Source organism: Bradyrhizobium sp. STM 3561 (genome assembly GCF_045571455.1).
GTDB lineage: Bacteria > Pseudomonadota > Alphaproteobacteria > Rhizobiales > Xanthobacteraceae > Bradyrhizobium > Bradyrhizobium vignae.
Map to the genome: position 1 here is coordinate 5,393,456 of NZ_CP120695.1, position 57,202 is coordinate 5,450,657.

The window sequence follows — 57,202 nt, forward strand, 5'->3', positions numbered from 1 at the left end:
CAATGGCGGCGCCGACCTTATCTAGGATGTGCGCCGGCGCGTCGGCCAGTGTGCCGGCGGCCAGACATAGCAAGGCGCGGGTGCGCTTCCCCCCATGCAAGGTGGCGTAGCGCATCGCGGCCATCAGCTCGGTCTCACCGTCATGCTCGGCGCAGAGAAGACGCGCCAGCACCTGTTCGACCCGGTTTGCGCCCTCATGCATCCAGATCTCGGGCAGCAGCCCGCCGGATCCGTCGCGCGCCTGAGCGCCCAATCCGCCGAGCGCGGAATCACCAGTTATGTCATCCTGTGGCGTAGAACCGGGCTGCATGTTGTTCATGTCCTTGTCCCTGACAGGCGAGCCGCCGCGGTATTGTCTGCGTCGCACCGTGCGCGCGCGGAGTGCAGCAATGCCGCGCGTAGCCGGCACTGCTGCCGCGCCACAGGGGCATGTGATGCCAGCTCATGAGAATCCGATGCGTATAGTCATGGACGGATGTGCGGTCGGGTAATAGCGCCGGCCTTTTTCGACACCGCTCAGCAACCGCGGCCGCGCCCCGCCCTCGTGCATGGTCAGCGCCAAGGCGATGCAGAATTGCACCAGTTCCAGCCATGCCAGGTGGTAGCCGATGCAGACGTGTGGGCCGGTACCGAACTGCAGCATGTCCACCGGCCGGATCGGCTCGGTGCGTTCCAACCACCGCGTCAGGCGAAACTGATGAGGCGCCTCGTACAGCAGCGCCGAGGTCGAGAAATGCAGCACCGGGATGCATAGATCGGTGCCCGCGGGAATGCGCCGTTGGCCGAGTGGCAATTCACGCACTGCGCGACGCACCAGGAGCGGCGTCGGCGGATGCATGCGCAGCGTCTCACGGAACAGCGCTTCGGCGACCGGACACTGCGCCAAGTCCGCGTGCCGGGTCGGCACCGCGCCCACGCGTTGCGCCTCCTCGACCAGAGCGTCCCATAGCCCAGGCTGCCGCGCCAGCTCGATTACTATCCAGGCCATAGTCGAGGCCGTGGTGTCGTGACCACCGAGCAGCAGCAAGCGGATATTGGCGACTAAGACCTCATCGGAGAGCGCATCGTCGCTGCGATCGAAGGCGCTCACCATGTCGTTGATCAACCCGGTGCGCGCGGCATGTTCGCGCGCGTCGCGAACGAACTCCCGCAACCGCGCATCGATCCAGTCTTGGGCGGCGCGACCGCGCCGCAAGGGCAGTCCGGGCAGGTCGACCGGGGGCGCGACGATCAACTGCAGCAGTTGCCGGTACTTGCGACGCCATTCCGGCAGGTCCTGCGCGGGGATTCCCATGAGGCTGAAGATGAGTTTGAGCATTAGATCGCCGGTTTCGCGCAGGATGGTTACGTCTCCCCGGTCGCGCCACCTCTGCACCCACGCCCGGATGACGGGCGCGAACAGCTCGCCGATGCCAGCCTGGGTTAGCCCCGTGGGCAGGAACGCCGCCTGGATCGCACCGCGCGCCTGCCGGTGCGCGCCGCCGTCCTGGGCGACCAACGTTCCACCAAACAATTCGGGCGCGATATCTTCGATCAGCGCCGAGGACACGTCCTTGTGCCGGAGCAGTGCGATCGCATCCGGATCCAGACAGGTCACCATGTGTCCGGCAGGGCCGAAGTCCAGCCAGAAGTGACTGCCCAGCGTCCGTTCCGCACGCCGCAGCAGGCGCGGCAGGTCGCAGACGATGGCGGGAAGGTGCCCGACCAAGGGGAAAGCGCCGCGCACGACCGGGATGTCGTGCCGCAGCCGATCTCGACGGTTCAGCGGGTTGAGCAGCATGTCCATCACCAGCGCGGCGACGCAGCCGCTTCGGTGGTCTCGCCGGAAGGCGGCGCGGCGCGGCTGTTTCCACCGTCGGCGTACGTCGGCACATGCGCCAGCATGCCGCCGTCGATGCACACCACTTGGCCGGTGATGAACGCAGCATCGTCAGAGAGTAGGAACGCCACCAGCGCGGCCACGTCCTCGGGGCTGCCGACGCGCGGCAGGAGCTGGTGCCGGCGCAGATGCCGTTGCATGCACTCGTCCAGCTTGGCCAGGAGACGCTCGGTCATGATGAGACCTGGCGCAACCGCGTTGCAGCGGATCTGCGCATGACCGTACTGGGTGGCGAGCGAGGCCGATAGCATGTTCATCGCCGCCTTCGATGCGGCGTAGGACGTCAGCGTGGTGTCACCGCTGAGCCCCTGGCACGACGACATGTTGACGATCGCGCCACCGCCGCGGGCGATCATCCCTGGGATGGCCCGCCGGCAGCAGAGCAATGTGCCGCGCAGATTGGTTGCCATGGTCTCATCCCAGACCGCCAGGTCCAGGTCGAGGATCGCGCAGTCGCGCGGGGTCAGATGCATGGCGCCCGCATTGTTCACCAGGAGATCGACCGCACTGAAGTGCCGCTCCGCCGCATCGAACAGCGCTGCCACAGCCTGCGCCTCGGCGATGTCGATGGCCAGAGCCAGCGCGTGGCCCGCCTCGGCCGCGATTTGCGCGGCACACGTCGTGGCCGCCGAACCATCGATGTCGGCTACCACCACTCTGCCGCCCTCGCGCGCGATGGCGAGGGCGCATGCCTTGCCGATCCCGGCGCCGGCGCCGGTCACCACGGCCACCTTGCCTTCAAACCGTCCCATGGTGTCCTCCTGGATTGCGTTGGTCTCTCGCGGCATGCCGCTCCGTGTCCGCCGGAGAAGGCGCACTGTCGGCGCTGGCGCGCTCGTCACCGCGAGTTTCGCTTCTGATGACTCGAATGGCGGCGACCGGGCACTGGCTAGCTGCGAGCCGCACGGCCGCGTGCAGCGCCTGCGGAACTGTCGCCCGGCACACTTCGGCCACGCCGTCCGATTCGCGCTGGCGAAAAATACCCGGTAGCGTCAGCGCGCACTGTCCGCTGGTTCCGCACAGATCCTGGTCGACTAAGACTCGCATCACAGCCCCTGCGCATGCAGCCGCACCGGAAGCGCGCGGAACGTCCTAAGGAATGCGGAGGGCTCCCGGGTCGGCAGCTCGGCCAATGCCAGCGTGGGGAAGCGCGCCTGAATCCGCGGCAAACTTTCGGCCAACTGCACCCGGGCCAGTTGCGCACCGAGGCAGAAGTGGATGCCGTGACCGAAGCTCAGCATGATCTTCCCGTCGGTCGACATGCCGGGACTAGTGCCGTAGAACCGGGCAGGATCGAAGCGGTCGGGATCGGCGAAGGCGTCGGGGTCGCGATTCCCAGATGCGATCAGCACGCGCACGTCCGCGTTCTTCGGGATCACCACGCCGCATAATTCGATGTCGTGCTGGGCGATACGCGGAATGGAGCTGAACATGGCGGGCGCGTCGCAACGCAGGACCTCTTCGACGAATGCCTTCACCCGCATGGCGTCTCCCTGCAGCCACTGCCGCTGTTCGGGATAGGCCAGCATCGCCAGGACCGCATGGTCGATGGTCGCAGCAGTGGTGGCGAAGCCACCCAGCAGCATGCCCCACAACATGCTGATCAACTCCGCATCTGAAAGCGTGTCGGCATCATCGTCGTGTGCGAGGACCAGCATCGACACGATGTCTTGGCACGGATCGGTGCGCTTGCTCTGTATGAGAGCGCCGAAATAGGCCTTCACTTTGGCACTGGCCGCGTCCGCCGCGGCGAGCCGGGAATCGCTGGCGTGTGGGCTCAGGCCTTCCAGAATGGCGCCGATGCCCGCGGCGAGCCCGAACATGTCGTCCCGAGGCATGCCAAACAGTTCGGCGAAGACCAGTATGGGCACGGCCAGCGCGAATTCCCGATGCAGGTCCACGGCCTCCCCGCGCTCCAGCGCGGGCGCCAAGCCGTCCAGCCGCGCTTCGACGATCCGCGCGATGCTCGGCCGCAGGTTGTCGATCTGGCCCATGGTGAAATCGCGCGAGATCAGCCGGCGCAGATGCGTATGCGTCGGTGGGTCCTTCATCGCTAGCGTGGAGGCCAGCAGATTGAGCGACAGGCTGGTCGCCGCATGCGGAAAATAGCGCGCCAGTTCGCCCGGCGCCGGTCCCCGAAACGCATCGCCCGTGGCCTTGAGGGCCCAGTAGATGTCGGCGTGGCGGCTCAACAGAAAGAGGCCCGACGCCGCGCGATGCACCGGGTCGTGCTCGCGCAACCACCGCATGAACGGATACGGGTCGTGGACCCACGCCGGCGACCCGAGTTCGGCGAAGGCGTCCCGGCATGCTGCCGTGGTTTCTTGCACGTCCATCTTTGTTACCGGTTAGCTGGCTGATCTGACCGGTGCACGGCAGGTGCGCCGGCAAACCGCGGATACGGATCGCTTCCCCCAGCGCTGCTCCATCACCAGAAAACCGGGAACTCCTCGAACCCGCCAGTGATGATCTCCTTGCGCAACCTCGATTGTTCAGGCGCGACGGCTAGGCGCAGCGCGGGAAAGCGCTGGAAGATCGAACCGAACACCGCCTTGAGTTCCAGCCTGGCCAGCTCCCCGCCGATGCAGGAGTGCGGCCCGTAGGAGAACGCCAGGTGCGGCTTTTCCTGGCGCCCGATGTCGAAGATTTCCGGCTCGTCGAAATGGCGCGGATCGAACGATGTTGCCGGCAGGCCGACCAGCACCTTGCTCTCGGCGGGAATATGCACGCCCGCGATGGTCACGTCGGTCCTCGGATAGCGCATGATGCCGTCCCAGCCCGCGCCCGGCGGGTACATGCGCAGGATTTCCTCCACCGCGCTGTCCACCAGGGATGGATCGCCGACCAGGCGCTCGCGCTGTTTCGGATGGCGGAACATGGCCAGTAGGCCGCATTCGATCTGGGCGACGGTGCTCTCGTGCCCCGCCACCAACATGCCTGCCGCCAGGCCTATCGCTTCTTCCTCGGTCGACTTGCCCTGGGTCGACCGCCGCGAGCAGATCAATCAGCAGGTTGTCGCCCGGATCCTGGCGCTTATCCCGCATCTTGTCGCGAATGTAGGCGCGCAGCTCTTCCCAAGCCAAGCGCGACAGGCTGCGCGGGCCGCTTTCATGCTGGTGCGTCATCACTTCGTCGGACAGGCGAGCAAAAAGGGCATGATCCTCGTAGAGCAGGCCCATCAGGGCGCTGATGACCATGGCCGGAAGCGGAAACGAGAGGTGGCGCCGCAAGTCGGCGGGCTGGCGCTGGACTGCCAGGTTCTCGAATAACTGCGCAGCGATCGCCTCGACATGCGGCGCCAGCAGCTTCACCCTGCGGCTGCTGAAAGCCGGGGCAACGAGCGTGCGTAACCGGACATGCTCGCCCCCCTCGTGCGAGACGAGCCACCCCGGCGAACCGAGGATCACCGAATCCGGGGTGAACGCCGTCGGCGGCATTCCCGCCGGCCGGAACGCCGCGTCGGACCGCGCGGCCTTGGCCTCGTCGTAGCCTGTCACCCACCAGCCTTCGTGCCCGGACGGGAAACGCACGCGGTGGATCGGACCGTTCGCGCGTAGCGCCAACATCTCGGGCGAGGGCTCAATGTGATCGACGCGCCACATCGGCAGCATCGGCAGTGGTTGTTCGGACACGGTGGCACTTCACTCTCTAAACTATGGAAGGGCGGAAGGTGCCCGCAGGCGCTGTGGTCACCCTACGTGCGCTTGCGTTCACTTCTGTTCGTCGATGATGATCGGCGGGAAGGCAACCGAGTCCTAGGGCCTCAAGTTGGCTTTGGCCAGCTACCGAATCTTGTAGTAGCCCGCTAAGCGCCTGGTGCCGAAAAAACGCGGAAACTCTGTCGCCAGGCGCTGCATTTGGAAAACCTATTTTAAAGGGGTATCCGCCCATGTTGGTTGGTCTCATGCGCATCTGAGAACACGGACCTGCAGCGCGATGCGCTGCTCGGCTCGCCATCGTGACCTCGCTCAAGGACAATCGGTTCCGATCGCTGACCAAGACCCTGCACACGGCGACGCCCTCGGGCGAATTCCTGTTCCTAAGATCAAGGACTAGCTCGCCAAACGCGACTCGGTGCGCGTCGAAGGACAGCTGCCGGATCGCTTCATACAGGCGACCGCCGGGTGAGACCTGTAATGGTCCATGAATGCCCGGCTCAGCCCGCAGGAGAATAGCTACGGAAACACAACCCCAACAGCAACTCGACGGACCGAAGCGGCTGAATGGAATCGCCCGCGTCCCGAATAAATCCGAAGTCGTCACGTCAAAAGAGGAACCGGAGTAGCAATACGGGAGCGACCGAAACTGACAGTTTTCTCGCATATCGAGGTGGTTTATCTCGACGACCGCCAACGGAGAGCCTCATGTACATACCAACCCACTTTCGAGATGACGACATCGAGAACATTCGAGCGACAATCCGCTGCGCCCGATTGGCCAACCTAGTGACAGCGACATCAGATGGGCCACTTGCGACGCCTCTTCCGCTCTTCCTCGATGAGAGCGAAGGCGAACACGGCGCGCTATACGGGCACCTGGCGAAGGGCAATCCCCAGTGGCGCACGGCCCCGATCGGAGAAGCTCTGGCGATCTTTGCTGGCGCAGAGGCTTATGTGACCCCATCCTGGTATCCCAGCAAGCGACAAGCTGAACATGTGGTGCCGACATGGAATTACATCGCAGTCCACGCCCATGGGCCGATTGAGTTCTTCGAGGATCCCACTCGCCTGCTTGAGGTTGTGACGCGTCTGACGAATATCCATGAAACGTCACGTGCGACGCCCTGGGCCGTCAGCGATGCTCCCGCGGATTTCATCGCCGCTCAGTTGCGTGCAATCGTCGGCGTGCGCATCCCGATCACCATGGTCGAAGGCAAACGCAAGATGAGCCAAAACCGCCCCGCGCCTGATCGCATTGGTATCGCCACGGGCCTAGCGGCGAGCAAAATGGCACGGGACCAGGAAGTTTCAGCTCTTATCTTGGTTCAGGACTGAGACGATAATGTGCATGACCAGCAGCGCCGCAGCCATCTTACATCTACAGCTCTCATAGACTCCAGCGTCGGGCCATCAATTACCTCGCGAAATTCACGAACGGAAACGTCGCCTCGGGCTTGCCGCACTGCGCAGACACCTGTCGGCATTCTGACAAAGGGACAATCTCATGTCAGGTCCAGTACAACGCCCACAGTAAGCGTTCAGACTTTCGAAAGCCCATTCGACTTTGCGGATCCCGCGCCGCCTGGGATGGCCATTGGTTAAAACAAAGCGATCCAGAAACAGAGCCATATAAGCAACACTGCTCTCCACCTTCTCCAAACTCCATCTCGCCCTAGTGGCAATTACATTGTTGAACCAATTCGCGCACAAGTGCAAAGGCTTTGACTCGAGACTCGCGTCAGCGACATTTAATATTTTCGAGCCGCTCAACTCAGTTTAGGAGCATGAGCAAGCAAGAGCGGCTGCACTTGTATATGCAGACCACCGTTTGGTCCCAGAAAGAACCGTCATCGTCATAGTGAGCGATATGCCAGTTGAGACAGAACTTGCCAAAATCTGGGTCTCGTCAACATATCAAATCGTTGGATGATTTGTTTCCGAGACGCGCTTCCGCGCGGCAGGTCCCGACTACATGATTCATAACCATCATGAACTGTTACATATTCTACAGAAGCATTGCTCTTTCAACGCAGTTGCGTGATTACAAAAGCATAACGAGATCTGTCGTTGGCGCGCTCCTGCTGTCCGCTTCGCGTTCGACATTCGAAGGGGTGAGCTCGGAGATCGAGTTCTTTCTTAAGTCGCCCAATCACACGCTCAGTTCGAGGCTCGCGCCAAACGCCACTCATCATTCACTGCCCGTTGTCGAGTACATTTTTGTCTTTCGCTTGGCACGATGCTTGCTGAAGATCATTTGTTTCAAGGGGCGAGGAAGAACTGCAAGGGCTTGGAAAAGCAAGATGAGCACAAACGCTTTGATCGGAGGCGTCATTCCTGGTACCGATGTTGTGAAACGTGCCGCGCGGATCGGTGCCGAAGTCAAGAATATCAAGTTGTCAGGCGATCTACCGGATCAAACGATCGCCGCGATCAACAGCTTATTGCTCGAGCACAAGGTGATCTTCTTCCGCAATCAAGGCCATCTCAATGACGCCGAGCATGAGCGCTTTGCCGCTCGTCTCGGAAAGCTGGTGCCACATCCGATGCTCGGTCCTACCAAGGGGATGGCGTCGCTCCTCGAACTGGACTCCACTCGCGGCGGCGGCCGCGCCGACGTTTGGCATGCGGATGGAACCTTCGCCGACGCCTATCCCAAGATTTTGGTCCTGCGGGCCGTTGTAATTCCAGCGTTCGGGGGGGACACCGTGTGGTCGAACACAGCTGCCGCTTATCTTGATTTGCCGCCGCCGCTACAAGGGCTTGCCGAGGACCTATGGGCCGTTCACAGCAACGTCTTCGATTACGCCGGCATCGCGCGAGTCCGCGAGGTCGACAAGAAACATTTTGACGAGGTGTTCACCAGAACGGTTTTTGAGACCGAGCATCCCGTCGTACGCGTCCATCCCGAAACAGGCGAGCGGGCGCTAGTGCTCGGCGCCTTGGTGAAGCACTTTATTGGAATCCGCAAATACGACGGACAAAAGCTGTTCGATCTGCTCCAGTCTTACATCACCGTGCCCGAAAACACTGTGCGCTGGAATTGGTTAGAGGGCGATGTCGCGCTGTGGGATAACCGCGCAACGCAGCATTACGCGGTCAACGATTACGGGGACCAGCATCGCGTCGTACGTCGGGCCACGATCGAGGGGGACGTGCCTCTCAGTGTCGATGGCCGGAGCAGTGTAACGCGACTGAAGGTGACCGACTAACTGCACGTCGACGCCCAGCGCCCCGGCTGAAAACTGGGAAAAATTGGTAATCGGAGTTGTTTCGGGCAAACTCGAAAGCACACTTTCCGACGCCACATCTCAACTCTTGATGCCAACTCGGCAGCGCTTCGCTGTGCTGGCAACTATTTAGCGTGGGCAACGGCTTCGAGGAAATCACGAGCATCACTGTCCTTCGCCGGCGGCCGGTACGTGGCCTTCTCGTTTCAGTTTAGAAAATCCTCGGTCAGCGGCCATAAAGCGCGCCAACATGGGGCCGATGAGTTTAGTTGGATCGACCAGTTGACCACCCTGACGCGTAAGCACTTCTGCATATGCAATGAGATCACGATGCACGGCCGCGGGCAGCTCCGCAGTCACTTTGACCGGCTTGTCGTCTGGAAGCTCTCCTATTTTAAGTTTGGGCATGTTGTCACCCTCTATAGGGGGGAAGTATCAGATCATGATTGACAAGAACACGAACCGGGAAACCGGGTCGCACGGTCAGAGTAGGTTGGATGTTGAGACTGCGCCGAACCACCTGCTGGCCGGTCTGGTTCAGTGAGTCGGAGGCGCCGTGTCGCAATGCCTGGATGATCGCACTGTCGTTGCTGTTGGTGTCCGAGCCGGCACCCAGTTCGGTCCCGACCGCCAGAAACGTGGATAGTGCCGCGGCCTTGAAGAGCTCACCCCAGTGATTGTCGACCTGGTCTTCGAGGCCCGCATACCCGCCGGCGTCAGCGCCAGGCTGCCGCTCGAGAAAGATGGAACGTCCATTCGGCATGATCAGCCGGGTCCAGACGAGCAAGACGCGAGACTGGCCGAAACTGACCTGGCTATCGTAGATGCCGATCAGACGCGCTCCCTGAGGCACAAGCAGAAAGCGGCCAGTCGGCGTGTCAAAGACATTCTCGGTTACCTGCGCCGTAATTTGGCCTGGCAGGTCCGACCGGATTCCGGTGATCAGGGCTCCCGAAATAATCGTCCCAGCCTGCACGATATATGGTGAGGCCGGATTGGTGACGCGATCAGGGCTGACCGTGCGGCGGTCCACAGAGGCGTTGACGAAGGCAAGCTTGCGGTCCTGACCGTTCTCCGCCGATCCATCGTCGCCAGTACTCGTTGCCTTCGGTGGCACGACGCGGTCGCTTCCAACCGCCGCAGAGGTGGGCGGACGCAGTTCTCTCCCATTGGTCGAAGCGAACAGATGACTGATGCGGGCGGCCTCAGTCTCTTGATCCCGGCGCTGCTGGTCCGGATCAGCGCCGATCGTCGGCGACTGGCTTTGGGCCGCAAGGATCGGACGACCGAGGTCCCCAGGAAGCGGCGGACCCAGTTGCGGCATTGGCTGGCGTGGAATGCCAGCGTAGTCCTTCGGCAGCGTCGCAACGCCGTCGGCGATATTGTGATGGTCGGCACTGTAAAGCTCATCGGCCGCGTGGTCTCGAGGGTGACTCTTCTGCAGCGACCACAGCACTGCTCCGCCGACCACAAGCAGGACGACCGCGCTCCCTCCCGCAAGTACTTTCCGTGACAACCGTGTCACGCGCGGATGCTCCGCTCTCAAGCGGAAGCTCCTGGACTGATCCTCTTGTGTTTCAGGCCGAGCCGCTTGCTCCTGATCGTTTCCATTCCGGGTGTTCATGATGACGGCCTCCCGTCGGTCCGGACAATCCTGACCTTCTGCTGGTGCTCACCTCCCAGCCTGAGTTCTGCGGCCGCGAACAGCCGATCGACGATCAATACGTTGCCGTAAGCGCGATAGTTGACGAGTTCAGTCTTGCCGTCTGGACCGATGACGAAGAGCGGAGGCATCTCACCCTGCACGATGCCTTGCGGGAATTCGACATAGACCTTGCGGCCATCGTCATATGCGGCGAGCGGCCGCCAAGGAGGAGTGTCGCCTTCGATGGCATAGCGGGAGATACGCTGCGCCGGATCCGGAAGAACGGACTTCAGAGCAACTGAACGCGGCCGTTCGCGTGCCGCCTCAGGATAGTACCAGGCAACGTATGGCATGTATGGCCGTTCGCGGGAGCGGAGCTCGATCAGGTAGGTGCGCCGGTCAGTGTTGATCACAAGATTGGTCTCGATGGAAGCTCGGGTCGGCTTGACCAGGATATGGACGCGCCGTGTGTCGCCGCTCCCGCTCTCGGTATCGCCCACGACCCAGCGTACGGTATCTCCGGCTGCGATCGGCCCTGATCCCGTCAACTGTTCTCCCTCCTCGAGCGCTATATCCGTGATCTGCCCTGGTGCGGCGTAGATCTGGTAGAGCGCCCCGGGACTGTAGGCGTAGATTTGCGCCGCGTTGAAATAACCCCGCTTGCGCGGTTCGACCCGGGCTGCGCTATTTGCTGTCTCAACCCGGCTCACGGGTTCGACATCTTCCATCCCTCCCGACTTGCCGCCGAGAGCCGGCTTCCAGAGAGGTGGAACGTGAAGCGGCCGCGATCTGTCGTCGAGAGCCACCGGCGTCGCCGGTAACGGAGGCACTTCGGCGTCATAACTGATCTCCGGCGGAATGTAGGTCGCGCACCCACCGAGCACCGAGGAACCAAGCAAGACAGCAAACAAAAGTGCTCGCTTTGCGATCAAGAATTCGCGCCAAGTGGGACCGATCCCACAGTACGGGACGGGGCGCTTCGAATAGACGTCAAACAGCGTCTGGGTCACTGGCTCAACTCCTTTGACCAGTTGATGGCGCGGACGTAAACGCCAAGTGGATTCTTGCGCAGACGTTCGGCATCGCGGGGCGTCTCGATCACGATCGAGAGAATTGCAGTCCACCGCTCAGTCAAGCTCAACGAACCGTTGTCGTAGGTGCGCTGGGTCCACGCGACCCGAAAGCTCTCCGAAGAAGCACGAATGACGCTCGAGACGTCGACGGAGACTTGCGCCTTGCCCAGCTTGGCAAAGGGGTCATTGTTGCGCGCGTAGTCGTTGAGCGCAGCGGCGCCGCGATCGGTCGTAAAATCATAGGCCCTAAGCCAGTTTTGCCGCAGAACGATGCCGTCCGCTGGCAGGCCTCTGACATCTTCGATAAAGCGCGCCAGATGGTAAGCGATCTGCGCATCAGTGGGTTGATAGTCGACGTTGGCTGGCGCAACCCTTTGAGCCTGGCCGAGATGATCGACTTCGACTACCCAGGGCGTGATCGATCCCTCGCTCGATTGCCAGATAAGGCTACCCGCGAGGCCGGCCGATAGAATCAAGCAGCCGAACGCCATCAAGCGCCAGTTCTTGGCCTGCACGCGGGCAGATCCAATGCGTTCGTCCCAAACTTGCGCTGCCTTTTGGTAAGGCGTGATCGGCTCTGGCATGCGCCCGTAATGAACGGATGGTCGCTTGAACATCGATAATTTCCCCTGAGATCAAAGATGGGTCTTGAGTCGTGCGGTGCCCGGGTTTGAGGCGCTGCTGCACAGCGGGTGGCGAAAGCGCGATGGCCGCGCGTCAGCGCTCTCCTTCAGACAAATCGACGGAAGAGCCGCTGCCGCCACGATCGCCTGAGCGAACCGCGTGGCCGACCGCCGACGCACCGTGCCGAATGGTCTGGGCCCGCTTCATGCGCCGCGCCCAATCTGGCTGCCCATCAGCCGAACTGCTCGCGGCTTGCCCTCCCGTTTGCCCCCCTGCTCCGAACGCGGCCGCTGCGCGACGCAAAGGGCTCATCGCAGCCGAGCTGCCAGCCTCCGCGACACCAGCAAGGCCTCCGCTTCGATAAGCCGCTGATGCTCCGCTTATGATGGCGCCGCCACCGCGCGCGGCGCCTGCAATCGCGCCGCCAGCAAGTCCAACGCCGCCGGCGGCAACACCTGCGCCGGCGGCAACAATACCGCCAGCGGCAAGGCCCGTTCCAATCGCCGCACCGGCGCCGAGCTGCGGTCCGCCGGATACCAGGCCGTTGGCGAGTCCTGGCCCGAAGATGCCCAAGCCCAGCAACGAAAGCGCCGCGAGCACCAGCGTCATCGCGTCCTCGATGGTCGGCTGCGCGCCGCCGAAACCAGAGGTGAACTGGGAGAACAGGGTCGAGCCGATGCCAACGATGACGGCAAGGACCAGGACTTTAATCCCCGAAGATATGACGTTGCCCAAAACCCGCTCCGCCGCAAAGGCGGTCTTGCCAAACAGACCAAATGGAATGAGCACGAAGCCGGCCAGCGTCGTGAGCTTGAACTCGATCAGGGTGACAAAAAGCTGGATCGCCAAAATGAAGAAGGCGAGCAACACTACGACCCAGGCAAACAATAGAACGACGATCTGGACAAAATTCTCGAAGAAGCTGATGTAGCCCATCAGGTTGGAGATCGAATCGAGCAGCGGTCGGCCAGCATCGAGTCCGACTTGCGCGATCTTTCCCGGCCGCAGGAAGTCCGACGCGGAGAGACTTGCGCCTGATGCTTTCAGCCCAAGGCTGGCAAAGCTCTCGAAAACGACGCGCGCAAGGCTGTTCCAGTTTCCGATGAGGTAGGCAAAGACTCCCACGAAAAGCGTCTTCTTGACGAGGCGCGCGATGATGTCTTCGTCCGGCCCCCAACTCCAGAACAACGCAGCAAGCGTGATGTCGATCGCCGCAAGGGTCGTGGCGAGATATCCGACATCGCTACCCAGCAGCCCGAAGCCGTTATCGATATAGCGCGTGAACGTATCCAGGAATTGGTCGATGATGCCCGTACCCGTCATGGCCTGTTCGCCTCAGGTGTCGCCGGCTGCGGTTGCGGATAGCCTTGCGGAATCCGGCTCTGGTCCTTTGGAGCGGGCGCTAACCCTGCGGCGGGATCTTCTTGGTCAGGAACCGCGGCATGGGTTTTCTTGCCGAAGAAGCGACGCCGGTTTTCGGCCCACAGCTGCCTGCAATGCTGATAACCTACCGTTTCCTCAGCAGTGACGCTGCGGCAGCGTGCGAGGTCCGAGCTGGTTGCATCGATCGTCTGCTCCGCGTTGTGCGATCGCGGAGCATCTTCTCCACCGCGAAGCTGGATCGTGCAGGCTGTGACGACCAACACGCCGATTGTCGCAAGCAGCGACAGCGCCTTGAATGCCCTTATGTCGTTCATCAGTGGAACATCTGCACATTGGATGATTGATAGCCCTGCCCCGGTGTCAGGAAGCGCCGAAGCTGTTCTCGTCCCTGATCCTGAGCCGCGGCGCGCTGAGCCGCTTCAAGACTCTGCGCCCTGCCCTGCGCCGTCACGACAGCGGTGAGGTCGGCGAGTTGCTGCGCGCTCAGCGCGAGAATCTGATTGCCGGCCTGCGTCGCCTGCAGAGCGCCGCTTGCACCTTGGCTGGACGTTACGAGCGCGGACGTCTGGATACGGTTGGTGTCGAGGTTGCCTACGATGCCCGCCTGGACGCGAAGCGCGTCCTGTGTTGCCGCGTAAGTATTCTGCCAGCGGGATTGAGCGTTTGTGACCAACATTTGGCTCGACTGGCTGCCAGTGGCCGGTGCGTAGCTCGCCGAGAACGCACGATCGACCTGCTGGACGTCGTAGGCGATGCGCTGAGCCTGAGCCAGCAGTTGTTGGGTCCGCTGGATCGATGATTGCAGTTGCTGCAGCGACGAATACGGCAGGCTTGCCAAATTCTTTGCCTGGTTGACCAGCATCTGCGCCTCGTTCTGCAACGAGGTAATCTGGTTGTTGATCTGCTGGAGCTCCCGCGCAGCCGTGAGGACATTCTGGACGTAGTTGTTGGGATCAAAGACGATCCACTGTGCTCTCGCAGGCCGCGTGACGCCGAGCATCAGCGCGGCCGTGCCAGCGGCCACCAATAGGCCAAGACGCTTCATAGCGATTTCTCCAGATTCACGAGATTGGGGATCAGATCCGTCGCCCAGCCGACGCCACGGTGCTGGAGCCAGGCCGGCACGAAGCGGTCAGGTCCATGTTCGGCGAGGAGTTGCGCGATGGCAGCCTGGTCTGTCTTGGAAGAGGCCGCGGTAAAGGCGAGCGCAACCTCACCAAGTCCGAGTTCGAACATCCGGTTGCCGCGGCGGGACTGGCAATAGTAGTCGCGCTTCGGCGTTGCCCGGCTTAAGAGCTCGATCTGGCGGTCGTTGAGGCCGAAGCGGCGGTAAATGGCCGTGATCTGCGGCTCGATCGACCGTTCGTTCGGCAACAATAAGCGCGTTGGGCAGCTTTCGATGATTGCCGGCGCGATTGCGGAGCCGTCGATATCCGACAGCGACTGGGTGGCGAAGATGACGGACGCGTTCTTCTTCCGAAGCGTCTTCAGCCATTCCCGGAGCTGCCCCGCAAAATCCTCGTCATCGAGGGCAAGCCAACCCTCGTCCACAATGAGAAGTGTCGGCCGGCCGTCGAGACGGTCTCCGATCCGATGAAAGAGGTAAGCCAGAACGGCTGGGGCAGCACTCGTTCCGATCAAGCCTTCAGTCTCAAACGCCTGAACCGAAGCTTCGCCAAGGCGCTCGAATTCGGCATCAAGCAGGCGTCCGGAGGGACCGCCCAGGCAATAGGGCTGCAGGGCCCTTTTCAGGGAATTGGATTGCAGCAGGACTGACAGGCCCGTGAGGGTGCGTTCCTCCCTCGGCGCCGAAGCGAGAGACGTCAGTGCCGACCACAGATGATGCTTGACCTCAGGGGTGATCCCGACCTTTTCCCGTGCCAGAATTGCGCCGATCCATTCCGTGGCCCATCCGCGCTCAGTGGGATCGTCGATCCAGGCCAAGGGTTGCAGAGCGACGGGGTTTTCGTCCCCGTCAGACAATGCACCGCCGAGATCATGCCAGTCGCCCCCCATGGCGAGCGCGGCCGCCCGGATCGAACCACCGAAGTCGAACGCAAAGACCTGGGAGTTTGGATAACGCCTGAACTGTAGCGCCATCAGAGCGAGAAGGACTGACTTGCCGGCGCCGGTCGGTCCCACCACCAGGGTATGACCGACGTCGCCGACGTGGAGGGAGAAGCGGAACGGCGTTGATCCCTCTGTCTTGCCGAACAACAGAGGCGGACCTTGGAAGTGGAGGTCCCTCGCCTCGCCCGCCCACACGGCCGACATCGGAATCATATGGGCGAGGTTGAGAGTCGAAACCGGAGGCTGCCGCACGTTGGCGTAGACGTGCCCGGGCAGACTGCCGAGCCAGGCTTCGACAGCGTTCACCGTCTCGATCATGCAGGTGAAATCGCGGCCCTGAATGACCTTCTCGACCAGCCGCAGCCTTTCGTCGGCAGCACTGGGATCGCGGTCCCAGACGGTAACGGTCGCCGTGACAAAAGCCTGTCCGATCTGGTCCGACCCCAGTTGCTGCAACGCCGCGTCGGCATCCAGTGCCTTGTTGTGAGCGTCGGTATCGAGCAGCGTCGATGCCTCGTTGGTCATGACCTCCTTGAGGATGGCGCCGATGGATTTTCGCTTCGTAAACCACTGGCGGCGGATCTTGGTCAGCAGCTTGGTGGCGTCGGTCTTGTCGAGCATGATCGCCCGGGTCGACCAACGATACGAGAATGCCAGGCGATTCAGGTCGTCCAGGATTCCCGGGGTCGTGGCACCCGGAAAGCCGACAATCGTCAGGACCCGAAGATTGGCTGAGCCCAACATGGGCTCTAGCCCGCCGGTCAACGGCTGGTCGGCCAACAGCGCATCGATATACATCGGAATTTCAGGCACCCGAACGCGGTGACGCTTGGTCGATATCGTCGAGTGCAGGAAGGTCAGTGTGTCCTGATCATCGAGCCAAGTGCATTCCGGCATGAACCCTTGGACGAGCTGCAGCACGCGGTTGGTTTGATCAACAAACCCGCGCAGCACCTCCCGGGCATCCGCTCCAACGGTGCGGTCGCGACCTTCATAGAGCAATCGCTCCGCCCTGGCGGCTCCCTCCTCCGGCGATAGATAGAGGAAGGTTAGGAAATAGCTGGACTCATAGTGAGCGCCGGCCTCTTCGAACTGGGCCCTGCGTTCGGCATCGACCAGCGCGGACGCGACATCCGGAAATGTACTCGGCGGATAGACCCCAGCAAAATGACGCTGCGCCTCAACGAATACGGCCCAACCAGATCCCAGACGGCGCAGGGCGTTATTCAAGCGACCCGCGACGGCGACGAGTTCAGCCGGCACTGCGCTATCGAGGTCGGGCCCGCGGAACTTTGCTGTCCGCTGGAACGAGCCGTCCTTGTTCAGGATGATTCCCTCGTCGACGAGGGCTGCCCAGGGCAGGAAGTCGGCGAGACGCGCGCTGGAATGACGATATTCGGCAAGGTTCATCATGACAAAGGGCTCAGGTGTTGAGATGTGCGGGAATGCGTAGATGCCGGCGCACCACATCGACGAAGGCGGGATCGCGCTTGGCGGCCCAGACGGCGGCCATGTGGCCGATGAACCAGAGGACAAGACCCGCGATCCAGAGCCGCAATCCCAGCCCAAGGGCTGCCCCAAGCGTGCCATTGACGATCGCAACCGACCGCGGCGCGCCGCCCATCAGGATGGGCTCAGTGAGGGCGCGGTGAACGGGCACCACAAAGCCTGCCACCTGATCATCCATCAGATCACCACGCCACCGCCGAAGGAGAAGAACGACAGGAAGAAGCTCGAGGCGGCAAACGCGATCGACAAACCGAACACGATCTGGATCAGCCTGCGGAAACCACCTGACGAGTCCCCGAACGCGAGCGTGAGCCCCGTCACGACGATGATGATGACGGCGATGATCTTGGCGACCGGACCTTCAACCGACTGCAGGATCTGATTGAGTGGCTGCTCCCACGGCATGTTCGAGCCAGCCGCCCACGCCGGCACCGACGCCAAAAGGACCGTGCCGCAGGCTAATGAAACGACACCTCGACGGAAGCGAAATTGCACACGCATGTCAGTCTCCTGCTGATGAAAGGTTGTAGTCGCCGGCGGACCCGAGCCCCGAAACGAGGGCGAGCTCAGCGAGGCGACGATCAGCGCTGCGGCCCGCAAGGACAGCGACGAGGTTGATGGTCTCAGCGATCAGGGCACGCGGAACCGTGACGACGGCTTCCTGGATGAGTTGCTCCAGCCGCCGCAGCGCTCCGAGCGCGGTACCCGCATGAATGGTCCCAATGCCACCAGGATGGCCGGTACCCCAGGCCTTGAGCAGATCGAGCGCCTCGGCACCTCGGACTTCACCAATCGGGATGCGATCAGGACGCAGGCGCAGCGAAGACCGAACGAGGTCCGACAGCGTGGCCACGCCATCTTTGGTCCGGAGCGCTACAAGATTGGGCGCTTTGCACTGAAGTTCGCGCGTATCTTCGATCAACACGACCCGATCGGCAGTCTTTGCCACCTCGGCGAGGAGCGCATTTGTGAATGTCGTCTTGCCGGTCGATGTCCCACCGGCGACGAGGATGTTCTTCCGTGCAGCGACCGCGCTCTTCAGGATGCTGGCCTGCTCCGAGGTCATGATCTCCTTGGCGACGTAGTCGTCGAGCGTAAACACGGCGACGGCGGGCTTGCGGATAGCAAAGGCCGGGGCGGCAACGACCGGAGGCAGGAGACCTTCGAAGCGTTCGCCTGTTCCGGGCAGTTCGGCCGAAACCCGTGGCGCGCCGGCATGCACCTCAGCGCCTACGTGATGCGCAACCAGGCGAACGATACGCTCGCCATCCGCAGCCGACAGGGTTGCGCCGGTATCGATCAAACCACCCGACAGCCGGTCGATCCACAGCCGCCCATCCGGGTTGAGCATCACCTCGATGATCGCTTCATCTTCAAGGTAGCCGGCAATCGCCGGGCCAAGTGCGCTGCGTAGCATTCGCGCACCGCGCGAATTCGCTTCCGATTGAATGGAATGGATTGCCACCGTTCGTCCCCACCGAATGAGGACGTCAAACCGGCGTCCTCATATGAGGATTATTAGAAAAGGCACCGATGGACATGGCGCAACAAGCGGCTTCACTGATCGTAGACTGGCGTAGAAAAAGAAAGGCTGAGAACTGATGTTTGATGCCTACTCAACTGTATTGTACTCGGCGAGCTACCGCTCACCACTCCGCATCGTCATTTGCGGGCAGGAGGATGAGCGACTCCTCATACGAGCTTACCGAAACGACAAGGTCGAAGACATCGGCCGGCGTCAAAACCGGAATCGGCCTCATCCGTGAAGCTAGGTATCCGGCCCAAGGCAGCGCGAACCAGAGCAGCGCCGCGATCTGAAGTGCTACGTTGAGGCCGAACGCGACTTGATAGGCTTGGACGGGCCTATGGCCACCATCCTCAGACCATTGCTGCAGGATCAGGCCGGTCCCGAATTGAGCCAAAAAAGCCCAACCGAAGTGCAGGACATTTAGGGCGCCATTGGCGCGACCAGCTAGCTCAGGGGGAAAGTAATCCGCCATCACCGCGAAGCTGGCCACAGTTGCCGTTCCGACAATGGCGACAACGGACCAGGGCACAATGGACGGCAAGGGTGCTCGCAAGATCAAGGCTAACTCAGCTGTGACAAACAGAACGGCTACCATCACCAATATCCTCTCCGCCCCGATTCCCCTCCGTTTGGTGTAATGGACCGTCGTACCGAACAACCAGGCACCGCAGCTCAAGACGATCGACATCGTAAGAAGCTGTCGGACCAGACTTGCGCGATCAAACCCCTCGACGTCTGCCAGCCATGGCGATGCCCACAAACCTTGCAGAGACCAGGCTGATCCAATGCAAGTCGCCGACAACGGTGCGATTCGCCAGAAGCGCCGGTCCCCGAAAATGGAGCCAAGGGTGGCGTGCGCGATTGATGGGACATTGGGTCGTTCAGGCACCACGACATAGATGAGAATGGCTGTCACACCCGTAGCGGCTGCCAGGATCTCAAAGAGCTGCCGCCAGCCTATCCAAGCGAGCAGGTGCTCGACGGGAGCCGTAGCAGTCACCGCTCCTAGCGAGCCCAGCATGACCATATAGCCATTCAGCAAGGCAACTCGCTCGCTGGGGAACCAAAGGATGATGGACTTCAGTCCTGCCGTGAACGCCGCTGCCACGCCAAGCCCGATCATTGCACGGGCGATCAAAAGCGACCGGAAGCTGGTCGATACAGCGAACAGCCCAGCGCCCACTGCGGCGAGCAAGAGCAAAACACTTTGGACGCGCCGCGGGCCAAAGCGGTCCAACAATACGCCGACGGGGATCTGCGCCGCCGCGAAGACTAGGAAATAAACCGACGTCAGCAATCCGACGTCGGCGGTCCCAAGACCGATATCCGCGCTGAGACGACTGGCGATCAAAGCGTTGATCGTTCGAAAAAGAAACGAAAGATAGTATCCAGCAGCAAAAGGAAGAAAAACGAACGCGATTCGACGCGATGCTGTTAAGATTTGCATGCTGGCCCCTCTTGCTGTCGGCTCGTGTGAGCCGATAGCGCGTCCAGCTTTTTGCAAGTTCGGCTAAATTATTGCCGTCGTGGGCTGGCGTAGAAAAAGAAGGTCAGGCGCGATAACGCATCCAGGATACTCGGTCAGGATTCGTCGGCTGATTCCTGGCGGCGGATATCTTCCGGAATCTCGCGGAGAAAGCTTTGCCCTTTTTGCAAGCGACGCCCGAGCGCCTCGACAAATCCTTCAAATCGTTCTCGGCCTTTTGCCTGCGCGGCCGCCTGCGCGTCATTCGGCAACGGTGGCGTGATCGTCAGCCAGAACCGAATGAAGAGAGCCAAGGTCTCCGCCGTCAAACTAACGTCGCGCTCCAGCCTCTGCATCTGACGCGACAGCCGATCAAGACGACGGCTGAACGCGGCCTCCCGCCTATCCGCGCCGTCCGGTGACAGAAACGAGACAACGGCCGCTTCCACGATCGCCGACCGGGAAAGCTTCTTGCGATCGGCGAGCTCCGATATCTGTTTCAGCAGTTCTGGCGGGAAGTAGACATTCATCCGATCGCGCATATGCCTCAGAGCTCCATACCGTCATTCGGGTCCATGGCGACTTGACGGGCGACACCGCGCATCTGTTGGCGTATGAGCCGGGACTGACGGACCGCATCGTCGTCATCGTCAAGCACAACCGCAAATTCCTCGGCTGGCGTAGGCTCGGTCGTCTCCTTGACCATCGCAACATGATCAGGCAATTCCGGCTCCCGACGAAGGCCGCTGTTCGCCATGTCTTCCTCCGATTCCGCGGTTTTGTCAGTTGGACCTGCCGTGGGCTTCAATGGTCCCAGCGCTGACCATCCGTCCGTTCGCGATGATCGGCCGGCGCTCGCCGGATCGGGCGGCGGCAGAACCCGCTCGGTGAATCGGCGATCCTCGTAGTAGCGGACCTTCTTTGCCCGGATCGGCGGCGTGCCCGCCACCATGACGATCTCGTCCTTCGGCGGAAGCTGCATGACTTCGCCTGGGGTCAGCAGCGGCCTTGCCGTCTCCTGGCGCGAGACCATCAGGTGCCCCAGCCACGGGTTCAACCTGTGACCGGCATAGTTCTTCATCGCCCGCATCTCGGTCGCGGTCCCGAGCGCGTCGGAAACCCGCTTGGCGGTCCGCTCGTCGTTGGTCGCGAAGCTGACGCGGACGTGGCAGTTGTCCAGGATCGCATTGTTGGGCCCATAGGCCTTCTCGATTTGATTGAGCGATTGCGCGATCAAGAAACTCTTGATGCCGTACCCCGCCATGAAGGCAAGCGCGGACTCAAAGAAATCAAGCCGCCCCAGCGCCGGGAACTCGTCGAGCATCATCAGGACGCGATGCCGGCGATCACTGGCGTGCAGGTCTTCGGTCAAGCGTCGGCCGATCTGATTCAGCACAAGCCGGATCAGGGGCTTGGTCCGCGAGATATCGGAGGGCGGGACGACGAGGTAAAGCGTCGTCGGACTGCGATCGGCGATCAGGTCGGCGATGCGCCAGTCGCAGCGGCAGGTCACCTGAGCCACGACGGGATCACGGTAGAGCCCGAGGAACGACATCGCGGTGGACAGGACGCCGGAGCGTTCATTCTCAGATTTGTTGAGGAGCTCGCGCGCGGTCGAGGCGACCACGGGATGGGCGCCCTGCTCGCCAAGATGTGCGGTTGTCATCATCGCCTTCAGCGTCGCCTCGATCGGCCGCTTCGGGTCGGACAGAAAGGCGGCGACGCCAGCCAAGGTCTTGTCCGCCTCGGCATAGAGGACGTGGAGGATGGCGCCGACCAGGAGGGAATGACTGGTCTTCTCCCAGTGGTTCCGCTTATCGAGCGAGCCTTCGGGATCGACCAGGACATCGGCCACGTTCTGGACGTCGCGAACCTCCCATTCCCCGCGCCGGACTTCGAGCAGCGGATTGTAAGCTGAGGACTTCTGGTTGGTGGGGTCGAACAACAGGACGCGACCACGCCGCGAGCGAAAGCCGGCAGTCAGTTGCCAATTCTCGCCCTTGATGTCGTGCACGATGGCCGAGCCGGGCCAAGCCAGCAGTGAGGGGACGACAAGGCCGACACCCTTGCCGGACCGGGTGGGTGCAAAACACAGGACGTGCTCCGGCCCGTCATGACGGAGATAGTCACGGTCGAGTTTGCCGAGCACCACACCGTCAGGACCGAGAAGTCCGGCCGCCCGCACCTCTTCCGGACCAGCCCAGCGCGCCGAACCATAGGTCTCGACATTCTTGGCTTCGCGCGCCCGCCACACCGACATGCCGATTGCCACCGCGATCGAAACGAAGGTTCCCGACGCCGCGATGAAGGCTCCCTCGACAAAAATCTGAGGCGCATAGGCGTCGTAGACGAACCACCACCAGAAGAAGACTGGCGGGTAGTAGACCTTGAAGCCCAACAGTTCGAACCAGGGCCGCCCAAGCTCCGGCTGCCAGGCGAGCCGCCAAGCCGTCCACTCGGTTGCTCCCCAGATGGCCAGCAAGACGATCAGGCCGACCACGATCACCTGCCCCCAAAGGATTTTAGTTCCGGACATCCCGAACGCCCTTCCGCAACTGGTTTGGTGAGATTGCTAGAGACCGAGGTCGCGCTTCCGACCAAAGCCCCATTCGATGCCACCGCTGTCTTTCACGACGCCGGTGACGTGTTGGCCGAGCCTCTTTTCGAGCTCGCGCGACCAAGGGACGAGCTGGAAGCCAAGCCCATTATCGATCATGGCGAAGCGTCCCGAGGTGAGCGTCAGCCGCTGGCGATACGTGCCCGCCACATGCTCTCCGGAGGCCGCGTTTACGTAAGACCGGCCGGTGTCGGCCGAGACCTTTGAGGCCACCTCGTCCAGTTCGCGTCGGCGCAACGTGTTCAGGAGGTCGCGCTGAAGGATGATGCGCTGTCCCTGACGCCGCGCAAGACCCTGCTGGATCAGATGCTCGGTACGGGCTTCCATGGCGTCGCGGGTCTCACGACCGAACCCGCCCATGGCGAGCGGCATGGGGTCGCGTTCGACCAGCCGGTGGTCGAGCCAAGTGACGCCTTTTGCAGTGACCTGCGCACTGAGATCGAGATTGGAACGAGTTGCGAGCACCACGGTCGGCCGCGGATCGCCGGCTTGACCGAAGCGTCGGACTTCGACGATTCCGCCGATCGCCGGTGCCTCGTCGAAAGCCTCGAGCCCGCGGAAGCGCACGTGATGTGCGCGCCCGTCCGTTCCGTCGATCAAGGCGTAGGCCTCGCCAGTCAGTTCGTCATGCAATCCTCGGTCGACGAGACGTCCGATGATCCGGGACGTCTCCAGTCCACCCTCGATAACGAAGTCGGCAACGCCGCGCGTTTCCCCACGGTCGGTAAAGGCGCGGTGCATGGTCTTGATGATGTCGCCGCGCATGCCGAGGTCGCGCAAGCTGCGCTCGGCTTCGAGCCCGACCATCCATTCCCCAGGTAACTCGGATGCAGCAAGACCCATCTTCTCCAGGTGTTGAAGACGCCCCACCATCAGGCGCCGGATCTCGGGATCAGAGCCGGGATTCTCCGGGCGAAGGTCGATGTAGCCAGTCTCATCGGCCGCCAGCCGGATCTCCCGATCGAGCCGTGTCCATCGTTCTGCCGTGACTTCCCTCTCCAGCGAATTGCGGATCTCGTGCTCCGGCTTTGGACCGAGTTCAATGGCGACCAATTCCTCGGCGCGTGAGCGCAGACCCTGGCTGATGTAGTCGCGGGAGATCACGAGATCCGCCCCTTCCTCATCTACGCCCCGAACCAGAAGATGGACGTGTGGATTGTCAGTGTTCCAATGATCGACAGCCACCCAATCGAGCCGCGTGCCGAGATCGGTCTCCATCTGCTTGGCGAGATCGCGGGTGAAGGCCCTCAGGTCCGTCATGTCGCCGGCGTCTTCCGGCGAGACGATGAACCGGAAATGGTGCCGGTCGTCCGTGCAGCGTTCGGCGAAAACCGCGCTATCGGCACGGTCGCTGCCTGCATCGAACATCTCGGCACGCTCACCACTCCGGGTCACGCCGTCGCGCTTCAGATATGAAAGATGGGCGGTCAGCGGTGCTGAACGAAAGGCTCGCCCTTTGTGGCGAACCACGCGCGCCTTCACCACAACGCGCCGCGTCGGGCTGAACAACCTGGCACGGCTAAAGGACACCCGGCCGCGCCCAAACGTCGAGCGCCCATAGGCCGGCGGACGTTTACCGGCCATGGTCTGCCCCAGCGTGTGTCCGGCTTTCTTTGCCGCGCGCAGCACCCGGTTGATGAAGCTCTTTTGCTTCGGCGCGCGGGTACTGCGGATGCGCCCAGGCCGAATACGCAGATCGCTGTCGCCCACGCTCACGGCAGGGCCTGCCCACAATCAAAATCGCACACGGTGCCGAAAACGCCTTTGATTGCATTGTTCAAAATGCAAGGCGCGGCACGCGCCCCGACCGACCGGCACGCCGGAACCCAAGCCATGTCAATGGCTTGCGGTTCGAGCGGCGAGCCTCTTTTATCTTGCCGTCCTGCCGTCCTGCCGTCGTGGTCTCCCGGTCGCCGGTTTCCGAAAGAGCCGCCGCGACTTGGCTGCCAACTGGCGAAGCCCCCACTGCTTCCGAGCGCTTGCGATAGCGATCGTTACCCGAAGGGCCGAGACACCCGAAGGGTGGCTCGGTGAGGAGCGAAGCGACGAGTAGAGCGCGGGCCGAAGGCATCGCCCATACGCCATCCGCACGTGCCACTTGCATGGTGGAGCACACGAAGACTTGCGAACCCGCACGTTTGTTCATTGCGATGCTCCCGAATCGATCGAGGCACGAACACGCCAATTGGCCGAGAGAACCGTGTGCCCGTCCTGCCGTCGTGGTCTCCCGGTCGCCGGTTTCCGAAAGAGCCGCCGCGACTTGGCTGCCAACTGGCGAAGCCCCCACTGCTTCCGAGCGCTTGCGATAGCGATCGTTACCCGAAGGGCCGAGACACCCGAAGGGTGGCTCGGTGAGGAGCGAAGCGACGAGTAGAGCGCGGGCCGAGGGCATCGCCCATACGCCATCAGCTTGCGAACCCGCGCACTTGGTCATCGCGATCCTCCCGAATCCGATCGAGGGACGAACATGCCAATAGGCCGAGGGACTATGGGCAATACATCGCCGCCCGAGATTGCGGTCGTGACACCGCTCGGCGGTCATGAGCGCCAGCAACCGATCGCGCGTTTTCATGAGATCGGATCGCGTGACGAATAGCGTTGCAGCTGCTGATGACTGTCCACTGGACGCCCACCTCGGCGGCAGTTCGATGGTAAGCAGATCTCCAAGCTTTGCGACGTATGCTCGCGTCTCGCCTGGAAGAGGGCCGCCCGCGAGATGCTCTTCATAGCGAGATGGTCCCGCGTTGTACGCGGCAAACACGCCAGGCGAGCCATACCAATCGAGCAGTTCGCGCAAGTACGCCGTACCGGCCAGAATGTTGTCGTGCGAATCGTAGGGGTCATTCCCGAGATTGTAGCGCTCGCGAAGTTTCGCCCAGGTCGCCGGCATGATCTGCATCAGGCCCATTGCGCCTTTGGGCGACTTGGCGTGCACGTCTCCAGCGCTTTCGACGTTAATGACCGAACCGATCCAGTTCACCGGAATTGCAAAACGCTTCGAGGCTTCATCGACGAAAGCTCGAAACGGGTTGCTCGCCTGAACAACCGCTTGAGCTAATGCCGATCCACTCTCGGCTAGAGCGACACTGTCCGATGCAGCGAAAATAAGCAGCAGCGACACGACAGCCCAAACACGCACGCCCGACCGAGCCAAGCATGCCGTCGTGCTCGCCCCCGTCCAGGGCAAAGCCGATTCGCGCCGGCCATGCGGCCGCCCTGGACTGCCGCGGCGTGCGTCGGCCCTGCTAGCGTTGGTCGGATCGGAGGAATGGTCCCGCGATCGATCGAACAGAGGAATGGCGGGGTGAGAGCGTGGAACAGGCACGATCACTCCTCCCATGTCCACACGGGCAGCGCACGGCCGATCACTGCCGACGCCGGCAAGAAACCAAAATACCGTCCATCAAGAGAGTCGACGGACTGCCAGTTCATGAGAAAGAGCTCGCCGTCGCCGACGACGCGGCAGCCCTGCCATTTCGGCAGCGGCCGTCCGCGTCCGTCGCGGTCCCGCGCCTCGCCCATCGCCACCTCATCGACCGAAATCGTGAGGCCGGTTCTGCAAACGGTCTGCCCGGGAAGGGCGAGCACGCGCTTCAGCATGGGGACGCCAATGGGCAAATAGCCGTTAAGGTCGAGGAAGGTCGCAAGCGGCTCCGGCGGCTGCACCGCGACCAATTCAGCGACTCGGAATTGGTCCGCCGGCCGGAGGCGGTAGAGACCGATCGGCACGCTCGCGGATGCGTTCCAGATGTAAAGCGGAAGCGGCTCCAGCACGATCGTCGCGATGAGGGCAGCAGCGACCCCAATCGTCACGGCCAACATTATTGGGCGGTCCGTCATCGCATCACCTTTTGGCGATGAAGCCAGGCCTGATGGCGCGCTTTCGTATACGGGCGCGGGTTTTCATTGACGGACAGACGGTTATGAACGTGATGCCAATGATCAGGCGCGACATCAGCGGGATCGATGCCGAATGCCTCAACGGCATCGGTCATCTGCAGCACGCGCTCGACCTTCGGCCAACCGGACAGACGCAGCAAAATTTCTCCGCCGGGTGTCACATAAGGAACGGTCGAGCAGCGCTGTCCCGGAGGGACCGCGCGCAAGATGTCGATCCGCGAAATGATTGCCCCAAAGTCGTTGGAGGTCCACCGGATGAAAGCAAAGATGCTGCCGGGCGCAAATGACAGGACGCGCCGGTGGCGATCAAGCTTCCGTTCCTTGACGATGCGACCGAACCGAATCCGGTTTTCAATACGCTTCTCGAGCCACAGCACTTCCACTTCCGTGAGATCGCTCATGCCGCCGCTCCGTGACGCTGGAGTTGGCAACCGTGAGCTTGGGGCTCGGTGGAGAGTGTGTATGGCCTACAAAGGCAGGCTGGCCTGTCGGACGGCCGTTGCCGAGCGCCACCAACTCCGCTTTCGGCCTGGTCCGTTAGAAAAAATCCGAAGGATTTCTGGTTAGTAAAGTTAGAGCGACTGGAAAGCTCGGAGAAACAAGCCCTTAAGGTCGATTCCGGTCCCCGAAAGCACGAGGATCGGGTTCTCGATAGCACGAGGGTTGCGGTCCCCGATAGCACGAGTTGATTCACAGGTTGTCCTCCGAATTTCGAATGAGACCGCGCCGGCGCAGACGTGCCGTTAAGGGATCAAAAGGCGCTGGCGCGAAGCTGAGTCGCTCGGTGCCATCAGAATCGCGCGTGAGCACGAGCTGGTAGCCGGGCAATGTCTGGCGCTGGACGATCTGACGTAGGTCGTACGCAAAATGCTTGAGCGGCGAGAGGATGCCGGACTTGGCATGGAGGTGCACAAGATCAAAACTCCAGCCGCCGTCCTGGCGTCCACCGTGCTTGCGCACGAGCCTGTAGAGCCACCGCTCAAGCCCGCCCGTGAGCTCGAAATAGGCGCGGTCGATCGTCAGGACGAGGGCATCATCGAGGACTCCAGCGTAGAACCAATCCGGCAGGATCAACTCGATCCCAAATGGCCGACCGTTTGCATCTGCCGTCTCCTTCCACTCGTTGATCCAGGAGAAGCGGTGCCGTCGCCGCTCTGCCGGCTGGCGGATCGATGTCAGCACGGTCGTTGACTGAAGTCTGTCAAGACCAGCCTTCAGGCGGTCATAGTCACGTGCGCTGGTGCCGCGGCCGACAAACGTCAAAATCTCGTAAGGTGTTGCAGCCATCAGGCGCGACGTCTTCAAGCCGGCGTCGCGGGCTTCGACGATCTGGGACGCAGCCCAGATCAGAACATCTGCATCCCAAATGGTCGCCATGCCGTGTTCAGGAACGGCTTCGACCCGAATTGCGATCGCACCAGCTCGGAAATCGATCGGCACGATCCGCTTCGTCTTTGCGAGCGAGAAGAACGGATAAGCCATCAGATCCTGCGCGTCACGGGGCGCAAGATCCCCGGGCAGCGCCCGAAAGAGCTCAAGCTGCTCGCGCTCGGAATGGTGTTTGCGCCGCATGGTCACTGCTCTCACGCGGCGATCAACGACGTTCCTGGCCTGCATAGGGACGCAGGGCCGGATGTTTCTTGGCGGGGAGCACGGTCCCCTTGCCGGGATCGGATGTCGACGTCTTGGCGCCGCGGTCGGCCCACGCTTTCAGGTCATCGACGGCGTAGACAACACGTCCGCCGATCTTCCGATACGTCGGTCCAGTACCATACGTGCGGTGCTTCTCGAGCGTGCGACCGGACAGGCCAAGATAGCGCGCGGCCTCCGGTGTACGCAGGAATCGCGGTGGTAGACCGGCCATTGGATCGGGCATTTGAGGACTCCAGGAGCACATCGCACTACGCCTGGCTATGCCGGCGTGTGTACGGTCATCATGGAGAAGCAAGATCTCGGAGGGGGATGCCGAATGTTGCGGGTACGATTTTCGGCACCCCTTGGAGTCTGCGCTACTCTGCCCTGCGTCCGGGCCGCAGGAGTTTGCGGTAACCACCGCGCATCAACGCGACGCCGCCTTGCACCAGGCGGATTGCTCGATTGCGCAGGTCATGCGTCTTCCAGGCGCGATCGGGGATTCGCTTTTTGCCGAACAGCGCTTCGGCGATAACGCGATAGCTGCCGCCGGCGCTATGCGCATCGAGCGCGCGGATCGCCACGCTCAGGCGTTCGCGCCGCTGTCTGGATAACTGGTGAAAGGCTGGACCGGGCGGGGGTCCGTTCATCGCGCGCCACAGCCGGCGGGCTGCATACGCACGCGCGTCGAAATCGCCATCAAATGGCAATTCGGCTGCGTATGACGCGCCGAGCACCGGCGGCTCTTTGGACCAGACACGGTGATCTACCGCACCGACGCGCAGCACGATGCCAGCCGTCTGCGGCGCGGCGCACTTGGCCAGCTTTAACTCGAGCAGTGGGAGACTGCCGAGCCGATATCGGCCGTCAAGGCAACCGGCACCGGAACGACCGCCGCTAGAACCTCGGGCGCCCAATATTTGGTGACCGCGCTTCTTTTGGCGCTTGGTCCCGACCCGCCGCGCTGTTTCGCCGGCGCGGCCAATGTCGGCAAAGTTGCCGGAAATCACGCCGCGCTCACGAGCAGCATCGACCAGCGACAGGAGCCTCGGTGAGCGAGGGTCGATCGGGTGAAGGCGATGGCCGAACCGGGCAAGATTTTTCCGTGTGCCTCGACGAAGGCGGCGATACCAGCCTGCGTCGCCGCTACAAGCGCCGTACCTTCACTCATCCGTCGAGCGATGTCGGCGTACAGCTCCATGCATTGTTGGCCGGCGCCTCCATGGACGTCATCGAGCAAATTGATGGCCGACGCCATTGCTCCATTGAGCGGCAAGCCGCAGGTGATGGACATGCGGCCGACCGCGATCGAGGGCGCTTGCGGTCCGTGATCGACCGCAGCCACAAGAGCGGCTTCAAGCAGAGCGGCATGATCGGGCGACGGGAGGTCGCCGCGCAACAGAAGCCATATCATCTGCGGAAAGCTGACCGAGCCGATCAGCTGCTCGATCGAAAAGCCACGAAAGCGGATGACGCCCGGCTTCATGTCGATAATGTCGGTCGACCACCAATTTGTTGCCTCGATCAGGAGATCGGCGGGATTGGATTCGGGCATGACCAGGATTTCCTTTTCAAGCGACGCGGACCACGCCGCGGTCCGCCATTTCGTCGATCTGGGCGCGCGTGTAGCCGAGCCGTTCGAGCCATGTCGCCGTGTCGGCGCCGAGCAGCGGGGGAGCGGACGGTTTGGGAAAGCCTTCGTCTAGAAGGAAGCGTGGGCGCGTCACCCGTAGCTGTTGCCCTTCGGTCGGTCCGAGAGGCAGGTTCTCGACGAGCCGGCGTTCGACCAGTTGCGGCTGCTGCAGTGCGTCCTGGACTGAGAGCACGCACCCCGCGGGAACGCCGGCGGCGTTGAAAATCTCCTCCCATTCCTCGGCGGATTTCGACTTAAGCGCCTTGTTGATCTCGTCGCTCAGGGCTGCGCGATGCAGGTTGCGCGTGTGGCGTTCACTGAACCGCTCCTCGCTCAGGAGATCGGGTCGTCCGATCAGCTGGCAGAGCTTCTCGAATTGCTTCTGCTCGTTGGCGGAAATGTTGAGCGGACCGGTCTTCGTCTTGAACGTGCCGGATGGCGCCGCCGTGAAATTCTCGTTCCCCATTGGCTCGGGGAGGATGCCGGCGTTGAGGTGGTTAGAGACTACCCAGCCCATTGCCGCCAGAGTCGATTCCAGGAGCGACACATCGATGAACCGACCGCGGCCCGTCGAACGCTGCGCGACCAGCGCCGCCGAGATTGCGAAGGCTGCTGTGATACCGGCCATGGTGTCGGAGATCGGAAAGCCGGTGCGCAACGGCGCTGATCGGTGATCGCCGGTTACGCTCATCGCGCCCGAGACACCTTGCACGATCTGGTCGTAGGCGGACCGGTTTGCCCAGGGGCCTTCCTGACCGAAGCCGGATATGGCGCAGTAGATCAGCCGGGGATTGCGCTTCGCGAGAACCGCATAGCCGGGGCCGAGCCGCTCCATCACTTTGGGCCGGAAGTTCTCGAGCAGCACGTCGGCCTGATCGACAAGTCGAAGGAATGCATCCCGACCCTCCGGCGATTTCAAGTCGATCGCGATCGATTGTTTACAGGCATTCACCGCAACGAAGTACAGGCCGAACAGGCGCTGTGCCATCGTCGGATCTGCCCCGAGATGGCGAGCCAGATCGCCGCCCTTCGGATTTTCGTCTTGATCACTTCGGCGCCGAGCCGCGCCAAGTTGTAGCCACAGAAGGGTCCAGCGAGCACGTTGGACAGATCGAGGACCCGTACGCCCTCAAGCGGCAAACTCATGGCGATCTCCGTAAGACGTTCAACCCTCGTTCTGTCTGACAGAGCGTTATTCTATTGTGCAGACCTCACGCCCGAGTTCAATGCATGAGTCAAGGCAGTTCTATTGTGAAGAACCCAATACAGGTGGGCTTGCAGGTTGATTTTTGAATTCGCGCGAACTAAGTTCTGTAAAACAGAACCTGTAAGGCGATTTTTGATGACCAGGGACGGCGCGGAGTCGGTCGAGCGCGCACTCAACATCTTGCGCGCCTTCTCCGAAACGCGCCGACAGATGAGCCTGACAGAAATCTCGCAAAGCACCGGCTTGTATAAGAGCACGGTCTTGCGTTTGACCGCATCGCTCGAAGCCTGCGGCTTCGTGCAGAGAGGAGAGGACAAGCTCTACCGGCTCGGACCGGAGTTGTGGCGTCTTGGAGCAATTTACCGGCGCGGCCTCGACCTCGGCGAGTTCATCCGGCCGGTTCTGCGCCGCCTCGTCGATATGACCCAGGAGAGCGCCTCGTTCTATGTCCGCGACGGCGACGAGCGCATCTGCCTGTATCGCCAGAATTCGCCGCGCGCGGTTCGACACCATCTTGAAGAGGGAGAACGGCTCCCGCTCGATCGCGGGGCCGCGGGGCGCGTTCTGCGCGCCTACACGGCGCCGAAGTGGCCGCCAGGAGCGCAGATTCGAGAGGACGGCTTCTATATCTCGTTGGGTGAGCGCGACGCAGACGTCGCCGCCGCTTCGGTGCCGGTCATCGACAATGCAGGCCGGTTGCGCGGCGCCTTGTCTGTATCCGATTTGAGAAGCCGTTTCGATACCAAGGCGCAACACCTGGCGATCCAAGCCATGAAGATGGAGGCTGCGCGACTAGCTGACCACCTGCCTGCATCTGACTGAGTCCGGCGAACAAGCGGCAGATGTCGCGTTAGGGTCACAATGCGAAAAAACTCAGATTGAGCAAATCTGGTCCGCTCTGTTGCGATGAGCGGCGCCCGGGAGACAGAGCGCAGTTTCGTGGATGGGCCAGGCAGCTGCGAATGGCGTTACGCTCTGGGCAGGCTTTTAGCTATGAAACCCCGTCCGATTTGGTCGGACGGGGCTTGATGGGGGCGTTCTTACTCGCCGGTCTTGCGCGGCCGCGACCAGAGCAGGGTGTAGCCTTCACCGCCCTCTTCGTCGAACAGGTTCGCGTAGATCGGCGCGTTGAACGAAGGGTCGTCGAGCTTGAGCGAGAGGTAGTCGCGGCCTTCCTCGGAACGCTTCGACCAGGCTGCGCCGATCTCCGCCCGGCCCACATAAATGCGGTGGCTGGGCGCGTTGTCATTGGAGCGGTTGGTCTCGGCGACGATGCGGACGCCCTTGGCCTTCAGGCTCAGGGTGGCGATCTCGCCCTGGAATTCGTTGCCGACCTTCTTGAAAGAACCGATGTTAGCCATGTCACTTCTCCTGTTGTGTTTCGAGCCCGCGACCACCGCAGCCTCGATGGCGATCTAGGGCCGAGGACGATCGGCGACGCACCCGGTCGGGCCGTAGCGCAGCGGAGGACGTCGTTGTGGCGACTTTCTTGTCTCGCGAGGAATGGGCGAAGCCCAGGGGAAGAAAGTCGCATCAACGGCGTTGCGGCTCAGACGATCGAGGCGAAGCCGGTCTTCGGCCAGATCAAGCCATCAACGAGGCCACGTGCGTCCGCGTGCTGAACCACAATCTTACGGAGAAGCGTGGCTATCTCGGTTTTGATGAACAAGCGGTCGAAACGATTTGGCGCAGAAAGAGAAACAATCTGCTGCAAAGGGCGGAATCGTCTCCCCAAGAACGGATCGAGATAAAACCGCTCCGACGCGGCTGTGTGGGCCAGACCGAATGCCGGCAGCTTGATCGAGGTGTTCCGAGGAGGACGGCCCTTCCCGCGCTCAGGTTTCGATCAGCCTTCCTTTAACGCGCCGATCTACGCGCACCTGTTCGACGGAGGGCGGAAAACGGTCAGCCCCTCGGGCCATGCGGCCATAAGAACGCGTTAGGACGGGTTCTCCACCACCTCACCCGGCTCGAACGGGCGGGGCTTCGCCAACACCATCAAGCGCGTCCATGACGTAAGGCCAATGCAAACTGCGCCCAGGCAAGCGAAGACGTCACGCCCAGCGAGTGAAGGCGCTCCGATCTGGGACAGGGCGAATACCACATGATAGCCGGCGACGGCGGCGGGGACCGCGAATGCTGTCGCGATCGCGATACGCAAGGCGGAAGACCGAGTAGCAGCAAAGGCGACCTGGCCTAGCACGAGCGTCAGCGTACCGCCGGCCGTTGCGATAAGCGGGGTGCCAACGAGGCCGGCGCCGCGCTGATACGCCGTGATCCCGATACTCAGTGCGACGAAAAATGGCAATGCATACACAGCGAGCGTAAAGATCGCCCAGCAGAACAAGCCGATGCCGAGTGTGTTGAGAACAAGCCCAATAGCGAGCAAGGTGGTGGCTCCATGTGCATAGATGTACTGGTCGCGCCTTCCACCACCACCACGGCGCAACTCTGGATATGAGACCGAAACGAGGCGGAGTTGCGGCGCGAGCAATTTCGCTTCGATGGAAATCGAGAAGACGGCGCTCACGCGCAGCCGAACCTCCAGACGGGGATGCCGAGGCGCTTCGCCTTATCGGCAAGGTTGTCCTGAATTCCCGTGCCCGGGAAGTGCATGACGCCGATCGGCAGGAGTTCGAGCATGGCGTCGTTGCGCTTGAACGGTGCGGCCTTGGCATGCTTCGTCCAGTCTGGCTTGAAGGCGATCTGAGGTACCTTGCGGGTGGTCGCCCATTTCGAGGCTATCAGTTCAGCGCCCTTCGGGGAGCCACCATGGAGCAGGACCATGTCGGAATGCTTGGCATGAACCTTGTCGAGGCGGTCCCAGATGAGGTTGTGGTCGTTAAAGTCGAGCCCTCCGGTGAGCGCGATCTTCGGCCCAGCGGGCAGCATGACCTCGGTCTCGGCGCGGCGCTTCGCCGCGATGAAGTCGCGGGAGTCGATCATCGCTGCGGTCAGCGTACGATGGTTCACCAGCGTTCCCGATCGGGGGCGCCAGAATGAGCCGGTGTGCGTCTCGAAGCGCTCGATGGCCCGATCACGGAAGAGCTCCAGGCAGTCGCGCCGCTCGATCAATGTGATGCCTTCCGCCGTCACGCGCTCGAGTTCGACGGATCGAACTTCGGAGCCGTCCTGCTCGCGCTGGCTCTTCTGCTGCGCCTGTTCGTTGTCGTCAAGTTGACGCCCGATGCGGTCGACGGCTCGGTGGAACAGGTTGACAGTAGACCAGAGCAGATCGTCAAGGTCCGGCTCGAGCCGCGTGTCGCTCAACGTGGCGACCAGGGCATCGAAGATGTCAGCGACGGCACCGGTAATGATCCTGGCCTCGGGAAGCGGCCGTGGATCGGGCTGGTCGTCGAAGGGGCGGTAACCGAAGAGCTGCAATTCGGTAAGAACATGTTCGGTCGGAGATGCGGCGTGCGGCGGTTCGATGTCGTCGTGGTCGGTCATGGAGGCGATCCTTTGCCGGATCGGCCGCGACCATCGCGGCCTTCGTGGCGATCACTCAGACGGCAGGCGGAACGGGCCAGAACCCGGAGCAGAGCGGAGGGCCGAAGCGCCGCGGAGGATGGCAAAGGCCGGCTATTTTGCTTCGCGATGCAAAGCGCGCCGCTCAGACGGCTAATCGCCGGCGCGCGGCGGAAAATAGCCGGACGCAGCCATTGCCGGCCCGAGCCGCTTGCCGTCCGATCGCCCTCTAGAAGGCCGTGGTCGCGTCCTCTTCCGGCAGTGGCCTTGCTATGACCGAGCTGTCGACCCCGATGGAAGCGCCGGGGCTATTCCGCGGCTACCGTCGGAGAATGCAGGAAGCGCGCGACGTCCTCTGGTACGAGTTGAAGCCGCAAGCGTACTCGGATGGCATCGATCCCGAAGAGGTGCAGATCTTCGTTGAAGTCCCCCAGCCGGGGCGACAGCGGGATCGCTTCAACGCCGACGGCTTCCGCTCGCTGCGTGAGAATCGCCTGTACGGCATCTCCGGCAGCATCGTCATCGCGGGCGATATAGAGCCGACGCAGGCCAGACGGCAGCAACATGGCTGCGAGGTGATTGGCCGAAAGCGCAGCCGCCATGGGCAAGGTCGGCAGTGCGTAACGCAGTGACAGCATGGTCTCGATCCCCTCGCCGGCAGCAAGTACGTCATCGACCACGCCGAAATGAACGGCGTTGCCCAGAAGGTCGCCCATTGCGCGTCGTGGTGTGTCGATCGGAGCCTTGCCGAGCCGCACGCGATCAAAGCCGTCTGGATCTAGCCAGGTGCGATGCACGCCGGTGATCCGTCCCTCGAGGTCCGTGACAGAGCCTATCATCGCCGGCCAGGTTTCGGTCGGCAAATGCTCGTCCGGCCGATAGTAGCAACGCGGGTGGAAGCGGAGGCTGCCACCATGGTGGATGCGGGCTATTCCGCGACGCTGCAAGTACGTTTCAGCCGCCGTCCCCTCGATCGGACTGGATATCGCAAAGAGCCGACGAGCGGCTTCCTGCGATCCGGCCGGCACTACTGGACGAATAGGTTTCTGAGCTGGTTGCTGTTCAGAAAGCGGTAGCTTCAGAAAGCGCCTCGCCTCCTCAGCGACCTCGCGAAAGTCTCGCAAGGCCAGACTTTCGCGGATGATGTCGAGGAGATCGCCATGTTCTCCGGTCGCGGCGTCGGTCCATTTCCCAGCGGGTCCCTTCGGCGATTCCTGGAGCCGTACGAACAACGAGCGGCCCGGCGTGTTGTGGACGTCGCCGACCAGCCAGTACCGCCCCGCTCGCCTGCCATTGGAGAGATAGTGTCGGCACACCGCCTCGGCCTCGCGCGAGAGGCGGCGTGCCAGTTCGGAAGCATCGCGGGACATCACGCCGCCTCCCGATCACTGATGCGCGCAACCGGATAGCTGTCGAGTACATTCGACAGGATCTCGACACCGCTCGCGTCCGTGGGCACGAACATGCGCAGCTTCCAGGAGATGATCTCCCCAAAGAGGCCGTAAGCACGGAGGCGATCGCGCATCGTGTCTTTGAATCCCGACAGCTCGATGCGATACGCGCCCATCACCCGGACGCGGCGAAGCTGGAGCCCCTCCGCAAGATCGAGGACGGTCCGTCCCTCCATCAGCGCGGCAAAGGCAGCGCCTGGTGTCAGCGCAGGCGCGTCCGTTGCAAGGACGCTTTCAACCCACGCCGCGGAAACCTTGCGTCCGATGATGCGTTCGCCCGCATCGGTCTGGAGCCGATAGACGCGGGTTGATTCGTTCGGCAGCCGCTTCCAGATCGGGAGCAGCAAGCCCGCCACGACGTGGATCGTGATTTCCGTGAACTCGGGCACCTCCGCAAGTTCCGCCAGCCAGGCCGAGGCAAAGCGTTCACGATCCGCTTCGTCCCAATGGCTTTCTGCCATTATGCTTAGGGCGACCCGGTGCTGCTCCATCGGCCGGATCAGACGGACGCGCCGCTCGATCTCGCCATCATCGAGCATGACGCTCGCCGCAGGGACCTGCACGGCGGCTCGTCCCGAGCGCTCATTGACGAGCAGGACGGCCTGACGATCGGAAAGACGTGCAAGAGCGTCATCCAGACTCACCGGATGATTGCGCTGCCGCTGGGCGACCGTGAGCAGCCGGGTCTCGGCGCCGGTGCCAGGATGGTCATAGATCGTCCGCCGGTCGGCGACGACGAAGCTTTCAGCGCGGAGCGTTTCCAGGCCGACGTCGTAGGTACCCGACGCGACCGCGCCCTCGATCCGAGCGGTCAACAGCTGCTCGAAGGCGGTGAACAGCACATTCTGTAGATCGATAGTGAGTGCCAACAATCTGTTGAGGAAGGTGGTGATCGGCGGCAGGTCATCCCTCAGCCCATTGGCATCCATGAGCTTCAGGCCGGTCGCATCCTCGAACCGTTCGAGCGAACAGCCATCGACTTTGCCTCGCACAAGCAGCGTATAGAGCTGACGCAGCGCGTCACGCCCGTACTGGCTTTCGAGATTGTCCTCGGGCCGGAACAGGCCCTGCCCTCCTGTCTGGCGCTGGCCGCGCGTAATGGCCCCTAACGTGTCGAGCCGTCGAGCAATGGTGCTGAGAAAGCGCTTTTCGGCTTTCACGTCGGTCGCAATGGGACGGAACAGCGGCGGCTGCGCCTGATTGGTCCGGTTTGTGCGGCCGAGCCCCTGAATCGCGGCGTCGGCCTTCCAGCCGGGCTCGAGCAAATAATGGACCCGCAAGCGGCGATTCCGGGCCGAGAGCTCGGCATGGTAGCTCCTCCCCGTGCCGCCTGCGTCGGAGAACACGAGGATACGCTTGAGGTCGTCCATGAAGGCCGATGTCTCAGCGAGATTGGCCGAACCGGCTCGGTTTTCGACCACCAACCGATCGCCCTTACGAATGATGCGGCGCGAGCGGCCGGTCACTTCGGCGACGATGTCGGTGCCGAATTGCTGCACGATTTGATCCAGCGCGCCGGGGACCGGAGGCAGCGAGGCGAGTTTCTCGATGAGGCGGCCGCGTCGTGCGACGGCTTCCCGGCTCTCGACCGGCTGGCCATCGCGATAGACAGGCCGAGAGCAGAGGTTGCCCTCAGAGTCGGCGAATGGTTCGTAGAGCTGGACCGGGAAGGAATGGGCGAGATAGTCGAGCACATACTCGCGCGGGGTGATGTCGACCTGAACGTCGCGCCAGTCTTCGGTCGGGATCTCGGCGAGCCGGCGCTCCATCAGCGCTTCGCCCGTTGAAACAATCTGGATGACAGCGGCGTGGCCGGCGGCGAGATCGCGGTCGATCGACCGGATGAGCGACGGCGTCTTCATTGAGGTCAGCAAATGGCCAAAGAAGCGCTGTTTGGCGCTTTCAAAGGCGGATCGGGCCGCGGATTTCGCCTGCCCGTTCAGCGTTCCGGTTTCGCCGGTGATGTTGGCGGCCCGCATCGCCGCGTCGAGGTTGTTATGGATGATGCTGAACGCATCTGCATAGGCGTCGTAGACGCGAACCTGCTCCGGCGTAAGCTGATGCTCGACGAGGTCGTATTCGACGCCTTCATAGGAAAGCGAGCGGGCCGCGTAGAGGCCGAGCGCCTTCAGGTCACGCGCGAGCACCTCCATGGCCGCGACTCCACCCTCCTCGATCGCTTCGACGAATTCGGCGCGTGTGGCGAACGGGAAGTCGGAGCCGCCCCAAAGACCGAGGCGTTGGGCATAAGCGAGGTTGTGGACCGTGGTTGCGCCCGTCGCCGATACATAAACGACGCGAGCATTCGGCAGCGCGTGCTGGAGCCTCAAGCCCGCGCGCCCCTGCTGAGAGGCCGCCTGGTCGCCGCGCTCGCCCTTGCCCCCGACCGCATTCTGCATGGCGTGGCTCTCGTCGAAGACGATCACTCCGTCGAAATCGGCGCCCAACCATTCAACGATCTGTCTGACACGCGAAAGCTTTTCGCCACGCTCGTCGGTCCGTAGCGTAGCGTAGGTGGTAAATAGGACGCCTTCCGAGAGCCGGATCGGGGTACCCTGGCGAAACCGCGAAAGCGGCGTAACAAGCAATCGCTCCATGCCCAGCGCGGACCAGTCGCGCTGCGCATCTTCAATCAGCTTGTCGGACTTGCTGATCCAGACCGCACGACGACGGCCCTTGAGCCAGTTGTCGAGCAGGATCCCCGCGACCTGCCGCCCCTTGCCCGCCCCGGTGCCATCGCCCAAAAACCAGCCGCGGCGAAAGCGGACGGCATTTTCCGCGTCATCGCGCGCGGCGGCCATAACATCAAAGGTTGCGTCGACCGTCCAGGAGCCCGCGAGAAACTCAGAATGCGCCTCACCTGCATAGATGATGCTCTCGAGCTGGGCATTCGATAGAACTCCGTCTGCCATAACATTGGCCGGCAGGTGCGGACGATAGGAAGGCTTCGGTGGCGCAACGGAAGCCATCGCCGCGGATTGCACGAGTTTGGTCGGGTGTGCGCACGATCCAGGAATACGGATCGACTGCAATCCGTACTCCTCGTAAAGCGCATCGGTGATCCGGGTGCCTTCCGGCGGCGACCATTCGACCGTTTCGTACGTAAGTTCGACGCCTTCTGGCGCGGCGCCTGTCGCAGACGATGAGCGCGTTGCAACAGCGCTGGTCGACCGGGACATATTTGGCCACCGGATAGCGGAGATCTCCGATGGCGTGGCGACAGGCGTCCTTGTAGGCACATGCTTGGCCACCCAATCAAGCAAGGTAGCGACGTCGGCCGCCATGCCCGGCGAGGCAGGAAAAGCCGTCGGATCGGCAGCGGGCAGCTTGTCGATCACAAGCAGCCTCGTATCCGTCTGAGTGCCATGCTTGGCGTAGATGGCGCCCTCGATCGCCGCAGAAAACACCAATCGCCCGCGTCCCTGGAGCCGCACAAAGGCATCTCGCCATGCCGGGTTATCGGGCGCGAAGCTTGCGCCAGTGATGGCGACGAGGCGCCCACCATCGCAAAGACGCGCGAGCGCCGAAGCGATGTGCCGGAGGGTCGCATCCGCCATCCGTCGATCGACATTCGCCAGGGCCGAGAACGGCGGGTTCATCAGGACGACGCTCGGCACCACACTTGCGTCGAGGTGATCATCGATCTGCGCAGCATCGAACCGCGTGACCTTAACGCCCGCGAACAGATGATCGAGCAACGCCGCACGGGGCTCGGCCAACTCGTTCAACACCAAGGCGCCGCCGGCGAGCTCGGCAAAGATGGCGAGCAAACCGGTGCCCGCCGATGGCTCGAGAACACGATCGGCGGGCGTAATGCCGGCTGCGGCGCATGCCGCCAGCCCGAGCGGGATGGGCGTCGAGAATTGCTGAAGCGCCTGGCTGTCCTCGGAACGCCGCGTGTGGGTCGGCAGACAACTCGCGATCTTCGCGAGCATCGGCAGCATTGCTGCCGTCGAGCCAGCCTTGGCCCGCATGGCCGGGCCGAATTTGCGAAGGAACAGAACTGTTGCCGCCTCGCAGACGTCATAGGCGGTCTTCCAGTTCCAGGCGCCGGCCGTGTCCGGGGCGCTGAAGGCAGGCTCCACAGCGGTACGCAGAACAGCGGCATCGATGCGACGGCCGCGTTCGAGCTCGGTCAGGACCTGTCGCGCGGCCCTAATAGCGGCAGAGGTGAGATTTGCAGTGGCACGCATCGAGAGCGGCGCGGCGGCGCCGCCGGCAAGAGATTCGGTCATGGCAGGATGTCTCAGGAGAGAGCAGGAATGGGTCGAACCATCAGGCGCTCTCCTTTGACCCCGACGGCTCAAACCCTTTCCGGCCCGACTCTCACTCTCTGCCGTTCCCAATAAGAATGGGGACCAGCGCTGCGCACCGGTCCGCAAGCAACCGCGGGGCGGCCGGAGCCGTCCCGCTCTGTGATGTCACTCAGCCGCGTCGAGCTGTTGCGGATCTTCGTCGCTGCCGTTTTCGGGATCCTCCTCATGGGCGAGGAATTCGGGCAGCGAGCCCGCTTCGTCCTCCTGCTCCACCGGCGCCACATCGGGATCGATGAGACGCAGCGGCTCCGGCAACCAACCCGAGCCATCCAGAAGACGCTCGGCCTCCTTGGCCATGTCGGCCTTCTTCAGATGGTCGACCAGTTGTGCCGACGACTCGCCCCTGGCTTCCCGCACGGCCTCGAGAATGCGCGGCTTGGTGACCCGGCCGATGTTGTCGACGGTCGGTCGCCAGCCAGCCTGCACCATGTCGAGCCCGACCGCGCGCGCCAGCACATTCGCTTGATCGAGACGCGTGCGGACACCATGAGCGGAGACACGGCCCTGATTGTAGCGGTTGGCCGGCTCATAGACGGCGTTGACCGCAAATGACGCACAGTGGGCGAACAGGGATGCTTGTGCGCCGCCGTCGAGAGCCGTCAGCGCATCCCAAAGATCGTTTTCGCTCTTCGGCAATCGAGCCCTCCAAGCCTCATGCCGCACCTCGAGAGCCTTCGCAGACGCGCTTTCCCTCAGCCCAGGAGCTTGAGCTGGAAAGGTCGGTGTGCGAAGGCCGATTTCCAGACAGCTCCCCGATGACGCGAACCTGTAAAAGGCCGTCAGCACGAAGTTATGCAGCACCGCCTGGAACGGACCGCAGGATTTTCTGCCAGCGCATCCCGCAATGCTAGCGTACGATGCGCCGTCATCTCAGTGATCAGCCGATCCGGCAGAGGCTTGGCCGCGTCTTCATCGTCCTCGGCATCGGGAGCACTACCCGGGACCGCGATGACCGTGCGCTGGACGGAAGCGCTAGGCTCCTGCCCTCCGATCGACGACGGATCGGCGGTCTGCCCGACATCAGGATGGGTTACCGGCATCTCGTCCTCCGGCCGGGCGTAACCTCGATCCACGGAGAGGCGCCCATCGGAATCGATGCTGATGAAGACACCTGCTCGGGCGATCTCCGCCGGATCGTAGAGCATCGGCCGGTCTTCGAACGCCGTCAATGCCGACTCGATTTCGCCGAGACGCTGATCGACCTCTTCGGGCAACTCGTCCCCATCCTGGTAGTCGGTTTCAGCTTGGCCTGCTCGGCGTTCAGTGCATCGATGGTGGCCTGCTCCTCAGGCGAGAGATTGACAGGCTTGCCTTCGATCTTCCGTAGGACTTGAGTGTGACCGTAGGAGAAGTCTACGGCGACCGATATCCACTTCGGCGGCAATCGTCTCAGCCTCGGCCTTGAGCTTTTCGGTTACGAGGCGGTCGAGCAGCACGACGTCCTGAAGCCAGCCGCCGTCGTCGTGCTCGAACAGATCCCGCAGAACGCCGCCACCCGCGTGCTGATAGGCATCAAGGCCCACAAATTGGGCGCGGCGATCGGACCCGCGTACGGTGTTCTCGGTGAGCAAGCGCCGGATCTGGTAAGGCTCGTCATAGCCGGAACGGCTGACATTCTGCCAGGGTTCACGAACTGGCGCGCGGCAATGTCTTCCTCGCTCATGCCGAGATCGCGCAGTGTCTGGAAGGCCCGAAACTGATCAAGCGGATGCAGGCCGACCCGCTCATCGTTCTCCCCCACCGAATCGTCCGCGGCGATACCCGCTTCACGCACAACGCACGGCACCGCCTGCGTCTTTGACATGCGTTTTTGTTTCATCAGGAGCTCGAGAGCGCGATAGCGCCTGCCGCCCGCTGGCACCTCGAACATGCCGGTCTCGTTGCCATCTGCATCAACAACGGCCCGGACACTCAGACTTTGCAGAAGCGTACGCTGCGCGATGCTCTCGGCTAGCTGCTCGATCGAGACAACGGCCTTGACGCGGCGAACGTTCGACTGGCTGAGCACGAGTTTGCGGAAGGGGATGTCCCGGGAAGGCGACAGCGTGATCTTTTGGACGGCTTTCGTCATTTTGGCTCTCCACGACGGGCGGCCGTGAGACTCTCTCTCGGCTTCCAACCCGTCGCGAACAGCCTCCCCTCCTCTCACTCTCGCGCAGCCATCAGGCCAAGCATCACGCCGTCTCGTGATCGGCGACAACCGAATCCAGCGACGGAAGCTCAATGGACCCGGGAACGAAGCCGAGCAAATAGTCCACGGCCTTGCTCGCCTGTGAGGCGGCCCGCACGATGGCCCGACTGTCTTCGCGTAGGACTTCAAGCCAGGAGCCGATATAGTCGGCATGGCGCACGGTCGGGACGATCCCGAGCGACGCGCAGCTGAATGCGGAACTCAACTCGGCGACCAGTTCTTCAAAGGCATATTTCTTCGTACCGTAGGATCCGCTCTGGTCGCGATTGAGGCGCGAGGGATGCCCGGTCGCATGACCGAGTTCATGCAAAGCGGTACGGTGCCAGTTGATCGGTTCGAAATAGGCCTGCGGCGGCGGGACCTGAACATAGTCTTCGGCTGTTGCGTAGAATGCGCGATCTCCACCAATGCGAAATGGAATTCCGCTGGCCTTGATCAGGGCGTCAACCGTGGGGTCAATCAGGCCAGCCGGCGGTGGCGGCGCAGCGGTTGCGATGCCGTCGGGCAGTTCCTCGCACTGTTCGACGTTGAAAACGGTAAATCGTTTGAGGAATGGAATTGCCTGCGCGTCTTCGCCGGTCTCGGCCGCCCGGCGCTTTTCGTCATTCGGCACGAAACGATCAGCGTACACCACTGTGGTGCCGCGCTCTCCCTTGCGAACGTGGCCGCCGAGCGAGAGCGCCTGACGGAAGGTGAGCCAACTTTGACCGGCAAATCCGCGTTCGATCACGGCTCCCCAGAGGATGAGGATGTTAACGCCACTGTATTGCCGGTTGGTCGACGCGTTTTTCGGCATGGCCAGCGGCGCTTTCGCCGCGGCCGTACCCCAGGGCTGAACCCAGGGGACGCGTCCGGCCTCAAGCTCGGCAATGATCTTGTCGGTGATTTCGTTATAGAGGTTTGCCCGGTCCTGGCCGACGCGCGCGCAAGCAGTAGGGTTCGACATCGCGGGTCTCCGCGACGGGCGCCACGAGCCTCTCTCGCAGCTTGTAACCCGTCACGGAAAAACCAGCCTGCACTCTTTCTCTCAGCTTCTAGCGCAATCTGCCTTAGGCAGCAGGCCCGATCAGGCGTGCGCTCAAGGGCGCATCGCCTCAACGGAAAATGGCACCCGGAGAGCGTGAGCATAGCGACCCGAAGGGGCACGCGGGTCCGAGTGCAGCGACGAGACCGGTTCAATAGCGGCACCCGGGAACGGGGCAGTGATAGCGATCGCCGCAGGCGAGCCCCTTTCCCGAGTGCCCCCGGCGAGGAGCACCAAAGCTCTAGCGCGAGGGATCGAAGCCGCAAGGCGCGCGCCGTAGAGGCGTGGAGAAGAAGGGAGTGTTCGAAAGAATGGAGCCTGCTGGTTATGGCTCTTACTTGCCCGGCTTACCGGTGTCGGAAACGACTGAAACTCCGAAAGGGGAACGGGACCAGAGCATGCCGGGGAAACGTCTCGAAGTCGGGCGCCGCAGCCCGGTGGAGAGTACAAAGTAAAGGTATGCATGGTGAAAGCTGTATTGCCTGAATCCCAGTTTCCAGTTGCCAAAGGGCTGGCCGTAGCGAACGCGGCTGACACGCTATGCCACGCGGGGCGGATCGCACCTCCCAGTGCGAACTGCCACCAGTCCGCGTGGGACGACCACCGTCAGTGGATTAAGGAGACGAACGGGACACCTAAACATGCCGCAACTCCCCACGCACGTAACTACGGGATCGCCTACAGCAGGTTCTTTCGAGAACCTGTATGGCGACGGAGCCGTCATAGTACCCAAATGCCCGGCGTAATGGCCGGGACAGCCGCCGCGAGGTGGACGATCATGCGTATAAGGCCGGGCGACCGGACCGAAAGCGCCTCCGACCGGGGGAAGGACGATGCCGCTAACAGCGGCATTTGCAGTATGCGTAGAAGAGATTCTTCGACGGAGAGGTTCTGCTGATGCAGGCCGCTACCATCCAAAGAAGAATTGAATCACTGCCGACTTTGTCGCGGTCGGGTAAGCGCGTAAATGGCCTTCACCGCCTGATGAGATCTCCGCATCTCTTCGAGCGGGCCTACGAAAAGGTCTCCCGCAACAAGGGAGCCCTGACGCCCGGTGTAGATGGCAAGACCTTCGACGGCATGTCGCTGGCGAAGCTTGCCGATATTGCCAGGCGCGTAGCAGAGGGTACTTATCGCTTCCGGCCAGTCCGGAGGGTTTATATCCCGAAGGACAACGGCAAAACACGACCGCTGGGTATCCCCACGGTGGAAGACCGGCTCGTCCAGGAGGCGGTCAGGATATTGCTCGAAGCGATCTACGAACCTGTGTTCCTCGATGAGTCGCATGGGTTCCGCCCGGGCCGATCCTGCCATACCGCTCTCAAGACCATCAAGAAGACCTGGACGGGTTGTAAGTGGCTAGTCGAAGTGGATGTGCGTGGGTTCTTCGACAATATCGACCATGACATCCTGCTCGAGCTTCTGAGGAAACGGATCGATGACGATAGGTTCATCGGCCTGATCGAAGGAATGCTCAAAGCAGGTTACATGGAAGATTGGGTCTACGGACGCACGTACAGTGGTACGCCACAGGGCGGCGTTGTCTCGCCCTTGCTCGCCAACATCTATCTGCATGAGCTGGATCAGCGAATGCAGACAATGAAAGCGGACTTCGACAAAGGCCGCGTGCGGCGTCCATTCCCGCGCTATGCCGCGCTGGAACGGCGCGTGCTCCGTCTCCGCCGCAAAATTGAACGGCTCCGTGCCAACGGCGCGGATCAGGCCGAGATCGACGCTGCTTTTGCAGAGATCAAAGCCGTCAACAAGGAGAGACGGAAAGTGCCTTCCGTCGATCCGATGGACCCCAACTTCAAAAGGCTCCGCTACTGCCGCTACGCCGACGACTTCCTCATCGGCGTGATCGGGAGCAAGCGGGAAGCGTGTGAGATCATGGCGGGCGTCGAACAGTTCTTGACGCACGCCTTGAAGCTCGCCGTGTCGCCCGAGAAAAGTGGAGTTCACGCCGCTTCAAAGGGAGTGACCTTCCTCAGCTATCGCATCTCGACATACACATCCTACGGGGCTGGACGGAAAACCAGCCGCACGGGACCGGACGGACGGACATGGCGCGTGCTACGCCGCCCGACCACCGACAATGTCAGCTTGCGAGTGCCTCGGCAAGAAGTCACCAAGTTCTGTAAGCGACACGGCTATGGCGACCTCGCCAGGAAGACTGGCCGTCATCGCGCACAGTTCCTTGTTACCAGCGACGTCGCAACCGTCCTCGCCTATAACTCAGAGTTCCGTGGATTCGCGAACTACCATTCGTTGGCCGACGACATCAAAAGCGCTTTGGGACTGTTGGAGCTTGTCGTGTTCCGCAGTGCCGTGAAGACGCTGGCGATGCGACATCGGACGACGACAGCGAGAACCATGGCACGTCTGTGGAATGGGACGGACTACGAGGTCAGCTCTGTGGTCCGTGGCAAGCTTCGCAGTATCAAGCTATGGAGACTGAAGTATCTCACTCAAACCTACTGGACGAGTCCCTGTGGTGGATAATGTCACGGCAGGTGCGTGGTGGGTCAAAAACCCAAATGATCTCATCGATCGGCTTAGCGCTCGCAGATGCGAAGCGTGCGGCGGTATGAGCGGACCATTTGAGATGCATCACCTCCGCCGCGTCGGAGATCTGCGAAGCGTGCTGGCGGTTTGGAAACAGTCCGGTTGGCGGCGCAAGACCATTGTCCTGTGCCCGTCGTGCCGAACAACCGTTTCTGGTCGAAAGTATGCGCGTACGGAAAGCCGTGTGCATTGAAAGGTGCCCGCACGGTTTGGAGGGAGGCGTAGGGATATCCTCTTACGAGGTGTCCCGCGCCTACCCTACCGAGACGCTGCGCGGCTCGGTTCACGAGAGCCCGGTGTGGCCTTGGCCGCACGCGCCAAAACCTGAGCGAACGTGATGCAGGCAATGATACGAGAACCGCCCGGCATTTTCACAGGGGTCTCACAATTGTGGAAGAGAGGTCTGTGGGCGGAGCGAAAGCGAAGACCACTCGCGGACGCGGCGAAAGAGGCACCCGCAGGAGGGTCAGCATAGCGCCGACGCGTAGCGGCGGGACCCGGGACCGAGTGCAGTCGCGAGACCGGTTAAGAAGGCACCCGACCCGAAGGGCAGTGATAGCGACGCCGGCATGCAATGACGGCGGGCCCGAGGGCGAGTGCCTCCGGCGAGCTACTCAATGCGGATTTACGTCTCCTTGGTATCAATTTTGCTTTTGTGATATCGTCTCACGTGTGCGCATGTCTATGCACGGCGTGGGCTTGTTCACTGAGAGCCAATTCTTACAGAGGACGACATGGCCAAGAAAGCGAAGAAGGCAAAGAAGACCGCGAAGGCAGCTACCAAGAAGGCGGCAAAGAAGACTTCAAAGAAAAAGAAGTAGTCGTATCGGCTACTGATATATTGCCGCCTCCGGGTCGAGACCCGGATGAAAAGCGAGACCTCCCAAAGGATATGAAGCGTCCTTTGCAGCCGTTTGGTATCGCGGCACGCTAAGATAAGGCCGGACCTTTATGCAGGTGGCTGCTGCATAAAGGTCCGGTTTTCGTTTCTGCCCCGCGAGGGCGTGATCTGCTCGTGCGCGACGGATCGAAGCCGCAAGCCCGAGACGCTGCGCGGCTCGGTTCACGAGTGCCCGGTGCGGCGACAGCCGCACGCGCAAAAAGGGCAAGGAGCAACCACCTAAGCTCGGACGTCTGAAGTATCGGAAAACGGTGTTTCCAGGCACGGTTGGATGCAGGACCGCGCCGATCCGCATGCACGAGAGCGGGCCTTCGACATCGCCCGTCGAGATCCGCCAGCAGACGCATCCCGTCAAGAAGCGGAGGCCGCGGTTCGCGACGTGCTGGACTCGATCGGTGATACCTGCCCTGAATGCCCCCTCTGACTGGGCACGCTCCGACGCCAGCCCGTCTCTCCGACTCAGCGGCCTAGCCGTTTCTCCACCTGCTTGCGCGCGTTGCCGACCTTTTTGACGGCCTTTTTCACCGCCGGCGACGACTTTCCTATCTTCTTCGCCTCATACTGCACTTCGTAGTCCTGCCCGCCTGCCACTCTCGCCCGGTCCTGCTTTCGTCCCCGCGCCGTCTTCCTCTTCTTCGCTCCCGCCATGGGTGCCTCCTGTTGTGACATGGAAGCAACGCGACAGGGATTCGCAGGTTCCGGAACGATTCGAACTGTGCCAATTTGAATCGGCTGTAGCGTGGAGTTCTGCAGTGGCATTTCAGCGTAACAAGCCGGCAGCTATCGGCGTCAAGGCGCCTTTGCCCGGCTTCATCGAACCGGCCCTGGCATCCTCGACAGAGAAAGTGCCGTCGGGAGAGCGCTGGATTCACGAAATCAAATTCGACGGCTACCGTGTTCAGGTCCATCTGGCCAACGAGACGACGAAGATCTTCACCCGGCGAGGCCATGATTGGACGCATCGCTTCAAGAAGGTCGCTCAAGACGCCTGGCGGATCAAGGCGAACTCGGCGGTAGTGGACGGCGAGATCGTGGTCCCGGCCGCCGACGGCACCACCGATTTCTCGGTCCTGCAGAACGAACTCAGAGGCAAGTCCAAGAGCATCGTGCTCGTAGCGTTCGATCTGCTCTATCTGAACGGCCGAGATATCCGGAAGCTTCCGCTCTTTCAGCGCAAAGCCGAACTCAAGAAGATCCTAACCGGCACCGACATCCAGTTTAGCGAAAGTTTCGAAATAGACGGCCACCAGATGTTTGCGCACGCCTGCAAGCTCGGCCTCGAAGGCGTCATCTCGAAGGTCCGGGGCAGCGCCTATCCGGCGGGACGCACGAACGACTGGGTCAAGAAGACCTGCGTGCAGCGGGAGACGCTGACCATTGCCGGTTTCGCGCTCGATGGAACGAAGTGGGACGGCATCTGGCGTCAGCCGTCGACCTTCAGGAGCGCCTGAAGCCGCTGATCCGCAAGACGCAGCCTTATGCAAAGCGGATTGCGCACAAAGGCATCTGGGTCGAGCCCAAGCTGCTGGCGGAGATAGAGTACCGTGCGAAATCAGCTGAGGGGAAACTCCGCCATCCCTTCTTCAGGGGACTTCGGGAGGATCTGTAATGGATGCCTTTGACCGCTTCTGGCAGTGGGCGGAAAAGCCGCTCGATAGTCCGCTGACGATCCCTGCGGAGCTCCATCGAGCGGTGATGGAGCTGTCTCCGGAGGACAGACGGGACCGCGCGAGGTCAACGAATCCGCAGCGCGGGCGGTTTCCGGCCGATAGGTTACAAGCGATTGCTCAGTCTAAGCACGCCCGCTCGAGACGCATCATTCGACATTGACCGGCTTGAATTGGAAAGTATCAGAATTCGCGAAACGGAGTATGACCAGTCATCACCGGCAAAGGCACTCTGCCCGCGGGCACCGGTGACTGAGAGGCCAATCGCGCTCCCGCCTGCAGCAGGAGCCACCAATGTCTCAGGATTCCGAACGTGTCATCCTTGCCCGTCGCCATGTTGCCAGAGGACGTCAGATCGTCGAAAGGCAGCAACGGATGGTCAGCAATGGCGGTGCAAACACTGAGGAAGCCATAAGCTGCTGACTCTATTCGAAGCAACGCAGAACATCTTCGAGGATGATCTGGAGCGCATCTTGCGGGAAGAGCGCAACGGCTAAGGCTGGAGACCTGGCAGTTCAGATTGGCGATTTCCGATCTCGACGGCAAAGCAGGCGTTAATGCTAAGACTCGAGATGGTCACACTTCGAGACCTAACCTCGCGCTCGTCGTAACGCCTCTTCCAGCCGGGCCTTCTTTTTCCCAGCGCGCTTCCTCGTCCCGCGCGCTTTCCTCAAGAACCTCGAGTTGTTGTTGAATATCAGCGGCCTTTTCTTCGTGCTTGCGCGGGCCGCGTCCAAGGCGTCTTGCGCCTTGTCGACGGCGTGCTGCCATCGCTCGCGCTCCTTCTGCCGGGCGGCCTCCTCTTTGGCACGTTCGCGCTCCCGTCGCTTCTGCTCCCTCTCGAAAGCAAGTGCGGCGTCCCGGTCAGCCGCATCATCGTTGGCCCGCTTGGCAGGCTTCCGCGGTGGACGGCGGCCTGTCTTCTTTGAGCTGCCGCTGGCAAGGTCGGTAGGTAACTCCGCATGCTCCCCGAATGGCCCGTCGGAGCCGACAGGTCTCTTCAGAACGACGCCCGGCGCAGCCATGGTCGCCTCGATGACGTCCGGATCGTCGCTGTCCTTTGCCGCGCCCTGGTGGAAGAGATTGCTGTCGGCGCCCCAGGCTTCGAGGGCCCATGGAGGGAGCGGCGATCGCCAGATCGAAAAAAACCCAGCGAAGTCCGGTAGGTCTTGAGTTTTCTCGCCACGCCTCGCTCCCCACCTACCGACTCGATCATTTGATCCGCCGGTCAGTCTACCGCGCAAGCAGGGATACTTTAGATCGAGCGCACAGCGCCGCCTGTCCGGGATCTAATAAGCGACCGCCCCAGCGTCAGTGAAAAGCGCATTCGGATGCGCCCTGGACGCCACGGAGCAGGTCCTGCCCTGTTACGGAAAATAGGCCGGGCTCGTTGGTAGTTCGCTCACGCCGCTTGTTCGTGGGTCACGTAATCCATCGTGACCTTCGCGACGTTGGCGTCGATCCAGGCGGCCATGCGCTCCTCCTCCTTCAACGAAGCTTCCAGCGGAGCTCTGGCGGAATCCATCCCGGCCGCGGGGCAGAGCGCCAGCAGCGACTTGTAGGCAGCGATCTCGAAGTGCTCGAACGCATTATTCGCGAAAGTGTTCTTGAGGATTTCGTCACCCGCCATCGAATGGGCCATCGCCATTGTGTTCGCCGCGATGGATTGGGCCGTGTCCTTGAGACTGGAGGTCGTCTCGCCGCAGGCCTCGAGACACTGCTCAAGCCTCGTTAACTGAGTGTTCGTCTCCTGAAGATGGGCGGCAACCTTTTGCTTCACCTCCGGGTACTCATCCAAGCGCTCCGATTGACGTTCCAGTAGTTCGCGCGCCTGGGTCTCCATCGCATGCGCGTTCCTCAACCCGACCACGAATATATCGCGCGCTGTCTGTGTCATCAGTTCCTCCTGTGCTTTGCTGAAGGCGAGAACATCGCTCATGGAGCTACGTTCCAAATCGCACCCGGCTGCGGCGTCTCTACGCAGCCCTCGACGCGCCCGAGTCCTTGCCGCGATAGGAACAAGGGCGCCGCTAGGTCGTTCGGGCCCTGATTCCCGTTCAACCAAGCCGAGGCTCCCCATGTACCATCACGTCAAGAAACTGATGTTCACCGTCCGCGTCGATGAGCCGGACCCCCGGTTCGGCAACATGCTTCTTGAACAGTTCGGCGGAGCCAACGGCGAACTCGCCGCCGCGATGCAGTATTCTATCCAGGGGCTCAATTGCGAGGATCCGGATCGCAAGGACCTGCTCATGGACATCGGGACCGAGGAGCTGAGCCATCTGGAAGTCGTCGGCACGCTGGCCCGCATGCACCTCAAGCCATCAAAGTTCGACCGTCAGGCAGCCGAAGCCGATCCGCTGATTGCGATCGCGGGCGGCGGCGGGGTGAACCTGTTCAATTCGCAGGGCAACGCCTGGACCGCCGACTACCTCAAGATCACCGGCGAGCTCGACGTCGACCTGCGCAGCAACATCGCCGCCGAGGCCCGCGCCAAGATCGTCTATGAGCGGCTGATCAATTTCACCGAGGATGCCGGTACCAGGGACGCCCTCCAGTTCCTGATGACCCGCGAGATCACCCACATGAAGGCGTTCGCGCTGGCGCTCGAAAGCATGGCCAAGCCGGCCTTCAGCATCGGCCGCATCGCGCCGACACCCGGCCTGGTCGACCAGTTCTTCAATGATTCCACCGGCACCGGCGACCACGGCGAGATCGATACCCGTGGGCCCTGGAACGAGGGTGGCGAATGGGTCTTCACCGAATCGCCCGCGATCCAGGCCGGGGACCCGGGTCCTACGAGCACCATTGTCACGGAAAGCTCGGCGCCCGCGGACGAGGCAGGTCTCGGCGACCTGCTCATGGACGAACTCCGCGACCTCCTGCATGCCGAGAAGCAGTTGACTAAGGCGCTTCCCAAGATGGCCGAGGCAGCGCGCTACGACCAATTGCGCGAATTGTTCGAGCAGCATCTCGCCGAGACCGAAGCCCAGATCGAACGCATCAACGAATGCTTCGAACTGCTCGGCAAGTCGGCCCGCGCCAAGCCCTGCAAGGGCATGATGGGGCTCATCGAGGAAGGCGAGGAGATCATCGCAGAGGGTGAAGAGAAGGAAGACGCCGCCGCCGACCTGACGCTGATCGGAGCCGCGCAGCGCGTCGAGCACTATGAGATCGCAGGCTACACCACCGCCCGCAACATCGCGCAGCAGCTTCGCCACAGTGCCGTCGTCGCTCTGCTGTCGAAGTCTCTGGCGGAGGAGGAGAATGCCGACCAACTGCTGAACCAGGTCGCACGGTCGCTGATGTCGGTCGCGAAGATGCCTGCCGCGATCGAACAGGCGCAGTAACCCAGCCAGCGTGCACCGGCTGCCGATCCAATCCCGGCGGCGGATGATGCGAGTTCGAAAGCAGGATCCAAGTGGTGAAGCCGTCGAAGGGTAAACTTCATGAGGAACGCTGAGCTTTATCTCGAATTCGCAAGCCACTATCGAGCAGCGATGCTGAAAGCGCCGGATCCGTTCTCGAGGTGGCACTTGGAAATTCTTGAACGCAGCTACCGCATGGTGGGCGAGAGCGAGACCCTGCTGGAACGATCATCGGGCTTCGCGCGAACGCTCGTACAATCCGCGCCCCGGTCCGCGGAGCGTCCACAGATGCTGCTGCGCATTGTCCCGCCAGCCGCTACCGGGCCCAAATCGGGCGATCTTTGAGGGAGCTCACTCGTTCTCATCCTTGCCGGCCTGCGAAGTGTTGGCGCGCCGTTCGTAGTCCTCCGCCAGCGCGTTGAGCCGCGCGGCGGTTTCCTGATCGTTGATCGAAGCCGCGAGGCGGCGACACCTTCGGGCCTCAGCCAGCAGTCGGGCTTTCTCGTCTTCCATGGCGATCCAATCCACTTCTCGCGGCCCGGTTGCGCCTGGATAACGAACGATTACCATGAAACGTAAGATCCCGAACACCACGTGAAGCGACCCTTGCCCGGTCGCGGCATCCTGCCGCGGCCGCAAACCTGCCGTTAAGCCCTTGGTGGGACCTTGCGCGAAAAGGAGCTCGCTTCCCGTTGTGGGCGGCGGCTTTCGTGGCGCTGGCCTGCGTCGCCATTCTGGCGCTGAGCGGATGGCGCGAATGGGAAGCGCGCCAAGTCGAGTTGCGCAATGCCGAAGTCGATATGGCCAATCTCGCCCAGTCGCTGACGCAGCACGCCGAGGATACGTTCAAACTCGCCGATACCATCCTTGCCGGCATAGTCGACCGGATGGAGGTCGGCGGAACGAGCCCGGCCGCCGTTACGAAGATCCAGACCTTCCTGCAGGCCCGCAAGTACAACAGACAACGCGTCCGCGGCATTTTCGTCTACGGCGAAACCGGCCGGTGGCTCGCCACGACCGAAGACATTGACTTCGCGAGCCTTAACAACAGCGACCGTGACTACTTCCAGCACCATCGTGCCTCGGCGGACCGCGGGACGTTGATCGGCCGGCCGGTGAAGAGCCGGTCCGGCGGCCAGTGGATCATCACCGCATCCCGCCGTTTCAATCGTCCCGACGGCAGCTTCGCGGGCGTGGTGCTGACGAGCGTCGACCTCGCTTATTTCATGCAGTTCTACCGGCGCTTCGACATCGGGCCCAATGGCGCGGTCGCGCTGCTGAATGCCGACGGCACCATGCTGACCCGAAGTCGCGACGAGGACGGTGCCTACGTTGGGCGCGACATGTCGGGTTCGCCGCTGTTTCGGACCATGGGCCACCGGCCGGACGCCGGCGCCTATTATTTCAAGTCGCCGCTGGACGGGCAGGAGCGACTGAGCTTCTACCAAAAAAGCAGCCGCTATCATCTGTCGCGCCAATCATCGCCGGAAGAAGGAGATCTGGGTCGAGACGGCGCTGCGGTCACCCGGTTGTCGGAAACCCGTGAGATCGATGGCGTGGTGGCGATCTCACGCGACATGACCGAGCAGAAGGATCTCCAGGACAAATTGGCCGCGCTCGCCACGTCCGACGGGGCTCACCGGCATCGCCAACCGCCGTCATTTCGACGAGCGGCTCGCGGAAGAACGGGCGCGCGCCAAGCGCGACGGCACCCCGCTTTCGTTACTGCTGGTGGACGTCGATCACTTCAAGAAGTTCAACGACCAATATGGCCACCAGGCCGGCGATGCCTGCCTGCGCGCGCTCGTGCGGATCCTCTCCGCCCGGGTCCGCCGCCCCTCGGATCTTGCCGCGGGCTACGGCGGCGAGGAGTTCGTCCTGCTTTTGCCGAACACGGACGCGGAGGGCTGCGAGCTCGTCGCCGAGAATGTGCGCCGGGCGCTCCGCAAACGTCGGCATGCTGCACGCTTTGAACCCGCCGTGGGTCACCTGGCCGCGCACCAAAAGCGCCTGAGTCAGAGCGGTCAGAGGTTCCGAGAGCCACCGAGTTCCACCAACGCTGGTCGCATTGAAGCGGAGCCCGTCCAATCGTACAGACGGAGAACCGCCACGCTGATGAGGCAATCGAATTGAAGGATCGCGAGACGACACCCGAAGCCAGGGCCGACAAGTCGTGTCCGCGCGGCAGCCGCAAGTTCGAACTTGTCTGGTCTCTCCTCAATCCAGCCTCAATCCAGGTGCCGGTCGTACCGTTCTGAGGTTCGAATGCCGTTGCCGGGAGCGGACCTGGTCCGAGTGAATGGGCGTATCCTTTCCGTTGCAGTGCATCCAAGATGTGCGTCCCGATTCACATGCGTTATGGCTGGCGACCTTCCGATGATGGTAGTCGACTCTCATGGCTGACGTAGCGAACAAGCGGCGCCGGCGCTTCATGCATACGATGTCGCTGACGGAGCGATTGCGGGTCGCCGCTGAGTTGGCGCGCGAGCGCGCGGATGACGCCGCCGACGAGGTGCACCGGGAAATGCTGCTGAAGAAGGCCGTCGCCGCCGAGAACGTCGCGCAAATCGAGAGCTTCCTCACGGGAAGGCCGCGACCGCCCGCGCACGCCACTACACTTCAGAACGCTCGTCCATCCAAAAAATAGTGCGACATCGCGTCGTCGATCCGCGTTGGTGGATCGTGCTGGAACAAACCCCGCCGCGGTGGCAGGCTATCGTTCTCCGACAACTTCGAGTCCTTCGCCATGCGATCGCACATTCAGTTACCGGAGCCGATCGCGACGGTGTTCATCACCGAGCAGCTCGCCGACCGTGTAGCGGCGGCACCCGATTTCCTGCGCGAGAAGCTCGCGATCCAGAATCTGGCGGAAGTCATGTCGGATCATCCGGACGAGGTCCTGGCGCACCTCGTCAAGCTGGGCATGGAGATCTGCGGCGCCCATTCGGCCGGCATCAGCATCTTCGAGCCAGAGGCCCGCCGATTCCGCTGGCACGCGCTTGCCGGCGAACTCGCGACCTTCGAAGGCGCCACGACGCCGCGGAATTTCAGTCCTTGCGGCGTATGCCTCGACCTCGCCGAACCCATCCTCATGGAACGGCCCGAACGCGCCTACGATTGGATCCGCGAGGCCGGCATCACGGTGCCGGAGGTGCTGCTCGTGCCGCTGACGGTGAAGGGGGCCGATGCCATCGGCACACTTTGGTTGGTGGCGGCCGATGCGGGCCACTTCAACAAGGAGCACGCACGGGTTATGGCCGAACTGGCGGCGTTCGCCGGCGTGGCCTTGCGCATGATCCAGACTGAACAGCGCCTCAATCTCGCCTTGCAGCAGCAGGAGACGCTGACGCGCGAGATGAGCCACCGCATCAAGAATCTCTTCACGGTCGCCGACAGCATGGTCCGGATGACCGCCCGTAGCGCGGCCTCCAAGGAGGATCTGGCCGAGATCTTGTCCGGCCGCCTGCACGCGCTGGCGCAGGCCAATGCTCTGATCCGACGGTCCTTCGGCACCGACGTCTCCGCCGTCGCCAGTTTCGGCGACCTGATCGCGCGCATCCTTCGACCGCACGAGCAGGGCCAGGCCGCTCTCTCCGGCCCCGACCTCGCGATCGGAGAACAGGCCACCAACCAACTCGCTCTCGTCTTTCACGAACTGGCGACTAACGCGGCCAAGTACGGAGCGCTCAACTGCGACCGCGGTTCGTTGACGATCTCCTGGGCGGTCACGGCCGACGCCGTCGACATCGTCTGGAACGAAAAGGGCGCTTCCTCGGTGAAGGCTCCCTCGGAGACTGGATTCGGCACCAAGCTCGTGGAAACTACGATCGGCAGGATCGGCGGCAAGATCGACCGCGAATGGTCGACGGACGGCCTCCGCGTCCGGATTTCGCTGCCGCTGAGCGCGTTGCGCAACTGATCGGAAGATCGGAGCAGGAACTCATTCTCCGCGGTGCGATTGATTTCCGTGGAGAGTTCGATGGCCAAGATCCAGATGTCGCATGCCCGGGACACGAACGGCGCAGGATGGAGCTTGGAGGCCCCGCTGGGAACTTCTTGCGGTGGTGTGCTTGTAGGATCGCTTATGCCCGCCTGAAAACGTGGCGCGGCGCGACAAAGACGAAATTTTTCAGCGCAAAGAGGCGGCCGATCGCAATGCCTCGGCGATCGGTCTGGCGACCGAGGGCGGAGATCGAGGGCGGGAGGCTAAATCCCGTCCGAGATTTCCTGCGAAGGGATGGAAGGACATCCTGCAGCGCGTCTACGGCAACATCGACGAGCACCGCCTCCTGGCGCTCGCGGCGGGCATGACATACTACAGCATCCTCGCGATCGGCGCTGGCGGCTCTCGTAGCGATCTACGGCCTCTTCTCCGATCCGGGCAGCATCGCCAAACACCTCGATCAGGTCTCCGGATTCCTTCCGGGCGGCGCAATCGACGTTGCCAGGGATCGGCTTACGCGCGTCGCGTCGAAGAGCAATCAAGCCCTCGGTGTGACCTTCGTCATCGGCTTGGCGGTCTCGCTCTGGAGCGCGAACGCCGCGATGAAGTCTCTGTTCGATACGCTCAACATCGTGTACGGCGAGAAGGAGAAGCGTGGCTTCGTGAAGCTCAATATCGTTTTCCCTGTCCTTCACGGTTGCCAGGATCGCGTTCGTGTTGGCCGCACTTGGCGCAGTGGTGGTTCTGCCGCTGTTCCTGAACTTCGTCGGCCTTTCGAACGCCGCGGACCTTCTGGTCCGCATCGGGCGATGGCCCGCGATGTCCGTCACCCTCGGTCTGACGCCTGCGTTGATCTATCGGTTCGGCCCGAGCCGTGAGGCGCCGCGCTGGCGCTGGATTACCTGGGGCAGCGCGGTCGCGACCGTCCTGTGGCTCGGTGCGTCGGCACTGTTCTCCTGGTACGCCGCCAACTTCGGCAAGTTCAAGGAGACCGACGGATCGCTCGCGCCGCGATCGGCTTCATGACATGGCTGTGGATCTCCGCGATCGTGATCCTTCTCGGAGCCGAGCTCGATGCCGAGATGGAGCACCAGACCGTGCGTGACACGACGACAGGCGCGGAGAAGCCCATGGGCGCGCGCGGCGCTAGCATGGCAGACACGGGCGCAGCGTGCAGCGGCTGATCATGCCCTACGCCGCTCCCGCATTTCGAGACCGTGCAAAATGGCCGCAGGAACCTGCGTAGAACCTCAAGGA

Annotated in this window: 49 protein-coding genes and 6 pseudogenes (1 of these 55 only partly in view); 13 read left to right on the forward strand and 42 right to left on the reverse strand. The window is 62.2% G+C overall.

What is annotated here, in order from left to right; all coding sequences use genetic code 11:
• The 6 genes and pseudogenes from P6U28_RS25525 to P6U28_RS25550 all read right to left on the reverse strand — a co-directional run.
• A protein-coding gene (locus tag P6U28_RS25525; RefSeq protein WP_407123118.1) for a polyprenyl synthetase family protein crosses the window boundary here: on the reverse strand, positions 1 to 310 show its beginning. It extends 689 nt beyond the left edge of the window; the window shows 310 of its 999 coding nt (coding positions 1-310); the start codon lies at positions 308 to 310; its stop codon lies off the left edge, out of view.
• A gap of 132 nt (positions 311 to 442) precedes the next feature.
• Entirely contained in the window at positions 443 to 1,786 is a 1,344-nt protein-coding gene (locus P6U28_RS25530) for a cytochrome P450 (protein ID WP_407120187.1), read from the reverse strand.
• Positions 1,786 to 2,631: an SDR family oxidoreductase gene (locus P6U28_RS25535; protein ID WP_129145608.1), complete on the reverse strand. Its 846-nt coding sequence runs from the start codon at positions 2,629 to 2,631 to the stop codon at positions 1,786 to 1,788. The genes P6U28_RS25530 and P6U28_RS25535 overlap by 1 nt, the downstream gene beginning before the upstream one ends.
• Complete coding sequence (locus P6U28_RS25540) at positions 2,618 to 2,926, reverse strand: ferredoxin (RefSeq protein WP_122401282.1); 309 nt, start codon at positions 2,924 to 2,926, stop codon at positions 2,618 to 2,620. The genes P6U28_RS25535 and P6U28_RS25540 overlap by 14 nt, the downstream gene beginning before the upstream one ends.
• Positions 2,926 to 4,215 (reverse strand): cytochrome P450, encoded by a 1,290-nt coding sequence (locus tag P6U28_RS25545; protein WP_407120188.1) that lies wholly within the window; start codon positions 4,213 to 4,215, stop codon positions 2,926 to 2,928. The genes P6U28_RS25540 and P6U28_RS25545 overlap by 1 nt, the downstream gene beginning before the upstream one ends.
• A 92-nt stretch (positions 4,216 to 4,307) precedes the next feature.
• Positions 4,308 to 5,511: pseudogene (locus P6U28_RS25550) on the reverse strand (cytochrome P450).
• A 732-nt stretch (positions 5,512 to 6,243) separates the two neighbouring features.
• Between P6U28_RS25550 and P6U28_RS25555 the strand changes: the two are divergent.
• Together P6U28_RS25555 and P6U28_RS25560 are read left to right on the forward strand one after the other, a co-directional pair.
• On the forward strand, positions 6,244 to 6,873 hold the full coding sequence (locus P6U28_RS25555; RefSeq protein ID WP_122401280.1) for an FMN-binding negative transcriptional regulator: 630 nt from the start codon (positions 6,244 to 6,246) through the stop codon (positions 6,871 to 6,873).
• A gap of 965 nt (positions 6,874 to 7,838) precedes the next feature.
• Positions 7,839 to 8,747 (forward strand): TauD/TfdA dioxygenase family protein, encoded by a 909-nt coding sequence (locus P6U28_RS25560; RefSeq protein WP_407120189.1) that lies wholly within the window; start codon positions 7,839 to 7,841, stop codon positions 8,745 to 8,747.
• 183 nt (positions 8,748 to 8,930) lie between these two features.
• On the opposite strand, the gene P6U28_RS25565 is transcribed toward P6U28_RS25560, so the two are convergent.
• From P6U28_RS25565 to P6U28_RS25680, 24 genes are all read right to left on the reverse strand, one after another.
• Positions 8,931 to 9,173, reverse strand: a complete 243-nt coding sequence (locus tag P6U28_RS25565; RefSeq protein WP_122401278.1) for a DUF2274 domain-containing protein — start codon at positions 9,171 to 9,173, stop codon at positions 8,931 to 8,933.
• A gap of 4 nt (positions 9,174 to 9,177) precedes the next feature.
• Positions 9,178 to 10,389 (reverse strand): TrbI/VirB10 family protein, encoded by a 1,212-nt coding sequence (locus P6U28_RS25570; protein WP_122401277.1) that lies wholly within the window; start codon positions 10,387 to 10,389, stop codon positions 9,178 to 9,180.
• A complete protein-coding gene (gene trbG, locus P6U28_RS25575; protein ID WP_407120190.1) occupies positions 10,386 to 11,420 on the reverse strand; it encodes a P-type conjugative transfer protein TrbG in 1,035 nt (344 codons plus the stop codon). The genes P6U28_RS25570 and trbG overlap by 4 nt, the downstream gene beginning before the upstream one ends.
• Entirely contained in the window at positions 11,417 to 12,100 is a 684-nt protein-coding gene (trbF, locus tag P6U28_RS25580) for a conjugal transfer protein TrbF (RefSeq protein ID WP_407120191.1), read from the reverse strand. Before trbF ends, trbG begins: the two co-directional genes overlap by 4 nt.
• 100 nt (positions 12,101 to 12,200) lie before the next feature.
• Positions 12,201 to 13,430, reverse strand: coding sequence for a P-type conjugative transfer protein TrbL (trbL, locus tag P6U28_RS25585; RefSeq protein WP_209296024.1), 1,230 nt, complete (start codon positions 13,428 to 13,430; stop codon positions 12,201 to 12,203).
• Positions 13,427 to 13,804 (reverse strand): putative entry exclusion protein TrbK-alt, encoded by a 378-nt coding sequence (trbK-alt, locus tag P6U28_RS25590; RefSeq protein WP_122401274.1) that lies wholly within the window; start codon positions 13,802 to 13,804, stop codon positions 13,427 to 13,429. The genes trbL and trbK-alt overlap by 4 nt, the downstream gene beginning before the upstream one ends.
• Complete coding sequence (trbJ, locus tag P6U28_RS25595; protein ID WP_122401273.1) at positions 13,804 to 14,535, reverse strand: P-type conjugative transfer protein TrbJ; 732 nt, start codon at positions 14,533 to 14,535, stop codon at positions 13,804 to 13,806. The genes trbK-alt and trbJ overlap by 1 nt, the downstream gene beginning before the upstream one ends.
• The gene (trbE, locus tag P6U28_RS25600) at positions 14,532 to 16,973 is read right to left on the reverse strand and encodes a conjugal transfer protein TrbE (RefSeq protein WP_407120192.1); all 2,442 of its coding nucleotides are present in this window, start codon (positions 16,971 to 16,973) and stop codon (positions 14,532 to 14,534) included. Before trbE ends, trbJ begins: the two co-directional genes overlap by 4 nt.
• A 10-nt stretch (positions 16,974 to 16,983) precedes the next feature.
• Complete coding sequence (locus tag P6U28_RS25605) at positions 16,984 to 17,247, reverse strand: VirB3 family type IV secretion system protein (RefSeq protein WP_407120193.1); 264 nt, start codon at positions 17,245 to 17,247, stop codon at positions 16,984 to 16,986.
• Complete coding sequence (locus P6U28_RS25610; RefSeq protein ID WP_122401270.1) at positions 17,247 to 17,570, reverse strand: TrbC/VirB2 family protein; 324 nt, start codon at positions 17,568 to 17,570, stop codon at positions 17,247 to 17,249. The genes P6U28_RS25605 and P6U28_RS25610 overlap by 1 nt, the downstream gene beginning before the upstream one ends.
• Position 17,571: 1 nt before the next feature.
• Positions 17,572 to 18,486, reverse strand: a complete 915-nt coding sequence (gene trbB, locus P6U28_RS25615; RefSeq protein ID WP_174221554.1) for a P-type conjugative transfer ATPase TrbB — start codon at positions 18,484 to 18,486, stop codon at positions 17,572 to 17,574.
• A gap of 229 nt (positions 18,487 to 18,715) precedes the next feature.
• A complete protein-coding gene (locus tag P6U28_RS25620; RefSeq protein ID WP_407120194.1) occupies positions 18,716 to 20,044 on the reverse strand; it encodes a nitrate/nitrite transporter in 1,329 nt (442 codons plus the stop codon).
• A gap of 134 nt (positions 20,045 to 20,178) precedes the next feature.
• Positions 20,179 to 20,604 carry a CopG family transcriptional regulator gene (locus P6U28_RS25625; RefSeq protein ID WP_122401267.1) on the reverse strand — a complete coding sequence of 142 codons (426 nt, stop codon included), beginning with the start codon at positions 20,602 to 20,604 and terminating at the stop codon, positions 20,179 to 20,181.
• Positions 20,605 to 20,609: 5 nt separating this feature from the next.
• Entirely contained in the window at positions 20,610 to 22,598 is a 1,989-nt protein-coding gene (locus P6U28_RS25630) for a conjugal transfer protein TraG (protein ID WP_407120195.1), read from the reverse strand.
• Positions 22,599 to 22,634: 36 nt separating this feature from the next.
• Positions 22,635 to 24,395 carry a relaxase/mobilization nuclease domain-containing protein gene (locus P6U28_RS25635; RefSeq protein WP_407120196.1) on the reverse strand — a complete coding sequence of 587 codons (1,761 nt, stop codon included), beginning with the start codon at positions 24,393 to 24,395 and terminating at the stop codon, positions 22,635 to 22,637.
• Between the two features lie 61 nt (positions 24,396 to 24,456).
• Positions 24,457 to 25,800 carry a lytic transglycosylase domain-containing protein gene (locus tag P6U28_RS25640; RefSeq protein ID WP_407120197.1) on the reverse strand — a complete coding sequence of 448 codons (1,344 nt, stop codon included), beginning with the start codon at positions 25,798 to 25,800 and terminating at the stop codon, positions 24,457 to 24,459.
• Between the two features lie 206 nt (positions 25,801 to 26,006).
• Positions 26,007 to 26,519, reverse strand: a complete 513-nt coding sequence (locus tag P6U28_RS25645) for a S26 family signal peptidase (RefSeq protein ID WP_407120198.1) — start codon at positions 26,517 to 26,519, stop codon at positions 26,007 to 26,009.
• Complete coding sequence (locus P6U28_RS25650; RefSeq protein WP_407120199.1) at positions 26,516 to 26,980, reverse strand: DUF2840 domain-containing protein; 465 nt, start codon at positions 26,978 to 26,980, stop codon at positions 26,516 to 26,518. The genes P6U28_RS25645 and P6U28_RS25650 overlap by 4 nt, the downstream gene beginning before the upstream one ends.
• A gap of 289 nt (positions 26,981 to 27,269) precedes the next feature.
• A complete protein-coding gene (locus P6U28_RS25655; protein ID WP_407120200.1) occupies positions 27,270 to 28,151 on the reverse strand; it encodes a replication initiator protein A in 882 nt (293 codons plus the stop codon).
• Positions 28,152 to 28,173: 22 nt separating this feature from the next.
• Positions 28,174 to 28,455, reverse strand: coding sequence for an AlpA family transcriptional regulator (locus tag P6U28_RS25660; protein ID WP_008561544.1), 282 nt, complete (start codon positions 28,453 to 28,455; stop codon positions 28,174 to 28,176).
• A 133-nt stretch (positions 28,456 to 28,588) separates the two neighbouring features.
• Positions 28,589 to 29,221: a DUF2285 domain-containing protein gene (locus tag P6U28_RS25665; protein ID WP_407120201.1), complete on the reverse strand. Its 633-nt coding sequence runs from the start codon at positions 29,219 to 29,221 to the stop codon at positions 28,589 to 28,591.
• Positions 29,218 to 29,766: a citrate/2-methylcitrate synthase gene (locus P6U28_RS25670; RefSeq protein WP_407120202.1), complete on the reverse strand. Its 549-nt coding sequence runs from the start codon at positions 29,764 to 29,766 to the stop codon at positions 29,218 to 29,220. The genes P6U28_RS25665 and P6U28_RS25670 overlap by 4 nt, the downstream gene beginning before the upstream one ends.
• 16 nt (positions 29,767 to 29,782) lie before the next feature.
• Positions 29,783 to 30,832, reverse strand: a complete 1,050-nt coding sequence (locus P6U28_RS25675; protein ID WP_407120203.1) for a CaiB/BaiF CoA transferase family protein — start codon at positions 30,830 to 30,832, stop codon at positions 29,783 to 29,785.
• The gene (locus P6U28_RS25680) at positions 30,793 to 30,990 is read right to left on the reverse strand and encodes a CoA transferase (protein WP_283809939.1); all 198 of its coding nucleotides are present in this window, start codon (positions 30,988 to 30,990) and stop codon (positions 30,793 to 30,795) included. The genes P6U28_RS25675 and P6U28_RS25680 overlap by 40 nt, the downstream gene beginning before the upstream one ends.
• A 196-nt stretch (positions 30,991 to 31,186) precedes the next feature.
• Between P6U28_RS25680 and P6U28_RS25685 the strand changes: the two genes are divergently transcribed.
• Complete coding sequence (locus P6U28_RS25685) at positions 31,187 to 31,873, forward strand: IclR family transcriptional regulator (protein ID WP_407120204.1); 687 nt, start codon at positions 31,187 to 31,189, stop codon at positions 31,871 to 31,873.
• A gap of 218 nt (positions 31,874 to 32,091) precedes the next feature.
• Here P6U28_RS25685 and P6U28_RS25690 read toward each other — a convergent pair whose 3' ends face one another.
• The 8 genes and pseudogenes from P6U28_RS25690 to P6U28_RS25725 form a co-directional block, all read right to left on the reverse strand.
• Positions 32,092 to 32,412 (reverse strand): DUF736 domain-containing protein, encoded by a 321-nt coding sequence (locus P6U28_RS25690; protein ID WP_129145587.1) that lies wholly within the window; start codon positions 32,410 to 32,412, stop codon positions 32,092 to 32,094.
• Between the two features lie 188 nt (positions 32,413 to 32,600).
• Positions 32,601 to 32,765, reverse strand: a complete 165-nt coding sequence (locus tag P6U28_RS25695) for a hypothetical protein (protein ID WP_164937178.1) — start codon at positions 32,763 to 32,765, stop codon at positions 32,601 to 32,603.
• 225 nt (positions 32,766 to 32,990) lie between these two features.
• The gene (locus P6U28_RS25700) at positions 32,991 to 33,581 is read right to left on the reverse strand and encodes a hypothetical protein (protein ID WP_407120205.1); all 591 of its coding nucleotides are present in this window, start codon (positions 33,579 to 33,581) and stop codon (positions 32,991 to 32,993) included.
• Complete coding sequence (locus tag P6U28_RS25705) at positions 33,578 to 34,501, reverse strand: DUF2493 domain-containing protein (protein WP_407120206.1); 924 nt, start codon at positions 34,499 to 34,501, stop codon at positions 33,578 to 33,580. Before P6U28_RS25705 ends, P6U28_RS25700 begins: the two co-directional genes overlap by 4 nt.
• Positions 34,502 to 34,827: 326 nt before the next feature.
• Positions 34,828 to 35,889, reverse strand: coding sequence for a toprim domain-containing protein (locus tag P6U28_RS25710; RefSeq protein WP_407120207.1), 1,062 nt, complete (start codon positions 35,887 to 35,889; stop codon positions 34,828 to 34,830).
• Positions 35,889 to 40,205, reverse strand: coding sequence for a strawberry notch-like NTP hydrolase domain-containing protein (locus tag P6U28_RS25715; RefSeq protein WP_407123119.1), 4,317 nt, complete (start codon positions 40,203 to 40,205; stop codon positions 35,889 to 35,891). Before P6U28_RS25715 ends, P6U28_RS25710 begins: the two co-directional genes overlap by 1 nt.
• A 186-nt stretch (positions 40,206 to 40,391) precedes the next feature.
• Positions 40,392 to 42,357: pseudogene (locus P6U28_RS25720) on the reverse strand (ParB/RepB/Spo0J family partition protein).
• Positions 42,358 to 42,460: 103 nt separating this feature from the next.
• On the reverse strand, positions 42,461 to 43,423 hold the full coding sequence (locus P6U28_RS25725) for an ArdC family protein (RefSeq protein WP_122401256.1): 963 nt from the start codon (positions 43,421 to 43,423) through the stop codon (positions 42,461 to 42,463).
• A 975-nt stretch (positions 43,424 to 44,398) separates the two neighbouring features.
• Here P6U28_RS25725 and P6U28_RS25730 point away from each other — a divergent pair.
• A complete protein-coding gene (locus P6U28_RS25730) occupies positions 44,399 to 46,003 on the forward strand; it encodes a reverse transcriptase domain-containing protein (RefSeq protein WP_407120208.1) in 1,605 nt (534 codons plus the stop codon).
• Positions 46,004 to 46,106: 103 nt separating this feature from the next.
• Positions 46,107 to 46,259 carry a hypothetical protein gene (locus P6U28_RS25735; RefSeq protein ID WP_407123120.1) on the forward strand — a complete coding sequence of 51 codons (153 nt, stop codon included), beginning with the start codon at positions 46,107 to 46,109 and terminating at the stop codon, positions 46,257 to 46,259.
• A 1,167-nt stretch (positions 46,260 to 47,426) separates the two neighbouring features.
• On the opposite strand, the gene P6U28_RS25740 is transcribed toward P6U28_RS25735, so the two are convergent.
• A complete protein-coding gene (locus tag P6U28_RS25740; protein ID WP_122406414.1) occupies positions 47,427 to 47,615 on the reverse strand; it encodes a DUF3606 domain-containing protein in 189 nt (62 codons plus the stop codon).
• 104 nt (positions 47,616 to 47,719) lie between these two features.
• Between P6U28_RS25740 and P6U28_RS25745 the strand changes: the two are divergent.
• Positions 47,720 to 48,576 (forward strand): annotated as a pseudogene (locus tag P6U28_RS25745) (DNA ligase).
• A 648-nt stretch (positions 48,577 to 49,224) separates the two neighbouring features.
• On the opposite strand, the pseudogene P6U28_RS25750 reads toward P6U28_RS25745, so the two are convergent.
• Positions 49,225 to 49,820 (reverse strand): annotated as a pseudogene (locus tag P6U28_RS25750) (cell envelope biogenesis protein TolA).
• Between the two features lie 216 nt (positions 49,821 to 50,036).
• Positions 50,037 to 50,531, reverse strand: a complete 495-nt coding sequence (locus P6U28_RS25755) for a ferritin-like domain-containing protein (protein WP_122406413.1) — start codon at positions 50,529 to 50,531, stop codon at positions 50,037 to 50,039.
• 181 nt (positions 50,532 to 50,712) lie between these two features.
• On the opposite strand from P6U28_RS25755, the gene P6U28_RS25760 reads away from it, so the two are divergent.
• Entirely contained in the window at positions 50,713 to 51,984 is a 1,272-nt protein-coding gene (locus P6U28_RS25760; protein WP_122401253.1) for a DUF892 family protein, read from the forward strand.
• Between the two features lie 99 nt (positions 51,985 to 52,083).
• Entirely contained in the window at positions 52,084 to 52,347 is a 264-nt protein-coding gene (locus P6U28_RS25765) for a hypothetical protein (RefSeq protein WP_407120209.1), read from the forward strand.
• Positions 52,348 to 52,353: 6 nt separating this feature from the next.
• Here P6U28_RS25765 and P6U28_RS25770 read toward each other — a convergent pair whose 3' ends face one another.
• Complete coding sequence (locus P6U28_RS25770) at positions 52,354 to 52,515, reverse strand: hypothetical protein (protein ID WP_160118754.1); 162 nt, start codon at positions 52,513 to 52,515, stop codon at positions 52,354 to 52,356.
• 287 nt (positions 52,516 to 52,802) lie between these two features.
• Here P6U28_RS25770 and P6U28_RS25775 point away from each other — a divergent pair.
• The 5 genes and pseudogenes from P6U28_RS25775 to P6U28_RS25795 form a co-directional block, all read left to right on the forward strand.
• Positions 52,803 to 53,411 (forward strand): annotated as a pseudogene (locus P6U28_RS25775) (cache domain-containing protein); the annotation flags it as partial.
• A gap of 235 nt (positions 53,412 to 53,646) precedes the next feature.
• A complete protein-coding gene (locus P6U28_RS25780; RefSeq protein WP_244607999.1) occupies positions 53,647 to 54,135 on the forward strand; it encodes a GGDEF domain-containing protein in 489 nt (162 codons plus the stop codon).
• 307 nt (positions 54,136 to 54,442) lie between these two features.
• On the forward strand, positions 54,443 to 54,649 hold the full coding sequence (locus P6U28_RS25785) for a hypothetical protein (protein WP_145986954.1): 207 nt from the start codon (positions 54,443 to 54,445) through the stop codon (positions 54,647 to 54,649).
• A gap of 99 nt (positions 54,650 to 54,748) precedes the next feature.
• A complete protein-coding gene (locus P6U28_RS25790; protein WP_122401248.1) occupies positions 54,749 to 55,921 on the forward strand; it encodes a sensor histidine kinase in 1,173 nt (390 codons plus the stop codon).
• Positions 55,922 to 55,981: 60 nt separating this feature from the next.
• Positions 55,982 to 57,129, forward strand: a pseudogene (locus tag P6U28_RS25795) (YihY/virulence factor BrkB family protein).
• The last annotated feature ends 73 nt before the right edge of the window (positions 57,130 to 57,202 follow it).

Bases quoted from the DNA above. Each gene is read 5' to 3' on its own strand.
- P6U28_RS25530 (WP_407120187.1), bottom strand. From the start codon at position 1,786: ATGGACATGCTGCTCAACCCGCTGAACCGTCGAGATCGGCTGCGGCAC.
- P6U28_RS25535 (WP_129145608.1), bottom strand. From the start codon at position 2,631: ATGGGACGGTTTGAAGGCAAGGTGGCCGTGGTGACCGGCGCCGGCGCC.
- P6U28_RS25540 (WP_122401282.1), bottom strand. From the start codon at position 2,926: ATGCGAGTCTTAGTCGACCAGGATCTGTGCGGAACCAGCGGACAGTGC.
- P6U28_RS25545 (WP_407120188.1), bottom strand. From the start codon at position 4,215: ATGGACGTGCAAGAAACCACGGCAGCATGCCGGGACGCCTTCGCCGAA.
- P6U28_RS25555 (WP_122401280.1), top strand. From the start codon at position 6,244: ATGTACATACCAACCCACTTTCGAGATGACGACATCGAGAACATTCGA.
- P6U28_RS25560 (WP_407120189.1), top strand. From the start codon at position 7,839: ATGAGCACAAACGCTTTGATCGGAGGCGTCATTCCTGGTACCGATGTT.
- P6U28_RS25565 (WP_122401278.1), bottom strand. From the start codon at position 9,173: ATGCCCAAACTTAAAATAGGAGAGCTTCCAGACGACAAGCCGGTCAAA.
- P6U28_RS25570 (WP_122401277.1), bottom strand. From the start codon at position 10,389: ATGAACACCCGGAATGGAAACGATCAGGAGCAAGCGGCTCGGCCTGAA.
- trbF (WP_407120191.1), bottom strand. From the start codon at position 12,100: ATGTTCAAGCGACCATCCGTTCATTACGGGCGCATGCCAGAGCCGATC.
- trbL (WP_209296024.1), bottom strand. From the start codon at position 13,430: ATGACGGGTACGGGCATCATCGACCAATTCCTGGATACGTTCACGCGC.
- trbK-alt (WP_122401274.1), bottom strand. From the start codon at position 13,804: ATGAACGACATAAGGGCATTCAAGGCGCTGTCGCTGCTTGCGACAATC.
- trbJ (WP_122401273.1), bottom strand. From the start codon at position 14,535: ATGAAGCGTCTTGGCCTATTGGTGGCCGCTGGCACGGCCGCGCTGATG.
- trbE (WP_407120192.1), bottom strand. From the start codon at position 16,973: ATGATGAACCTTGCCGAATATCGTCATTCCAGCGCGCGTCTCGCCGAC.
- P6U28_RS25605 (WP_407120193.1), bottom strand. From the start codon at position 17,247: ATGGATGATCAGGTGGCAGGCTTTGTGGTGCCCGTTCACCGCGCCCTC.
- P6U28_RS25610 (WP_122401270.1), bottom strand. From the start codon at position 17,570: ATGCGTGTGCAATTTCGCTTCCGTCGAGGTGTCGTTTCATTAGCCTGC.
- trbB (WP_174221554.1), bottom strand. From the start codon at position 18,486: ATGCTACGCAGCGCACTTGGCCCGGCGATTGCCGGCTACCTTGAAGAT.
- P6U28_RS25620 (WP_407120194.1), bottom strand. From the start codon at position 20,044: ATGCAAATCTTAACAGCATCGCGTCGAATCGCGTTCGTTTTTCTTCCT.
- P6U28_RS25625 (WP_122401267.1), bottom strand. From the start codon at position 20,604: ATGCGCGATCGGATGAATGTCTACTTCCCGCCAGAACTGCTGAAACAG.
- P6U28_RS25630 (WP_407120195.1), bottom strand. From the start codon at position 22,598: ATGTCCGGAACTAAAATCCTTTGGGGGCAGGTGATCGTGGTCGGCCTG.
- P6U28_RS25645 (WP_407120198.1), bottom strand. From the start codon at position 26,519: ATGACGGACCGCCCAATAATGTTGGCCGTGACGATTGGGGTCGCTGCT.
- P6U28_RS25650 (WP_407120199.1), bottom strand. From the start codon at position 26,980: ATGAGCGATCTCACGGAAGTGGAAGTGCTGTGGCTCGAGAAGCGTATT.
- P6U28_RS25655 (WP_407120200.1), bottom strand. From the start codon at position 28,151: ATGCGGCGCAAACACCATTCCGAGCGCGAGCAGCTTGAGCTCTTTCGG.
- P6U28_RS25660 (WP_008561544.1), bottom strand. From the start codon at position 28,455: ATGCCCGATCCAATGGCCGGTCTACCACCGCGATTCCTGCGTACACCG.
- P6U28_RS25670 (WP_407120202.1), bottom strand. From the start codon at position 29,766: ATGCCCGAATCCAATCCCGCCGATCTCCTGATCGAGGCAACAAATTGG.
- P6U28_RS25675 (WP_407120203.1), bottom strand. From the start codon at position 30,832: ATGGCACAGCGCCTGTTCGGCCTGTACTTCGTTGCGGTGAATGCCTGT.
- P6U28_RS25680 (WP_283809939.1), bottom strand. From the start codon at position 30,990: ATGAGTTTGCCGCTTGAGGGCGTACGGGTCCTCGATCTGTCCAACGTG.
- P6U28_RS25685 (WP_407120204.1), top strand. From the start codon at position 31,187: ATGACCAGGGACGGCGCGGAGTCGGTCGAGCGCGCACTCAACATCTTG.
- P6U28_RS25690 (WP_129145587.1), bottom strand. From the start codon at position 32,412: ATGGCTAACATCGGTTCTTTCAAGAAGGTCGGCAACGAATTCCAGGGC.
- P6U28_RS25705 (WP_407120206.1), bottom strand. From the start codon at position 34,501: ATGACCGACCACGACGACATCGAACCGCCGCACGCCGCATCTCCGACC.
- P6U28_RS25710 (WP_407120207.1), bottom strand. From the start codon at position 35,889: ATGTCCCGCGATGCTTCCGAACTGGCACGCCGCCTCTCGCGCGAGGCC.
- P6U28_RS25715 (WP_407123119.1), bottom strand. From the start codon at position 40,205: ATGACCGAATCTCTTGCCGGCGGCGCCGCCGCGCCGCTCTCGATGCGT.
- P6U28_RS25725 (WP_122401256.1), bottom strand. From the start codon at position 43,423: ATGTCGAACCCTACTGCTTGCGCGCGCGTCGGCCAGGACCGGGCAAAC.
- P6U28_RS25730 (WP_407120208.1), top strand. From the start codon at position 44,399: ATGCAGGCCGCTACCATCCAAAGAAGAATTGAATCACTGCCGACTTTG.
- P6U28_RS25735 (WP_407123120.1), top strand. From the start codon at position 46,107: ATGCATCACCTCCGCCGCGTCGGAGATCTGCGAAGCGTGCTGGCGGTT.
- P6U28_RS25740 (WP_122406414.1), bottom strand. From the start codon at position 47,615: ATGGCGGGAGCGAAGAAGAGGAAGACGGCGCGGGGACGAAAGCAGGAC.
- P6U28_RS25755 (WP_122406413.1), bottom strand. From the start codon at position 50,531: ATGACACAGACAGCGCGCGATATATTCGTGGTCGGGTTGAGGAACGCG.
- P6U28_RS25760 (WP_122401253.1), top strand. From the start codon at position 50,713: ATGTACCATCACGTCAAGAAACTGATGTTCACCGTCCGCGTCGATGAG.
- P6U28_RS25765 (WP_407120209.1), top strand. From the start codon at position 52,084: ATGAGGAACGCTGAGCTTTATCTCGAATTCGCAAGCCACTATCGAGCA.
- P6U28_RS25770 (WP_160118754.1), bottom strand. From the start codon at position 52,515: ATGGAAGACGAGAAAGCCCGACTGCTGGCTGAGGCCCGAAGGTGTCGC.
- P6U28_RS25785 (WP_145986954.1), top strand. From the start codon at position 54,443: ATGTCGCTGACGGAGCGATTGCGGGTCGCCGCTGAGTTGGCGCGCGAG.
- P6U28_RS25790 (WP_122401248.1), top strand. From the start codon at position 54,749: ATGCGATCGCACATTCAGTTACCGGAGCCGATCGCGACGGTGTTCATC.